This is a genomic window from Actinokineospora auranticolor (assembly GCF_002934265.1).
GTDB lineage: Bacteria > Actinomycetota > Actinomycetes > Mycobacteriales > Pseudonocardiaceae > Actinokineospora > Actinokineospora auranticolor.
The window spans coordinates 1-55,564 of record NZ_PTIX01000005.1 but is presented as its reverse complement, the minus strand read 5'-3'; the positions used below and the strand labels follow the sequence as shown (position 1 = coordinate 55,564).

Here is a 55,564-nt window from a genome sequence, read left to right as displayed (position 1 = left end):
GCGGCGACGCGGACGCGGCCGTCCCGGCGGCGGCCGCGGTGGAGTCGGTGCACGACTTCACCCTGATCCACGACGACATCATGGACGGCGACCGGATGCGGCGCGGCAGGCCGACGGTGTGGACGGTCTGGGGCGTCGGCAACGCGATCCTGGTCGGTGACACGCTGCATTCGCTCGCCACCCGATTGGTGGCCGCCGGGATGCCCGCGCCGGTGGCCGCCGTGACCCGGCTCGACGGGTGCGTGGTCGAGCTGTGCCACGGCCAGTACGAGGACTGCGCGGCCGAGTCCGGGCACGACGACCCGACGCTCGACCGCTGCGTGCGCACCGCGCTGCGCAAGACCGGCTCCCTGTTCGGCGCGGCCTGCGCGCTGGGCGCCATGGCCACCGACGCCGACCAGGACGTGGTGGCCGCCCTCGACGCGTTCGGCCGCGACATCGGCGTCGCGTTCCAGGTCGCCGACGACCTCATCGGCATCTGGGGCGACCCGGCGATCACCGGCAAACCGGTCGGCGCCGACCTGTCCCGGCGCAGGCACTCCCTGCCGATCGCCGCCGCGCTGTGCTCGGGCACGGCGGCGGGCCGGGAGCTGGCGGACATGTACGCGTCGAACCAGCCCGTGGACATCGACCGGGCGGCCACCCTGGTCGACGCCGCGGGCGGGCGCGGCTGGGCGAGCGACTACGCCGCCGAGCGCGTCACGGCCGCGCTCGCCCACCTCGCGGACCTGCCCCACCCGGACGACCTGCGCACCCTCGCCACCCTCGCGGGCCACCGCGAAGCCTGACCGTCAGTGGTGCCCCCGCCTGCCGAGGGTCTCCTCCGGGGTGGCGCCGGGCCGGTCCCACTGCGGCACCGGGCGGCTGGTCGGCCCCCAGGTGGGGCTGCCGTCCGCGGCCGAGCGCCAGGACCAGCAGGCGTCGCGGCCCTCGGGCCAGCCCTCGGGGTTGTCCTCCCAGCGCTCGCCCCGGCCGTAGGGGGTCCGGTCGAGCAGGTTGAGCGACGGGTTGATCGCCTCGATGCCGCGGCCCGTCGTGGCGTAGGTGAGGTACGCCGCGTCCGGCGCGTGCCAGGCCGCGGTCGTGCACCCCTCGCACCGGCCCTGGTGCGGCGCGCCGTCGTACCACATGTGCTTGTGGGCGATCAGTTCGTCGCGGCCCTGGAACAGGTCCAGGAACGGCACCGGGCCCTCAGGAGTACATGCCGGGTCCGAACACCTCGTAGTGGATCCGGTCCGCGGGCACACCGCGGTCCAGCAGCGCGGCGCGAACCCCGTGCATGAACGGGATCGGGCCGCAGAGGTAGGCGTGGGCGTTGTCCGGCAAGGGGATCTCGTCGACGTCGAGCGCGTGGCCGTGCGCGGTGCGGGTTTCCACGCTGGTCATGGTGGCGGCGAGGTGGGTCATCTCGGCGTGGTGGGCGTGCCGGTCCGCGCTCCGCTCGGCGTGGGCGAGCACGACGGGCCGGGTGGGTTGGGTGTGCGAGAGGTGGTCGAGCATCGCGGCCATCGGGGTGACGCCGACGCCCGCGCTGATCAGCACGACCGGGTCGGTGCCGTCGGCCAGCGCGGTGTCCCCGGCGGGCGGGCCGACCAGGACGGTGTCGTCGGCGCGGACGTGGTCGTGCAGGAAGTTCGACACCGCGCCACCCCCGACGCGGCGGACGGTGATCCGCAGGCAGCCGCGACCGGGTCCCTGCGACAGCGAGTACTGCCGCGGCTGGCGGTGGCCGTCGGGCAGGTCGACGGCCACCGAGACGTACTGGCCGGGGTGGAAGTCCGGGACGGGCCCGCCGTCGTCGGGGACCAGGGTGAACGACACGGTGTCCACGGCCTCGTCCTGCCGCTTGGCGACCCGCCACCGCCGCCACACCGAGACCGGCTCGACGCCCGCGGACGCGTAGAGCCGGGCCTCGGCGGCGATGAGCTCGCAGGCCAGCAGCCAGTACACCTCGTGCCACGCGGCGACGACGTCCGGCCCGACGCCCAACACGGTGACGACGGCCTCCAGCAGGTGCCTGCCCACGACCAGGTACTGGTCGGGGCGGATGCCGAGCGACACGTGCTTGTGCGCGATCCGCTCGGCGATCGGCCCGAAGTCCGGCCGCGCGGGGCCGGTGCCGGTGAGGTGGCCGCCGTAGGCGACGACCGCCGCCGCGAGCGCGGCCCGCTGCCTGCCGTTGGCCTGGTTGCCCTGGTTGAACAGGTCCAGCAACTCGGGGTGGGCGGCGAACATGGACGCGTAGAACACGCCGGTGATCTCGGTGGCGTGCTCGGCCACGACCGGCAGGGTCGCGCGGACGACCTCGCGGGAGACGTCGGACAGCGGCGGGATGGCGGGGTTCTCGGTCACGGGTTCACGGTGCGCCCGGGCCGCGGCAAGATCGAGAGGCGCAACGTCTCGCGCCACCAGGTCTTTGGTCCCGAGTCGGAACACCGCCGTTGGAGTGAACTCCGCCACTCGATTGGGGACTTGGTACGCCTCGCTCCCCCGTGGAACACCTACCTGGGTGCGCGGAAGCCGCCGATCGCCTCCTCGAGGAGTTCGGCCAGTCGCAGCGGGGTGCGGTCCTCGAACAGCGGGCCGATGAGCTGTACGCCCACGGGCAGGCCGTCGGGGGACGGGCCGGTCGGGATGGCGGTGGAAGGTAGGCCGGGCATGGTGGCCAGGCCGGCCCAGACGAGCTGGTCGAAGAACGGGTACGCGGCGCCGTCGATGTCGATCCGGCGGCCCAGCAGGTCGGGGTCGTGGTCGTGCGGGAAGGCGGGGGTCGGCGTGATCGGGCAGACCACGGCGTCGAACTCGGCGAAGAACCGCCGCCAGCCGTGGCGGTGGGACTCGCGGAGGGCGTTCGCCTCGAGCCAGTCGCGGTGGCTGAACACCATCGCGCGCCACCGCGCCGCGTCGAGGCTCTGGTCGTCCGGGCGCAGTGCGGCGGCGCGGGCCCGCAGCTGTTCGTACTCGTCGACGGGGAACCGCGCGACGGAACCCGAGCACAGCAGGTTCGTGTAGAGCGTGGCGGCCTCGGCCAGGTCGGGCAGCAGTGGACTGTGCCGTACGACGCGGGCGCCGCCGTCGACGAGCGCGTCGGCCACCCGGTTCACGCCCGCCCGCACCGCGGCCCCGGTCGGGATGAACGGGTGTTCCTCCAGGACCAAGACCCGGAAGTCGCCCAGCCGCTCGTGCCGGGCGGGCGGCAGGGCCACGCGGTGCGCCATGCCGTAGGTCAGCGGGTCCGGGCCCGCCATGACGTCGAGCAGCAGGGAGAGGTCGCGAGCGGTGCGCGCCATCGGACCGACGACGGCGAGGTCGTGCTCGACCGGCCACGCGGGCGCGTCCGGCGGGACCATGCCGCGACTGGCCACCAGCCCGACCGTCGGCTTGTGGGCGTAAACACCGCAGAAGTGCGCGGGGGTGCGCAGCGAGCCCCCGAGATCGGAGCCGATGGACAACGCGCCGAACCCGGCCGCCAGCGCCGCCGCCGACCCGCCCGAGGAACCGCCCGAGGTCCGTTCGGGATTCCACGGGTTGGTTGTGGTGCCGTAGATCTCGTTGAAACTCTGCAGGTCCTGCAACCCCAGGGGCACATTGGTCTTGCCGAGCACCACCGCGCCCGCGTCCCGCAGTCGCGACACCTGCACCGCGTCCGCGGTGGGCACGAAGTCCCGGTACCGCGGCATTCCCCAGGTCGTCGGCAGGCCCGCGATGTCGTAGGACTCCTTTACCGTCACCGGAATCCCGAGCAACGGCCGGTCCACACCGCGCGCACGCGCCTGGTCGGCCTCGCGCGCGGCGGCCCGCGCGCGGTCGAAGTCCGGCACGCAGATCGCGTTGATCACCTTGTCGTCGCGCTCGATCCGCGCGATCGCCTCGTCGGTCAGGTCCACCGAGGTCACTTCACCGGCACGCAAAGCAGCCGCGAGTTCTTCCGCGGTCGGAAAGTTCAACTCCATGATCCGACCGTACTGACCCCCGGCGGAGGCCATAAAACACGAATTCGCACAACAGGTCGAGAGCGGGGAGGCGAACCTCTCACCTCCCCGCTCCGATCGCTACGCGCAGGCCAAGGTGGGCGCACCGGTGGTGGAACCCGCCGACGAGAGAGTCGCCAGTGGCGCGCCCGCGAAGCCGAGGATCCCCTGGGTGGTCGCGCGGACCGCGGTGCCGGGGGTGAATCCGGTGCTGTCGAACGCGATCGCGCCGCGGTCGGCGGCCGGGGCGGAACAGGTGACGCGCAACGAGAGCACGAAGCCTGCCGCCTTCGCGGCGGGCAGGATCCGGCCACCCGCGCGGAACGCCTGCCCGGCGAGGCCGGTGGTGCTGGCGTTCGCGGTGCCCGACCCCGTTCCGGTGACGCCGCCGTTCGACAGCTGCTGGGACTTGAGCCAGGTCAGCCCCTTCTGCGCCGCCGTGTGCCGACCGGTCGCCAGGAGCGCCTGGGTGACCATGGCGGTGGCGTCGGCGTCGCTGACGCAGGTGGGCGTGCCGTAGTAGAGCGGGAAGCCGCCGTCCGCGCACTGGGTGCCGACGGTGAAGTCGACGGCCGCGGTCGGCGCGCCCGCCGGGGTGCGGTCGAGGGCGAGGAGGGCGAAGGACTGGGTGAAGGCGTTGCTGTAGTCGCCGTAGACCGAGCGGTCGGAGTAGCGGCCCGACGGCGTCAGCAGCGTGCCGAGGCGGGCGATGAGGTCGACGCCGCCGAACGCGGTCGGGTCGGCGCCGCGGACCTGCGCGGCGAAGGCGGTCTTCGCGGTGGCGCCCGCGTAGGCCTCGGTGCCGCCGTCACCGAGGTAGCCGGTCAGGACGTCGGGGCGGGCCAGCCAGGTGAGGGCGGCGGCGCCGTAGTCGTCGGCGGAGCGCGCGGCGGCGAAGGCGAGGACCGCGTCGATGGTCAGGCCCGCGTCGGGGTAGCTGGTGCCGTCGAACGTGGTCTCCAGGTGGTCACCGTCGACGAACTGGCGGGCCGTCCAGCCCGCGGCGGCCCGGTCGGGGCGGTGGGTGGTGGCGCCCGCGGCGGGCGCGGCGACGACGGTGGCGGTCACGCAGATCGCGGCGACCAGGGCAGCGCGGAATCTCATGTGGGCCTTTCCGGCGCGCGGGCCGGGACGCGGCGCGGGCGCGGCGTTCCCCGGCCCGCGAACCACGACGGGTGAGGTGTGTCTCGAACCCGGCGCGGGTAATCGGACTCGCCACCGCGGGGGTGGCACACCGTTGCGGGTCAGCGCCGGATTCCCACCGGACTTCCCCCGTCGCCGGGCGTTGCCAGTCTCCCAGGCGCGCCCGCGCGGTCAATCGGCCATCCGGGCGCACGGGCGCCGGAGTGTCGAAAGTGGACCGCAATGGCCTCGCCCGAATGCCATACCCGCTGGTATCCGCGCTGTCGAGCGGGCCGGAGCGGACCGTTCGCGGTTATCATCCGGCGGTGACCACCTTCCGGCTCGACCAGAGCGACAACGTCCGCACGAAGGCCGAACGGGACACGATCCTGGCGGACCCGCGGTTCGGCACCGTGTTCACCGACCACATGGCCACGGCGGTCTGGACCGAGGGCGACGGCTGGCGCGACCACACCGTGGGTCCGCTGCGCCCGTTCTCGGTGCACCCGGCCGCGGCCGTGCTGCACTACGCGCAAGAGGTGTTCGAGGGCCTCAAGGCCTACCGGCACGCCGACGGCAGCGTCTGGCTGTTCCGCGCCGACGCCAACGCCGAGCGCTTCCAGCGGTCCGCCCGGCGGCTCGCGCTTCCCGAGCTCGACACGGCCGCCTTCCTCGACGGCATCGAGCAGCTGGTCCGCGTCGACGCGGACTGGGTGCCCGCGCCGGACGGGGAGAAGAGCCTGTACCTGCGGCCGTTCATGTTCGCCACCGAGCCGTTCATCGGCGTGCGGCCCGCGCGGGAGGTGACGTACTGCCTCATCGCGTCCCCGGTCGGCTCGTACTTCCCGTCCGGTCCCACGGGCGTGAACCTGTGGGTGACCGACGAGTACGTCCGCGCGGCCCCCGGCGGCACGGGCGAGGCCAAGTGCGGCGGCAACTACGCGGCCGGTCTCGCCGCGCAGCTCGCGGCGCAGGAGAACGACTGCGACCAGGTGCTGTTCGTGGACGCCGTGGAGCGCGAGTGGCTGGAGGAATCCGGCACGATGAACGTCTTCGTGGTCACCCGGGACGGCGAGCTGGTCACACCGGGGCTGGGGACCATCCTGGCGGGGGTCACCCGCGGCAGCGTGCTGGCACTGGCCGAAGACCACGGGCTCACCCCGGTGCAGCGCCGGATCGGCGTCGGCGACCTGCGCGCGGGCTGCGCGGACGGCTCGATCACGGAGATCTTCGCGGCGGGCACGGCGGCGGTGATCACGCCGATCATCGGCTTGCGGGGCAAGGACTTCGACCTCACCGTGGGCACCGGGAAGCCCGGCGAGCGCACGCTGGCGCTGCGCGAACACCTGCTGGACATCCAGTTCGGGCGCGCGGCCGACACGCGCGGGTGGCTGCGCCGGGTCGTGTGACGGGTGGGTGGCGGCTCGCGTGAGCCGCCACCGCTTTCAGGCCCGGCCCAGGGCGGCGACGACGATCCGGGCGGCCTCGGCGACGATCGGGCGCGCGGGTGGTTCCGCCTTGGTCGGGGCGGTGTAGACGCCGATCAGCCAGGGACCGCGGCCGGGTGGCCAGGCGATGGCGACGTTGTTGACCTCGCCCGCCGCGCCGGAGCCGCTCTTGTCGCCCGCGCGCCAGTCCGCCGGGAGACCCGCGCGGACGAGGTCCTTGCCGGTGGTGCTCCCGACCAGCCACCCCGTCAACCGGTCCCGGCCCGTCGGCGCCAGCGCGGTGCCGAGGAGCAGCGCGCGGTAGGTCTCCACGATGCGTCGAGGGGTCGTGGTGTCGCGCTCGTCGCCGGGGGCGCCGACGTTCAGGCTGGTCTCGTTGCGGTCCATCCTGGTGATGTCGTCGCCGAGCGAGCGGACGAACGCCGTCGCGCCCGCGGGGCCGCCGACCTCGTCGAACAACAGGTTCGCGGCCGTGTTGTCGCTGACGCCGACCGACGCCGCGCACAGCTCCGCCACGGTCATCCCGGTGTCGACCCGCTCCCCGGTGACCGGCGCGTACTCCTCCAGCCGCGACCGGTCGTAGCGGACGAGCTTGTCCAGGTACCCGGGATCGGCCTCCGCCCGCCGCAACACCGCCCCCGCGACCAGCGGCTTGTGGGTGGAGCAGGCGAGGAAGCGCTCGTCGGCGCGGTGCCCGACCGCGGCCCGGTCCCCACGTCGACCGCGAACACGCCGAGCCGTCCGCCCATCCGGGCCTCCAACTCGGCGAACGCGGCCGGTTCGGTCGTCGTGGTGACCACAGTGGACGGTGGCGCTTTCTCGGGCTGCCCGGCGCACCCTCCCGCCAAAGCCCCCACCCCGGCCAACAGGGCCACCCTGCGTGAAACGGTTGTCATGGATCCCCCCTTGATCATCGTCCACCGTAGGCGTGGACGCGGGGAAAGTCGAACCGGTTAACCGGACAACTCGTCGACCACTTTCCTTCTCGCCGGTGCGTTAGCATCGCGCCATGCTCGACGGTGAACCGGCCGCCGACGCCCGGGCCGTACTGGGCGACCTCCGGAGCTGGCTCATGACCCACGACAACTGGACTCGGATAACGGCCCTCATCCACCAGTTGGCCCACCACATCGCCACCAACGACACGGCCGCCGCCGAACAAGTCATCGCCGAACTCGAGTCGTACAGCCCCCTCCGCCTGACCCGCATCACCCACGACGACGGCGGCAGCGCCCCACCCGAGACCCTGGAGGCCAGCGCCGAGGTCGTGGAGTCGTTGCGGGAAGACCCACCCACCCCCAACGTCGTCCCTTGAGGTCGCGGTGCCATCTTCGGACAAAGCCGGTACTCCGGAGTCGCCGTGGTCCACCGCGCGTCAACACACAACCACACCCTGACAGCATTCGAGCACACTGTCGCGACCGCCGAGCAAAGCAACAGCCTCGCGATGTTCCGGGGCGCCGAGTTCCTGGACACGGCCGACTTCCACCGCACACGGTTTGATTCCGTACATCGCTTTCGCGACAGCACGTTCCGCGCGAAAGCTCGCTTCGATCACGCCGTCTTCCACGGCGATGCCGACCTGGACGGCGCGCACATCGCCGAGGCCAACCGCTCGGGCACTTCCCGTGGAGCCCGACCCTCGACCACGAGTCGGTCTAAGGTGGCGATATGACCCGCGTCTCCGGCCAGGAGCTGGTCGTGCACCTCTACGCCCCCGTCGACGGGCCGCGGGCGGCCGCCGGGTGGGTGGCGTTGCGCGAGGTGTGGTCGCGGTGCGGGCGGTTGCTCGGCACCACCGACCCGATCACCGAAACCGGACTTCCCACCGCCTTCCCGGACACTCCCGGGCAGGCCGCGATGGCCGCCGCCGAGGGGCGGGGTGGGGACTTCCAGGTCGTGCTGCGCCGGTATCACGAGGAGGTCAACCTCTCGGTCGCGATGGCGCCAGCCGACGCCGGGTGGGTGGAGGCGCATCGGTGGTGGGCCGAGGTTCGGGCGGATGCCACCGAACCGCTCACCGCCGAGGTCGTTGTCTCGCAGGGGCGGGTCGCCGAGCTGGCGCGGACGGCGCCCGCCGAGGTCGCGGCCGCCGCTCTGCTGGCGCTGCCCCGGGACGCGCGGCGCGCGCGGTGGCCAGAGGCCGCCGCGCACGGTACGGGGTTTCTCGTGTGGGAGCCCGACGCCACCGTTCTCCCGGACCGCCACCTGGTCGTCGTCGCCGACGAGACCCAGGACCGCGACCTGAGCACCTGGACGTGGAGCGACGGCGGCACCACCCTGCCGCCGCTCGCCCGCTACCTGCTGCACGCCGGGAATCTCCGCCACCACGCCCGCGTCTGGGACCGGGAGCGCCGGTCGCTCGCTCAGCTCCGCGGCGCCGTCGACACTACCGCTTCCCAGGCACGGCAAGGGTTCTCCGCGTCGGTCCTGGCCCGATTGCGTGATCTCGAAGCGGAGCTGCTGTTCTGCGGGACCCGCGCGCGACGCATGTCCCGGGCCGTCTCAACCGAAGCGGCCCTCATGGGCGTGCCGCTACCCGGCGACCGCGGCCGCGCGGACTGGTTGCTGGCCGAACTGTCCGCCACCATCGCCGCGCTCGCCGAGTCCGCCGCCCTGGCCAAGGGAACCCGCGAACTGGGCCACGACTTCACCGCCCCGCCGCCCCTCGACCACCCGGAAGCACCGACCAAGGTCCGCGCCACACCGCGGAAACCGACCACCGCGACCAGGATCGGCTTCGCCCTGGACATCGTCGGCTACGGCACCCGCCCGCCGGAACGCCGGTCACGCTTGCAAGACCGCCTCCTCGCCATCGTCCAGGACGTCCTCGCCCACCTCGACCTCGACATCTCCGACACCGACCACCAAGGCGCGGGCGACGGCCTCTTCGCCTTCCTACCGCCCTCCGTCGACGCCACCAAAGCCCTGAACGTCTTCTTGCGACAAACAACGGCCAGACTCGAAGAGGACAACGACGAATTCCGCGACCCGATCCGCCTCCGCTTGGCCGCCACCACCGGTCCGGTAGGCCTGGCCGCCCTCGGTTTCGCAGGCGACACCCCCACCGTCCTGGGCCGCCTGCTCGACTCGCCTCCCGTGCGCGCCGAAGCGAGAACCCGGGACCTGGCCGCGATCATCGCCGATCGCCTCTACCACCTCGCGGTCGACGAACCCTGGAGACCCGACTTCACCAAGCACACGGTCCAGGTCAAGGACTTCACCGCCGACGCCTGGCTCTGGCGGCCCGCTCAGCCGTAGTGGACGTACCCGGCCCAGCACCAAGGCTTGTCGGGCAACAACTCCCGCACCCGCACCGCGGCCCGCCGCACGGCCCCCGCCGCCAAGTCCGAATCCTCCCCCATGTCCCGGTAGACCAACCGCGTGACCCGGTGCGCGATCCGGTCGGGCACGGGCCACAGGGTCGCGATGACGTGCCGGTACCCGAGCAGTTGGAACACCGACGCCAAGTGCACCGCCTCGTCCGGCAGCGCGGTCCCCGGCCTGCTGGTCGAACACGCCGCCAGGAACGCCAGTTCCGCGTCGGGCAGGCGAACCCCGGCCAACACCGACACCGGCAGCGGCTCGTCGGCGATCAACGCGCTGGCCCACGGATCGGCCAGATCACTGTGCGCGTGGCAGGCGAAGTGCGCCCACGGGTGCCGCCCGAGCGCGGCCACGACACCGTCCGCCACGAACTCCGCGGCGCCGAAATGCGCGCGCAGCCAGGTTTCGGAGTCCATGGCCGCGGGCAACTCAGCCGCCCCTCCGGTCACCGGCATCGTCACCACCGCCGCCGACCAGGGCCGCCGGGTCCGCGCGCGCGAGGTCACCGGCATCACGCGATACGAACTGTCGACCTGGTCCAGCACCGACTCCCCACCTCGGTGCCCGGCCGCGTGCAGCGGCAGGAACGCGAGGAACCCCGACGGACTCCACCGGATCGGCCGGTCCGTCCCGGTCACGGCCAGCACGGGCGCCGCGATCGCGTCCCACAACCAGGCCAGCAACCCGAACAGCCACTCGTCGTCCCGGTCGCCCGCGAGCAGCCCGGTCACCCACTCGGCCACCTGCTCGGCGCGGGCATCGGGCAGCGGCACCAACTCGATCCCGGAATGCCGCAGCACCAACGCATCGGAACGCAGGGTGCTCACGTTGAGCAGAACCAGGGGACCCTCGTCGGCCGCGGGCAGGGGCTCGCGTGGTGTCCGCAGCAGATCCCCTTGCCGGGAATGGATTTCCGCCAGCACGGACTCCCGTTCCCGCACCGCCGCCCGCCGGCGCTCCACGACATCACCCGCGGACTCGTAGTAGTCCACTGTGTCCAGTTCGCGGGACAGCGCCGCCAACCGGTCCGCCAACGCGGGATCGACCCGCCGCAGCCGCGCGAGGTCACGGCCGCGCGAGAGCGCCCGCCCCAGCAGCACGGCCCGGGCCCGGTGCCACACCTCGACCGCGCCCTCCAGGTCCCCGGCCAGCACCGCGGTCGCCACGGCGTCCACGGCCAGACCCGCGTACGGCGTCAACCGCGTCGTGGCGTCGACCCGGTCCAACTCGGCGGGAACCGTCCGGTCGAGCAGGTCGACGACCATCCGCAGCGCCCGTGCCGCGCCCGCCCAGTCCCCCAGCGCCGCCGCCTCCCCCGACGCCCGCCGGGCCGCCGCGGCGCGGACCCCGGGTGGGGCCACGTCGAGCGCCGCGGCCCGTTCAGCGAACGCACGGGCCTCTTCCCCGTCCGCCGAGGCGGCGGAACGCAGCAGCAGCGACTGCCCGAGCAGGGGGTGGTCCGGCTCGGTGGCGGTGATCGCCCGGTCGGCGGCCGCCGCCGCGGCCGTGCGGTCGGCCGGGTCCTCGGTGCGGCCATACCGGGTGAGCAGCGCGTTCGCCAGCGCGGTCAGCGGGACGGCCGCGTTCGGTCCACGCACGTTCACCGCGCCCAGGATCTCGATGGCCCGGTCCGGCTCCGCCTCGCCGAACAGGCCCGCGTAGTTGACGAGCAGGCTCACCGCGGCAGGATCCCCCGGGTCCACGCCGTCGATCGAGGCACGGGAGTGTTCCAGCGCGGCGATCCGGTCGCGCTCGTCGCCCGTCGACAACCAACGACGATGGCGGTCCAGCGCCACCGAGCCGCGCAGGTGGCGGTAGTGCGCGTGGCTCGGCGGCGTCCGGGCGATGGCCTGCTCGGCGGTCGCGATGGCGTCGTCGAGGTCGGCCCGGGCACCGGAGTGCCGGTGGCGGGTCGACAGCAGGGTGGACAGGTTGGCGAGGCCACCGGCCCGCCAGAGGTCGTCCGGCCCGGTCTCGGCGAGCACGGCGCGGAACAGGTCGATCGCCTCGTCCGCCAGGTCGGGCCGGTGGTGGCGCTCGGACGACTCGGCGAGCGCCATGGCCAGGGCCGCGCGGGTACCGGGGTCGACCGCCACCGACCGGGCCAGGTCCAGCGCCTCGGCCAGGTCGCGGGCGTCCCCGGTGTCGTCGGCGCGGGTCACCAGCGTGGACACCAGGTTCGCCACGGCCGACGGCCGGAACGGCCCGGTCCCGTCGGCGGCGGACCGGAGCGCGGCCACGGCGTCGTCGAGGTCCGCCGGGTCGCGGGTCAACCCGTGCCGGGCCAGGAGCGCTGTGCCGAGGTTGGACCAGGCCTGGGCCGACGCGCCTGCCCGCGCGACCCGCCGGGCGACCTCGACGGCGGTGTCGAGGTCTTGGCGGTCGGCGCGCCGCTCTCCCCTGGCCCGCAACGGGTTCACCAGGTTCGTCAGGCAACTCGCGGCCAGGCCCGCGTTGTCGCCCGCGGCCCGCACGGCCGCCCACCCGACCTCCACCGACGCGTCGAGGTCGGCTTCGGCGGAGGCCCGTTCGAACCGCGCGTAGTAGGCGCAGCAGAGCGTCATGAGGCCGGTCGCGAGTTCGACGGCGTCGAGCCGCTCGACGAGCGCGCCCCGCAGCAGGTCGATGACGCGGTCGACGTCCGCGCGGTCGCCTCGGACATCGGCCCTGGTGAACAGGACCGTGGCCCAGGCCAACCGGTACCGGACGCCGCGCGGCGCGATCGACTCGGCCACCGCGCACGCCTCGTCCAGCGCCGCCGCGTCGCCGCTGCACTGGTGGAGTTCGCGCAACGCGACCGCGCGGATGAACCGATCACCCGGTTTGCGCGATCCCCGCAGCCCGTCGGCGACCCGGGCCAGGCGCGCGGGATCCCGCGCCGCGGCCGCGGCCTGGACCTCCCGTCGGAGGCTGGACCCGCGCATGACCGCCACCGTACCGCGCGGTGATCACCAGGGCACGGGCCCGGAATCGTTGAAGTACCCGCCGGTCGGGCCGTCCGGGGGAAGGGTGGCGAGCTTGACGATGATGGCGGCGCCTTCGTCGGCGGTGCGGGTGATGCCGGGGATGTCCCGGGTGAAGTCGGTGTCGCAGGCGCCGGGGTCGGCGGCGTTGACGAGGACCCCTTCGGCGCGCAACGCCTTGGCGTACTGGACGGTCAGGGAGTTGACCGCGCTCTTGGACGGCGCGTAGGCGGCGAAGGGCGGCAGGGCGGCGAGGCCGCCGTCCGGGTCGGACATCCGGGCCATCGAGGCCAGTCCACTGGAGACGTTGACCACGCGCGGCGCGGCGGACCGGCGCAGCAGCGGCAGGAGGGCGTCGGTCACCGCGATCACGCCGAAGACGTTGGTGGCGAACACTTCCCGGTACGCCACGAGGTCCACCGCCCCCGGCGGCTGCGCGGCGAAACCGCCGGAGATCCCGGCGTTGTTGACCAGCACGTCGAGGCGGCCGAACCGCTCGTCCAGCTCCTTCGCCGCAGCGGCGATCGAGTCGTCGGAGGTGACGTCCAGTTCGACCGACTCGACCCCGAGCTCCGCCGCGGCGTCGACGCCCCGGGACCGGTCCCGGCTGCCCAGCACGACGGTCATCCCCCGGTCGGCCAACCCGGCCACCACCGCCCGACCGATCCCCCGGTTGCCCCCGGTGACCAGCGCGATTGTCTGTTCGTTCATGACACCGAGTCCACCAGCGGTGTGCGCGCGGGGCCAACACCGATCCCGACCCGACCGATACCCTGGAGGTATGGATCTGCCGGAGACCCGGGAGCTGACCTACTTCGTCGCCGTCGCCGAGGAACTGCACTTCGGCCGCGCCGCCGAGCGGCTGGGCATGACCCAGCCGCCGCTGTCGCGCGCCATCCGGCAGCTGGAGCGGCGAACCGGGACGGAGCTGTTCGAACGCACCAGCCGCCGCGTCGAGCTGACCCCGGCGGGCGCCGCCCTGCTCGACGAGGCCCGGGTGGCCCTGGCGGCGGTCGCCGCCGCCGTGCGCCGGGCCCGCCGGGCCGGTCAGCCGCGCCGAACCCTGACCGTGGCGATGAAACCGGGCGGCGACGGGGGCCTGCTGCCGGGGCTCGTCGAGGCGTACCGGGCGCACCCGGACTCGGTGCCGGTGGACGTGGTCTGCCGCGTCCAGGAGCGGGCCGACCTGGTCCGCCAGGGGGTGGCCGACCTCGCGCTGCTGCACCGCCCCGGCGACGACTTCACGGGCCTGGCCGGGGAGGACCTGGTCACCGAGCGGCAGATCGCGGTGCTGTCGGCGGACCACCCGCTCGCGGCGGCGCGGAGCGTGCGCCTGGCCGACCTCCCCCGCCCGCTGTGGCCGCCCAAACACGACCCGAACGCCCCCGCCGTCTCCGACATCGGCCAACTCATGCAACTGACAGCCATGCGCCGCCTGTCCGCCGTCGTCCCCGAGTCGGCGGCGGGCCACCTGCGCCACGACCTGCGGGCGGTCCCGGTGGTCGACGCACCGCCGACCACCCTGGTCCTGGCCTGGCCGGAACACTCCCGCTGCCCCCACACCGCGCTCTTCGTCCACCTGGCGACCAGCCGGTCCGCGTAACCGCGCTCCTGGCTCAGAGGGTGGCGGGGGTAGGGGTCGCCCGGGTGCGCGGTGTGCGGAGCACGCCGCGGATGGCGCATTCGGCCACCGCCAGGTTGATGCCCCAGGCCGCGCCCAGCAGGAGGGCTCGGGGGACCTCTCCCGGCTGCCCCGCGACCAGCACCCAGGGCAGGGTGGTCAACGCCTGGGTACCGGCGGCGACGCCGATGGCGTAGGCGCGGGTCAGCCAGGCGCGGTGGGCGGCGACGTGGCCGCGGCGGATCGCGAGGAAGCCGAGTACCAGGGCGACCGCCATGCCCGTGCCGAAAATGACGCGGAACGCGGCGAGCAACGGGCCGTCGTGGGCGGGGAGGTCGTAGGTCGCGGTCATCCACAGGCCGGAGAGGGCGGCGATCAGTCCACAAGGGAGGATCACGCGGCCCGCGCGGCGGTGCCATCCCGTCCGGCGTAACCCGGGCATGAACTGGAAGGCACCCCCCACGCAGAACACGGTGGCGCCGACGATGTGCAGCGCCACCGGGATCGGGGCGGCGAAGAACCGGGCGTTCTCCGTCGTGACCGCCGCCCCACCGGCCAGTTGGGACAGTCGGAACGCGCCCGCGGCGACGGGGATGAGGCTGAGGGCGACCAAGGCCAGGGGTAACCGGAGGCGGCGGAGCGGGGTTGGGGTCATGCCGTGAATGGTGTCGGGGCGCGGGGGTCAGGCACATCGGGGGAAAGTCCGACTTCGGGGGTGGCCGGAAGTCCGACTCCGCGACCGGACTTCCGGCTACCCCAACCGGTTCGTCTCGTGCGCCCACATCGCGACCTCCACGCGGTTGCGGGCGCCGAGCTTGGTCATGAGGCTGGTGATGTGCGACTTGACCGTGCTGAGCGTGATGTGGAACTGCTCGGCGATCTCGTTGTTGGTCCGGCCGCGCGCGACGGCGGTGAGGATCTGCTCCTCCCGCTCGGTCAGCGGGTCCAGCGGTTGCGCGCGGGTCCCCGGTTCCTGGGCGGCGAACGCGGCCAGCAACCGGGCGGTGACGCTGGGCGCGATGAGCGCGTCCCCCCGCGCGGCGGCGTGCACGGCCTGGGAGAGCATGTCCGCGCCCGCGTTCTTGAGCAGGAACCCGCGGGCGCCCGCCCGTAGCGCCGCGTAGACGTGCTCGTCGAGGTCGAAGGTGGTGATGACCACGACGGGGATCGGGTCCGGCACCCCCGGCCCGGCCAGCGACCGGGTGGCCTCGATGCCGTCGAGGACCGGCATGCGGATGTCGAGCAGGCACACGTCCGGGCGCAGCGCCCGCGCCAGGTCGACGGCCTCGCGGCCGTCCGCCGCCTGGCCGACGACCTCGATGCCCGGCTGCGCGCCGAGGATCATGGCCAGCCCGGTGCGCACGATCTCCTGGTCGTCGGCGACCAGCACGCGCAGGCTCATCCGGGCAGCACCGCGGTGACCGTCCACCCGCGACCCTCGTTCGGCCCCGCCTGGCAGGTGCCGCCGAGCAGCGCGGCGCGCTCGATCATGCCGGTGAGCCCGAACCCGGCCGGTCGCGCGGCGGCGGGTTCGCCGTCGTCGCTGACCTTCAGCCGCACCTCGCTCCGCGCCACGACGACCCGGACGTCGACGCGGGTGGCGTGCCGGGCGTGGCGGCGCGCGTTGGTGACGGCCTCCTGCGCGAGCCGGTAGAGCGCGGCGCCGACGGGCGACGGCAGCCTGCCCGCGTCCCCGATCACCTCGACGGCGACCTCGGGACGCCCACCCGAGGACAGCGCCTCGATGTCGCCCGCGCACGGCCCGGGGGTCCGGTCGGGTTCGTCGGCGGCCCGGAGGATGCGGACGATGCCGCGCATCTCGTCGAGCGCCCGGGCGGCCTCGGCCTCGATCAGGCGCAGCGCGTCGACCGCGGCGTCGGGGTCGGCGGGCGCGATCGCGATGCCCGCCTGGGCGCGGATGGCCATGGCGGACACGTGGTGCGCGACGGTGTCGTGCAGGTCGCGCGCGAGCCGTTCGCGCTCCAGGAGCGTGACCTGGTCGAGTTCACGGGTGCGCGCGCGGTGGCGGTACCGGACGGCGGCACCGGTCGCCATGGCGGCGAAGAGGATCACGACCCCGGCGACGGCGTCGGCGGGGCGCAGGTAGCCCAGCGCGACGGCCAGCCCGACCTTGGCCGTCACGGCACCCGCCCCGATGACGGCCGCGCGACCGGAGCCCCACCGGACGAGCGCGAACGGGAGGAACAGCAGGTAGAGCAGCACGTGCTGCTCGGGGTACTCCCGGTCCGTCACGAGCGACACCGCCGCGCAGACCCCGAAGGCCAGGAGCACCGCGACCAGCGGAGACGACCGGCGGATGAGCAGCGTTCCGGTCAGCCCCGCGGAGACCACGGCGGAGAGGATGGGCGCGGTCAGGCCGGGCCGGAAGATCGCTTCCAGGACGGCGGTGGCGGCGAGCGCGAGCACGAGCGCCCAGTCCCAGCCACTACGGCCGGGCACCGGGACGGGACGCGGTTCGCGCCAGAAGGACTGGAGCACGCCGTAGTGTACGAACCCGCCCGACCTCGCCGGATCATCCGAAAGTACGACGCCCCCTCACCGTCCGGACGACCGGTTCGCGACCAGGAGTTCGATGCCGTCGAGGACCCGGTCGAGACCGAAGTCGAGGGCCTGCCCCTGCCCGCCGGGGTCGGCGAGCGCCCGCGCGAGGGCGGGGAAGCGGTCCTCCCGGCCCTCGACGAGCTGGGCGAACGAGCGGTGGATCGCCGCCTCTGGGTTCGTCGCGGCGGCCCACTGCTGGGCGATGGCCCGGGCGTGGCCCGCCAGGGTGGCGACGGTGTCGAGGGCCTCGGAGCCCGCCAGCGGGGTGTCGGCGAGGGCGACGAGGGCGCGTTCGAGCCAGGTGAGTTCGTTCGGGCCGATGGGTCGGGGTCCGACGGTGGCCTCGGTGGTCCACGGATGGGTGGTGAACCGGTCGTAGATGGCGTGGGTCCACCGCCGCAGGCACGCGCGCCACCCGTCGGCGCACGGTTCGGGTGCCTCGCCCAGCGCGGTGTCGATCATGACGGCGACCAGCTCGTCCTTGCCCGGCACGTACCGGTAGAGCGCCATCTTCGTCACCCCCAGTCGTTCCGCGACGCGCTGCATGGTCGCCGCGGGCAGCCCGTCGGCGTCGGCCACGGCGATGGCCGCGCCCGCGATGTCGGCGACGGTCAGCGTCGGCCGCGGCCCCCGCGTCGCGGTGGGGCGGGCACCCCAGAGCAGGTCCGTGGTCGGGTCGGGCATCGGCGCTCCCTTGCGAAGTCGACTGTGTCCATCATAAACTGTTTCCGACGGACACAGATACCTGAGGAGGACCGATGTCGCTGTCGGGAGTGCGCGTGCTGGTGTCGGGGGCGGGCGTGGCGGGTCCCGCCCTGGCGTGGTGGCTGGGCGAGTACGGCGCGGAGGTGACCGTCGTCGAGGTCGCGCCGACCCTGCGGGCGAGCGGGTTCGCGATCGACTTCCGCGGCCCAACCCACTTCGACGTCCTGCGCCGCATGGACGTGCTGGACGAACTGACCGCCCTGCAGACCCACGGCGGCGCGATGACCTGCGTGGACGAGGACGACCGCGAGGTGTTCACCCTGCCCGCCGAGTTCGCGGGCGGCGACCTGGAGATCCGCCGCGCCGACCTGTCCCGGGTCCTCTACGAGCGGTCGCTCCCCCGCGCGGAGTACCTGTTCGGCGACCGGGTCACCGCCATGGCCGACCGCCCGGACGGCGTCACGGTCGACTTCGCGCGCGCAGGGACCCGGACCTTCGACCTCGTGGTCGGCGCCGACGGCCTGCACTCGACCGTCCGCCGGTTGACGTTCGGCCCGGAGTCCGACTTCGTCCGCCACCTGGACTACTACATCGCGGGATGGGACCTACCCAACGACCGCGACTACAAGACGACACCACACCAGTACAACGAGCCCGGTCGCATGGTGAGCGTGTCCGCGCACCAACACGACCCGCAACTCGCCGGCGCTCTTACCGTCTTCGCCTCACCACGCCTGGACAACGACTGGGACGACGTGGAGGGTCAGAAGAAGGTCATCCAGAAGGCGTTGTCCGGCCTGGGTTGGCACACTCCCCACCTCTTGGCGCACCTCGACGCGGTAGACGACCTCTACTTCGACTCGATCAGCCGCGTCCACGCCCCGAAGTGGACGTCGGCTCGGGTGGCCCTGCTCGGCGACGCCGCCTGGGGTGTGACCTTGGGCGGGATGGGCGTCGGCACGGCGGTCGTCGGCGCGTACGTGCTGGCCGGTGAACTCGCGCGCACCGGCGGGGATCCGTCGGCGTTGGTGGCGTACGAGGAGTTGATGCGGCCGTACGCGAGCAAGTGGCAGAAGGGCGCGAACCCGGGCAAGTTCATGGCCCCGGCGACGGCGCCGGGGCTGTGGTTCCGCAACAAGCTGTTCAACACCAAGGCGTTCCAGAACACGCTGGTCAAAGCGACCCAGAAGTTCGCCACTTCCCCGGAACTGCCCGACTACCCGGCCCTGCTCGGCCGTGCCTGACCGCCACGGCGAGGATCAGCCGAGGTCGGCAACCCGCTGGAGAACCCCGGTTTCTCCCTTAACCGCCCGGAACGCGTGGCCGGTCGAGGTGGGGCCGGTCGGGTGTCCCGACCGACCCCACCGGTCACTCGCGGACGCCGATGGCGTCGATGGGGCGCGGGCGGAGGGCGACGCGGGTCGGGATGACGACCGAGAGGAGGCCCAGCAGCGCCGCGGCGCCGATGATGCCCAGGTAGACGGTCACCGGCCCGGCCGGGAGCGGGCTCCCCGACACCCCGATGCCGAGCAGCGCCAAGGGGATCACCGGGATCAGGGACCCGATGACGATCGCGATGCCCGCCGACACCACCGCCTCCGTGAGCATCATCCGGCGGACCTGGCGGCGGGTGGCGCCGACGAGGCGGAGCAGGGCGAACTCGCGGGCGCGCTGGGTCGTGGTCATCACCAGGGTGTTGGCCACGGAGATCACGATGTAGCCCAGGATGACGCCGAGCGCCACCATGTTGACCCAGAACTGCTGGTCGCGCAGCGCGCTCCCGGCCGCCTCCATGGCCGCGCGGTCGGCGACGGTCAGGGTCGGGAAGCGGGCCGTCAACCCGCGCAGGGCGGCGGTCACGGCGGCCGGGTCGGCGGTGGGTTCCCGGCGGACCAGGACCGACGTGTCCAACTGGTCGGTGGTGTGCGCGCGGGCCAGGGTCGCGGGCAGCACGTAGTCGCCGAAGGCCTGGTCGTGGGTGTAGGTCGCGACCACGCGCAGGGTGATGGGGGTTCCGTCGCCGAGGTGCACGGCGAGTTGGTCGCCGATGGCCTTCTCCTGCCAGTCGGCCTCGGCCTGGCTCAACGCCACCGCGTCACCGGTGAGCGCGCCCAGGTCGCCGCGCACGTCGCCCAGGTCGAGGGCGCCGCGGACCTGCGCGCCGTCCACGCCGAGGGCCGCAACGGTGTGGACCTCGACCTGGCCCGCCACGTCGGTCGCGGTGATCACCTGGGTGCGCACCAGCGGTGTCACCGCGGCCACCCCCGGGACCTCGCGGACGGCGGCGGTCACGGCGGGCGGGAGACCGCCGATCTGGCCGGTCAGCACGTGGTCGGCGACGGTGGCCCGGTCGGTCTCCCGCTGGGCCGCCTCGTCGACCACCGCGGCGCTGAAGAACTGGGCGATGGCGAACCCGACCGCCAGCATCAGCGGGGTCACCGCGGCGGCGAGCCTGCGGGTGTTGGCGACGCTGTTGGCCGCCGCGAGGTAGCCGCCGACCCGGGAGAACCGGCTCAGCGGACCGGCCACGAGCCGGATGGCCCGGCCGACCACCAGCGGCCCGAGCACGGCCAGCCCGATGACGATCAGCAGCGCCGACATCACGCTCACCCCGGCCGCCACCGGTCCGCGCAGGAACAGCGGCGCGGTCGCCGCGCCGAGGCCCAGCACCAGCACGACCACGCCGATCGACGTCCGCGTCCGGCCCAGCCCGCGCGGCTCGATGGCCGCCTCGCCCAGCGCCTCCACCGGCGAGATCCGCGACGGCCTGCGCGCGGCCGACCAGGCCGCGAGCCGGGCGGCACCCAGCCCCAGCAGCACGGCGCCCACCGGCGGCAGCGGTCCGAGGGTCAGCTCGAAGTCACCCGGCAGCACGCCGATCGAGGCGAACGCGTCCCGCAGCCACCCGGCCACGAACAGCCCGCCGACACCGCCGAGCACCCCCGCCACCACGGCGACCAGCGTCGTCTCGGCGGCGATCAGCGAGCGGATCTGCCGGGGCGTGGCCGCGATGGCGCGCAGCAGGGCGAACTCGCGGCGGCGCTGGGCCACCGACAGGGCCAGCGTGCTGCTCACCACGAACATCATCACCAGCAGCGCGACGCCCGCGAACGACCCGGAGATCGCCAGCAGGATGGTCCGGCCCTGGCCGACGTCGCTAAACTCGATCATGCCCCGGTCGACGCCGGTGGTCACGGTGACCGCGTCGCCCAGCGCGGACTCCAGCCGCTCGGCGACCGCGTCGGCATCGCCGTCGGTGAGGACGGCGACCGCGTGCAGCCTGCCCGGCCTGCCGAACAGCTCGGCCGCGCGCTCGGTCGTGAAGAACACGGCCGTCTGCCGGGACAGGCCGGGCGAGGTGAGGCCGGTGACCCGGTACTCGCGGGTGCCCGCCGAGGTCTCGATCCGGACCTGGTCGCCGGTCCGGACACCGGCCCGCTCGGCCAGGGCCTGGTCGAGCACGACCTGGTCCGGTCCGGCGGGGGCGTCCCCGGCCAGGGTGAACGGGGCCAGCGCGACCGATTCCCAGCCGTGGCCGCGCACCGGCGGCCCGGCGGGGACGCGGCCGTCGGGGGTGATCACGGCGGCCGCGAAGTCGACGTCACCGACCGCCGACCGCACGCCGGGGACGGCCGCGACCCGCGCGACCAAGTCGGCGGGGACGGTCGGCTGCTCGGCAACGGACTGCGCCGAGAGCACGTCCGCGCCCTCCGGCCGCACTGACTGCTTGCCGCCCACTACAACGGGCGCGGCGGCGTAGCGCTCGGTGGGTACACCGGAGCTGATGCCGGATTCGATAAGGACACCGCAGGCCGCCACTACGGCCGTACCACAGAGGACAGCGAGAAACGCGCCGACGAACCCGCCTAGTCGCGACTTGACCGTTTGCCAGGACAACGCGAGCACGGTCACCACTCCCCGAGGTGGGTCATGCGGTCGGCGACCTTCTCCGGCGTCGGGGAGACCAGCGAGCCCGCCAGCCTGCCGTCGGCCAGGAACAGGACGCTGTGCGCGTAAGAGGCGGCCACCGGGTCGTGCGTGACCATGAGCACGGTCTGCCCTGTCGTGTCCACCAGGCCCCGTAGTAGCTCCAGCACCTGCTTGCCAGTACGTGTGTCGAGCGCGCCGGTGGGCTCGTCGGCCAGCAGCACCTCCGGCCGGGTGACCAACGCGCGCGCGATGGCCACCCGCTGCTGCTGACCACCGGACAGCTCCGCCGGGCGGTGCCCGAGGCGGTCGGTGATGCCGACCCGCGTGGCGACCTCCCGCAGCCAGCCGGGGTCGGCCTCGCGGCCCGCGAGTCGCAACGGGAGCGTGATGTTGCGCACCACGTCCAGCGACGGCACCAGGTTGTACGCCTGGAAGATGAACCCGATCCGGTCACGGCGCAGCGCGGTCAGCGCGTTCTCGTTGAGCCCGCCGAGGTCGGTGTCGCCGAGCAGGACCCGGCCGGACGTCGGCTTGTCCAGCCCGGCGGCGCAGTGCAGGAAGGTGCTCTTGCCGCTGCCGGAGGGCCCCATGACCGCCGTGAAACTGCCTTTCTCCAGCCCGACCGTGACCCCGTCGAGTGCCGTGACGGCGCCCCCACCACGGCCGTAGACCTTGCGCACCGCCTCTAGTCCGAGCGCCCGCATCCCCTTGTCCTCCCCTTGCTGTCCGATGAGGACAAAGGTACGAGGCGGCGGCGGTGGCCACGATCCCGCGGGCGGGCGGATCGGGGGTAGCGCCAGCACCACCACGGACCGGGGGTCGCCCCGATGCCGCACAATCGCGGCCATGCGCTCCGCACTGGCCCGGGTCTGGGCCGCGATCAAGTACCTGGCCGTCGGCGGCGGCACGGCGCTGCTCGGGTTCGTCGCCCTGGTCGGACTCGCCGTGGTCGCCGCGCTGAGCCTGGTCGGCATCGGCCTGCCCGCCCTGCCCGAGGCCGCCCGGGTGCTGCGGGTGCTGGCGAACCGGGAGCGGCGGCGCGCGGGCGCGGCGCTGGGCGAGGCGATCCCCGAGGCGTACCGGCCGGTCACCGGCCCGCTGCCCACCCAGGTCCGGACCGTGCTCACTGACCCGGCGACGCGGCGCGACCTGGCGTGGCTGGTGCCGCACGCGCCCATCGGCATCCTGCTGGGCAGCGTCGCGATCGGCCTGCTCCCCGCCGCGGTCAACCAGTGGGCGATCCCGTTCTACTGGTACCTGGTCCCCGGCGGCGCGCCCAGCGGGTTCGACTACCGGGTGACGTCGTGGCCGCAGGCGGGGTTCGCCGTGGTCGTCGGGTTCCTCTACGCCTCGCTCACCCTGGCGCTGCCCCGTCTCGCCCGTGCGCAGGCCCGGTACGCCCGGTGGCTGCTGCGGCCCGCGCCGGGCGTGGCGCTGTCGGACCGGGTGGCCGAGCTGACCGCGACCCGGGCCGCGGCGCTGGACGCGCACGGCGCCGAGCTGCGCCGCATCGAGCGGGACCTGCACGACGGCACCCAGGCCAGGATCGCGGCGGTGATCATGCAGCTGGGCATCGCCGGGCAGCTGCGGTCACGGGACGCGGACGCGGCGTTCGACCTGGTCCGCAAGGCGCAGGAGACCGCGGAGTCGGCGCTGGTCGAGCTGCGGGACGTGGTGCGCAGCATCTACCCGCCGGTGCTGTCCGACCGCGGCCTCGACGGCGCGGTCACCGCGCTGGCCGCGCGCTGCCCGATCCCCTGTGAGCTGGACCTCGCCCTGGCCGGGCGGCCACCGGCGGCGGTGGAGGCGGCGGCATACTTCATCATCGCCGAGGCGCTGACCAACGTCACCAAGCACTCGGGCGCGGAACGGGCCAGGATCCGACTGGGGACGGCAGAGGACAGGGTGCAGATCACGGTGGTCGACGACGGCCGCGGCGGTGCCGACGAGGCGCGGGGCAGCGGCCTGGCGGGCATCCGCCGCCGGGTGGCGGCGCTGGACGGGACCGCGGCCCTGACCAGTCCGGCGGGCGGACCGACCGAATTGCGGGTGGAGCTGCCATGCGGGTTGTGATCGCGGAGGACGACGCCCTGCTGCGCGAGGGCCTGGTGCTGCTGCTGAGCACGGCGGGCATCGAGGTGGTCGCGGCCGTGGACAACGCCACCGACTTCCGCGCCGCGGTCGAGGCGGAACAACCGGACGCGGTGGTCGTCGACGTGCGGCTCCCACCGACCTTCACCGACGACGGCCTGCGCGCGGCGGTCGAGGCGCGGCGGGCCCGGCCGGGGCTGCCGGTGCTGGTGCTGTCGGCGTTCGTGGAGGACAGCTACGCGGCCGAACTGCTCGCCGACGGCGCCGGGGCGGTCGGCTACCTGCTCAAGGAACGGGTCGGCCGGGTCGACCAGTTCCTCGACGCCCTGCGCCGGGTCGCGGCGGGCGGCACCGCGATGGACCCCGAGGTGATCGCGCAGTTGCTGGTGCGCCGCAAGCCGGACGACCCACTGGCGACCCTCACCGCGCGCGAACGGGAAGTGCTGTCCCTGATGGCCGAAGGCCACGGCAACGGCACGATCGGCCAACTCCTGGTGATCAGCGACGGCGCCGTGCACAAGCACATCCGCAACATCTTCGGCAAACTCAACCTCCCCAGCGATGACGCGGGCCACCGCCGAGTCCTCGCGGTCCTGGCCTACCTCAACGCTTCCTGACCACCCCGGGGCTAGTCCGTGCCCGACTCCTTGAACGCCGCCACGGCCGTGGGCAACGTGGCGAAGACGCGGTCCTCGCCGATGCGGTCGAGGAAGCCCGCGCGGTGGAGGTCGGCGCGGAGTTCGTGTTTGACGTGGGCCATGGCGAGGGTGACGCCGTGGTGGGCCAGTTCGGCGCGGAGGTCTTCCAGGGCGTCCACGGCGGTGAGGTCGATCTCGATGTTGGCCTCCGCGTTGAGCAGCAGCCAGCGGGGTGGGGTTCGGGCGGCGGTGACGGCGGCGAGGGCGCGTTGGCGGAAGTCCTCGGCGTTGGCGAAGAACAGCGGGGCGTCGTAGCGGTAGACGACCAGTCCCGGGACCTGCTCCGCGTCGGGGTGGTCGTCGACGTCGTGCATGCCCGCGAGGCCGGGGACGTAGCCGAGGATGCCGTCGTGCGGCCGGGCCACGCGCCGCAGGACGTCCACAAGGGACATCGCGATGGCGGCGAGGACGCCGTGCAGGACGCCGAGTGCGAGGACGGCCACCACCGTGGTGAGGGCGATCAGCAGTTCACCGCGGCGGAAGCGGGCCAGGCGGGCGAACTCGCCGACGTCCACCAGCCGGACGGCGGCGAAGATGACCAGGGCGCCCAGGGCGGCGGCCGGGAAGGACGCCAGCAGCGGTCGACCGGCCAGCAGGATCACCGCCACCGCCGCCAGGGCCACCAGCGAGTGCAGCTGGGTGCGGCTGCCCACCGCCACCCCGATCGACGTCCGGCTCGCGCTGCTGCTGACCGGGAACCCGCGCAGCAGACCGCTCGCCGCGTTGGCCGCGCCCAGCGCCAGCAGCTCGGCGTTGGCGTCGATCCGGTGCCCGGCGCGAGCCGCGAAGGACCGCGCGGTCAGCACGTTGTCCGAGTAGCCGACCAGGGCCACCCCCAGCGCGGGCAGGAGCAGCGCGCCCAGGTCCGCGAACGAGACCGCGGGCAAGGACGGCAGGGGAAACCCCGCCTGCACCGCCCCGACCACCCGTACGCCGATCTCGTCCAGGGAGAACAGCACCGTCGCCGCCGTCGCCAGCAGGACGGCGATCAGCTGCGCAGGCAACCTCGGCCACCGCCGCGCCACGACAACCAGGAACGCCAGCACCGAACACGACAACACCACCGTCGGCCCGTGCGCCTCAGGCACCGCGCGGACGAACGACACCACCTCGTCCCACGCGGACTCACCGCCGACCCGGACGCCGATGACCTTGCCCAGTTGCCCCAGCACCATCAGCGCCGCGATCCCGGCCATGTACCCGACCAGCACCGGCTTCGACAGCAGCGACGCCAGGAAACCCAGCCGCGCCAACCACCCCACGACACACAGACCCGCGACCACCAACGCCAGCGCCGCCGCCAGCACCGCGTGCCGACCCGGGTCGCCCCCGGCGAGCGGCGCCACGGCGACCGCCGTCATCAACGCCGTCGACGACTCGGGCCCCACCGAGATCTGCCGCGAGGTCCCCACCAGCGCGTACACCGCCAGCGCCCCGACGGCCGCCCACAGCCCGGCGACCGGCGCGACGCCCGCGACCTCGGCGTACGCCATGACCTGCGGCACCAGGAACGCCGCCACCGTCACCCCGGCGACCACGTCGCCCCGCAGCCACGGCCGCTCGTACCGCCGCAGAACCGCGAACCCGCGCGAAGCCATGACCGGCATCGTACGGCGGTCCGTCCACAGCGGGTCCCCGTCCACCGGTGCCGTTGGTCCCCGCCCGACCGCGACCGCGGTCCCTGTCCCGGCGCCCCGGCGCGGTGGCATCGTCGCGAGTGGACAGGAAAGGGGAAGTCATGGACACCGACCAACTCGACCCGACCCCGGTCACCCAGGTGCTGGTGCGCGGCGTCGCCGGTGACGGCATCGAGGACTACGCGCTGGACAAGATCGAGTCGACCCTGCGCCGCCTGGGCACCCCGCCGCGCCGCGTCCGGGTCACCGTCACGGTCGCCGCGGACCCCGCGGTCGCCGAGCCCGTCACCGCGCACGCCGACGTGGACCACGACCACCTGTCCCCCGTGCACGTCACCGCGCACGCCGCGACACCGAGGGCGGCCGTCGACCGCCTCCGCCACACCCTGATCCGCCGTCTCTCCTCAGCCTGACGAGCACCCCCTCCGACGGACGGCGGCAACCGACCGCGTGCCGAGGACGCCACCCCCAGCGCCCTCGGCACGCCCCTCCGCCTCGGGTCGCCGAGCGCGACCCGAGGGCGCACGATCGGAGGGGATCCGCTCACGTGGGGTTCATCCCGAGTTGACCCGGATCTTGCTATCATTGGTCTAAACCACCTAGCGGTCCGGTACCTAGACGACGGGGAGCCCATGGAGATCGTGATCGTGCCCGACCGCGCCGCGGTGGGAGAGCTGGCGGCGGGCGTCATCGCCGACCTGGTGACCCGCAAGCCGGACGCGCTGGTCGGGGTGGCCACCGGGTCCAGCCCGCTGCCGGTCTACGCGGCGCTGGCCCAGCGGGTGCGCGACGGGGTCACCGACGTCGGCCGGATGCGCGTGTGCCAGCTCGACGAGTACGTCGGCCTCCCGCCCGAGCACCCGCAGACCTACCGCGCGGTGATCGAGGAAGAGGTCCTGCGACCGCTGGGCCTGTCCGCCGAGTCCTTCCTCGGGCCGGACGGCACCGCCGACGACCTGCCCCGCGCGTGCGCGGACTACGAGCTCGCCCTGCGCGACGCGGGCGGGGTGGACCTCCAGCTGCTCGGCATCGGCTCCGACGGGCACATCGGCTTCAACGAGCCGTGCTCGTCCTTCGGCTCCCGCACCCGGGTCAAGACGCTGACCCAGCAGACGCGGGTCGACAACGCCCGGTTCTTCGACAGCCTCGACGAGGTGCCCTGGCACGTGGTCACCCAGGGCATCGCCACCATCAGCGAGGCCCGGCACCTGGTGCTGGTCGCCGCGGGCGAGTCCAAGGCCGAGGCCATCGCGCTGGCCGTGGAGGGACCGCTGGCCGCCATCGTCCCGGCCTCGGCCCTGCAGCTGCACCCGCACGCCACGGTCATCGTCGACGAGGCCGCCGCGAGTCACCTCAAGCTCGCCGACTACTACCGCACCACCTACGCCGCCAAGCCGGACTGGCAGCGCCTCTGACCACTCGGGGTCGAATTTTGCGGGGCACGCATATTTGCGTGCCCCGCACTTTTGTGTACAGTGGATCTCGTGGGACTGCGGGAGAGCAAGAAGCAGCGGACGAGGGAGGCGTTGAGCTGGGCGGCGATCCGGCTGGCCGTCGAGCGGGGGTTCGACAACGTCCTCGTCGAGGACATCGCGGCCGCGGCGGGGGTGTCCCCCCGCACGTTCAACAACTACTTCTCCAGCAAGGCCGAGGCGATCGCCACCCGGCACCTCGACCGGGGCAGGCGGATCGCGGCGGAGCTGCGGGCCCGACCGGCCGACGAGCCGCTGTGGCCCGCCGTCGCCGAGTCGGTGGCGGCGGCGTTCCTCGCCATGGCGGGCGAGGACGACACCAGCGACCACTGGCAGGCGGGGGTGCGGGCGATGCTCGAACACCCCGCGCTCCAGGGCGAGGTGCTGCGGGTCAACGCCCGCGCGGACGCCGAGTTGGCCGAGGTCATCGCCGAGCGCACCGGTACCGACCCCGCGGGCATGTACCCGCGGCTGGTGGCGGGCGCGGTCGGCGCGACCATCCTGGTGGCCACCGACCACTGGCGGCGCGCGACGCCGTCCGTGCCGTTCGAGACCGTGCTGCGCGAGGCGCTGCGCCACCTGGCCAACGGCCTTTCCACACCCTGACCCGGTCCGTCCGGCCGGGGTTTCGACGGAACACACCCGCACACCGGAGGGATCAACCATGTCTCATGACGTCGTCATCGCGGGCGGCGGCCCCAACGGGCTGATGCTGGCCTGCGAGCTCAGCCTCGCGGGCAGCCACCCGATCGTGCTGGAACGGCTGCCCGAGGTCACCGAGCGGTACCGGGCCAACGGCCTGATCGGGCAGGTGGTCCGGCTGCTCGACCACCGCGGCCTGTACCAGCGGATAACCGGCACACCGGAGCCACCGCGGCCCGTGCCCGCCTTCACCTTCGGCGCGCTGCCGCTCCCGCTGGAGGACGTCCCCGACAACCCGCTGCACATCCTGCCGGTGCCGCAGCGGCGGTTGGAGGAGGTGCTGGAGCAGCGCGCGGCGGAGCTGGGCGTGGAGGTCCGCCGGGGGCACGAGCTGACCGGGTTCACCCAGGACGGCGCCGGGGTCGACGTCGACGTCGCCGGGCCCGACGGCGCCTACCGGGTGCGCGCCGACTACCTCGTCGGCGCCGACGGCGGCCACAGCCTCACCCGCAAGCTGGCGGGCATCGACTTCCCCGGCGTCACCAACGACGTCACCGTGACGCGCACGGCCCACGTCACCGTGCCCGCCGGGATCAGGGACCCGTTGACCGGCGGGCTGACCGTGCCGGGGTACGGGCACATCCCGCCGTTCCTGCACCACCGCACCGAACGCGGCCTGATCGGCTACGCACCCTTCCGGGACCGTCCCGCGCTGCTGTTCACCATCGAGTGGGACGGGTCCGCGGTCAGCGACGAGCCCATGGCGCTGGCCGAGCTGCGGGAGAGCGCCCACCGGGTACTCGGCGTCGACCTCCCGCTGACCCCACCGGACGGCGAAGGCCCCCACATGCTCCGCCGCGTCCTCGGCGGCAACACCCGGGTGGCCGAGCGCTACCGGGACGGCCGGGTGCTGCTCGTCGGCGACGCCGCCCACGTGCACGCCGCGCTCGGCGGCCCCGGCCTCAACCTGGGCTTGCAGGACGCCGCGAACCTCGGGTGGAAGCTCGCCGCCGTCCTGCGCGGCACGGTGGGCCCTGATCTGCTGGACACCTACGAGGCCGAGCGCCGCCAGGCCAGCGAGCGGGTGGTCATGCACACCGAGGCCCAGAGCGTCCTCATCTCCCCCGGACCCGCGGTCACCGCCCTGCGCACCCTCTTCGGCGAGTTCCTCGCCACCCCGACCAACCGAGCCCACGTCGCCGCGACGATGGCGGGTTCCGACATCCGCTACACCGACTCCCCCAACCCCCTGACCGGTTACTTCCTCCGCGACCTCCCACTGTCCACAGCGGACGGACCGGTGCGACTGGCCGAGTTGGCCCGCCCCGCGCGCCCCCTGCTCCTCAACCTGGTGGGCGACCCGATCATCACCAAGGCCGCGGCCCCGTGGTCCGACCGCGTGACGCTGGTCGACGCCAAGGCCGACATCCCGGTCACCGCGATCCTCATCCGCCCGGACGGCTACGTGGCCTGGGCCACCGACACGCCCACGGTGGACGGGCTCCAGGAAGCCCTCACCCGGTGGTTCGGGGCGCCCGCGTAGCCGAGAGTCTTTCTGCGCCAACAAAGTCCGGACACATGGACTGATATGTCCGACAGTTGTCAACACGGGCATCTGGGGAAACCGCAAACCCTTGTCATGGAGGGGAAGCACTTGATCGGCACCGGTGCAGGGCGGTGCGCCCTGTGGCAGCCGGAGCGGTTCGCGGGGATCAGCCTGCCCGCCGGGCACCGGCCCGATCGAGCGGGCCACAACGCGATCCAGGGCACCGTCGACCGACGCGTGCTGCCGACCGCGGGGGTGTCGGGCACCGACCGGTACCGCACGGCCGCCTCCGGCAGCGGCTTCAGCAGCAGCCAGACGATCGCGACCCGGGTGCGTTCGACTCGTCCTCCAGCCGGTCGAGGTGGGCGAGCAGGACCCGGTCGCGGCCGGCCGCCCCGGGGCGTCCGGCAGCGCCCTAATGTCGGCCAAGGGCATGTCCAGCTCACGCGGCCGCCGGTGCGCCGGTCGACGTGGCTCGGTTCGAGCAGGCCCAGCCGGTGGCGGTGGCGCGGCGCCTTGACGGTCAGGTGCGTCATCTTGGCGAACTCCCCGATGGGAATGGTGCCGGTCACGGGGTGAACATCCCGACTCCCCTCGGGGAAGGCACAAGTGGACACCGGCTGTCGGTGGCAGCCGGTAACGTCCACGCCGTGAACGTGGAGGAACGGATCCGGGAGCTCGCCGATCAGGTCGTCGTGCTGCGCGACGCCTACTACCGGGGCTCGCCGCTGGTGGCCGACGCCGAGTACGACGCCGTCGAGGACGAGCTGCGCGGGCTGATAGCGGACAACCCGGAGCTGACACCGGACCCGAACCCGCTGGACCAGGTGGGCGCGCCCGCGGTGCTGCACGCGCCGGTGCGGCACTCGCGGCCGATGCTGTCGCTGGAGAAGTCGACGACCCCGGAGCAGGTCGAGGCGTTCTTCGCGCGGTTCCCCGGTCAGCCGGTGGTGGTGATGCCGAAGCTGGACGGGCTGTCGCTGGCGCTGGTCTACGAGAACGGGCGGCTGGCCCGGGCGGTCACGCGCGGTGACGGCACGACCGGCGACGACGTCACCCCTCTGGTGCGCGCGCTCACGGCCGGGGTACCCGCGCGGATCGACGCGCCGGGCCGGGTGGAGGTGCGCGGTGAGGCGGTCATGCTGCGTTCGACCTTCGCCGCCTACAACGCCGCGCACGCCGACAAGCCGCTGATCAACCCGCGCAACGCCGCCGCCGGGACCCTGCGGGCGAAGGACCCGGCCACGGTCGCGGGCCGTGACCTGTTCTTCTTCGCCTTCGACCTCGACACCTCGGACGCGGACAGCGCCGCGGCCGACCTGGAGCAGGGCCTGAGCACGCTCGGCTTCAGCGTCGCCGACATGCGCCACTGCACCGACGCGGCCGCCGCGCAGGAGGTCATCACCACCATCGAGACCCAGCGCGACCAGTTGGACTACGACCTCGACGGCGCCGTCCTGCGGCTGGCGGACCGGGTCGCGTACGGCGCCGCCGGGACCAGGTCGAACTCCCCGCGCGGGGCGCTGGCGTACAAGTTCGCCGCCGAGGAGCGCACGACGGTGTTGAAGGCCGTGGTGTGGGACGTGGGCAAGACGGGCAAGATCGCCCCGGTCGCGCACCTGGAGCCGGTGTTCGTCGGCGGCACCACGGTCACCAGGGCGACGCTGGCCAACCAGGAAGTGATCAAGGCGCGCGGCATCCGGATCGGCGACGTGGTCCTGGTCCGCCGGGCCGGTGACGTCATCCCGTTCGTCGCGGGCGTGCTGGACGAGTCCCAGCGCACGGGCGCGGAGGAGGAGATCGTCCCGCCGGTGACGTGCCCGTCCTGCGGCCAGGCACTCGTCGAGCAGGGCAACAGCCGAGAACTGTTCTGCGTCAACGTCGCCTGCCCCGCCCAAACCGTCCGCCGGTTGATCCACTGGGCCTCCCGCGCGGCGGCCGACATCGACGCCATCGGCCAGGTCTGGATCGAACGCCTCGCGGAAGCGGGCCTGCTCGAGAACCCGTCCGACTTCTACACCCTCACCAAAGAGCAGTTGCTGGAGTTCGACCGCGTCGGCGAGGTCTCCGCCACCCGCATGATCGACTCCATCGCCACCAGCCGCGCCGTCGGCCTCCGCCGCGCCCTCATCGGCCTGGCCATCCCCATGGCGTCGGAAGGCACGGCCACCCGCCTCTGCCGCGCCGGTTTCGGCTCCCTGGAAGAGGTGGCCGACGCGGGCGAGGAGCGGCTGGTCGCCGTCGAGGACATCGGCCCCAAGGTCGCCGCCTCCCTCACCGAACACCTCACCCGCCTCCGCCCCGAACTGGAACGCCTCCGAGAGCGAGGCGTGTCCCTCGACGTCCGCGAGGAAGACCTCCCCCCGGTCGTGTCCTCGGACGCGCCCTTGGCGGGCAAGACGGTCGTGGTCACCGGTGCCATCAACGACCCCCGCTCGGGCGAGAAGGTCGCCCGCCCCACCTTCCAGCGCCTGTGCGAACAGGCCGGGGCGACCACCGCGACGTCCGTCTCCACCAACACCGACTACCTCATCACCGGGGCGGACGTGGGCGCGAGCAAGCTGACGAAGGCGGAGAAACTGGGCGTCGAGGTCGTGGACCAGAGCGAGATCTGGCAACAACTCATCGCCGCCAAGATCGTGTAGCACCCACCACCACAGTCCACATCGGACCAGTCAGTGTTCGCGCGCCTGTTGGTGCGGTACTCCACCGCACCAACAGGTTCAGCAGGCAGGGTGAACACGCCTCATATCCAGGCCAACGCGCGAACACTCGACCGCCGCCACGTTTCGAGACGAATGGCGGCGGCCCTGTCCAGCCGCCTAGTGGCATCCTCCAGCGCACAGCACTGAGGTGGTCACACCACCCGGCGAAGCCATCACGCGCACGGAAACGGTTCGGTAGAAACGGTTTGACCGACCCAGGTTCCGCCCCGCCGCGCACTTCGTCACGGAACGCCCGGCCTCCCAGCGGCAAGCGGTCTCCTTGGCCGAAGCCGCCAGACGCGGCCTTGCGGACCGGCCCGGGGCTTGAGCCGCCCGGCCATGTGCCTGCGGCGACCGCGAACCACGTCACGGCTGGGCGCCGATGAAGAAGTCGACCATCACGCGGGCGGCGTTTGGGCCGAACACCAGGGCCACGTTCGCCGGCAAGTCCACCTGGCAGGCCGCATCAGCCCAGGACTTGAACCACCCGGTCACGCGCCGACGACAGCCGCGAACCGCGTCTCGGCTGGGCGCCTGCGAAGAAGTCCACCATCACCGCACAGCGTTCGAACCGAACAACAGCGCCACGTTCGCGGCCTAATCGGCCCGACAGACCGCGCCAATCCAAGACTCGCACCGCCCGATCATGCGCCGACGACGACCGCGAACCACGTCATGACTGGGCGCCGGCGAAGAAGTCCACCATCGCCCGGGCGACATTCAAGCCGAACAAACAAAGCCACGTTCGCGGCCAAGTCGGCCTGGCAGGCCCGGCCAGCCCAGAGCTTGAGCCGCCCGGTCATGTGCAGGCGGCGACCGCGAACCGCGCCATGACTGGATGCCCGCGAAGAAGTCGGCGACAGTCCGGTCGGCGTTCGGGCCGAACAACAGCATCACGTTCGCGGCCGAGCCGGCCTGGCACAACGCCAGCCCAGGTTTGAACCGCCCGATCATGTGCGGGCGACGGCCGCGTCACGGCCGGGCGCCGGTGAAGAAGTCGGCCATCACGCGGGCGGCGTTCGGGCCGAACATCAGGGCCATGTTCGCCGCGGAGTCCGCCGCCGCGGCTCGGCTGCGTGGGAAGAGGTCGGACTCGTACGCCGCCAGTGCCGCCTCCGTGTCGTCGGGGTGCTCGACCAGTGCCCGCGCCAACTCCGCGGCGTCGTGCATGGCGAGGTTCGCGCCCTCGCCCGCGAATGGGGACATCAGGTGGACCGCGTCGCCGAGCAGGGTCACGCCGGGTTCGCGCGGCCAGCCGTGGTCGACGGGGAGGGCGTGGATCAGTCGGGGCACCAGTGGGCCGTCGGCGTCGCGCACCCGGTCGCGCAGGTCTTCGGACCAGCCGTCGAACTCTCGGAGGACGGCGCTGCGGGAGGTGGCCGGGTCGGCGAAGTCGATGGTGGCCAGCCATCCCACCTCGGCCGGTACGGCGACGTAGACGTGCAGGCTGCCGTCGGTTTCCCGGTGCGCGAGCATCGCCCGCCCCGTGCCCAGCGCGAAGAACATGCCGCCGCCGACCAGGGTGGCGGCGGTCGGGTGGGCGCGGTCGGCGTCGAGGAGGTCCACCTCGACGAAGCTGATGCCGGTGTACGCGGGCACGGCCGGGGTGAGCAGCGGCCGGATCCGCGACCAGGCGCCGTCCGCGCCGATCAGCAGGTCGGCCTCCACCGTCCCGCCGTCGGCCAGGGCGACCGCGTGCCGCCCGTCGCCGAGAGACGTGGCGCCGACGACCTTGCCGCCCCAGCGCACCGTGCCCTCGGCGAGTGACCCGAGCAGCAGCGCGCGCAGGTCGCCGCGATCGATCTCGGGTCTGCCGCCCGCGCTGTCGTCGGTCTCCTCGTGCAGCACGGTGGCGCGTTCGTCGAGCACCCGCATGGCCTGGCCGCCCGTGTGCACCTTGGTCAGGAACCGCTCGTACAGTCCCGCCGCGCGCAGCGCCACCTGCCCGGACTCCTCGTGGATGTCCAGCATCCCGCCCTGGGTCCGCGCCGCCGCCGACGGCTCGGCCTCCAGCACCTCGACCGCGACGCCGTGCACCTGCAACACCCTGGCCAGCGTCACCCCGCCGAGCCCGGCCCCGACCACGACCACCCGTCGCTTCGTCACTCCCCCAGCGTCCTGCCGCGACGCGAAGTCGGCAAACCCGGCTCAGGCCTGGACCATCGCGATCGCCGCGGCGGCCACCCGGTCGAAGGCGGCGACGTCGTCCTGCGCCCTGGCCACCAGCACCGCGCCCTCCAAGACGGCCAGCACGGTGGCGGCGCGGTCACCCGCCGCCCCCACCGATAACCCGCCGCGCTCGATCACCTCGGTCAACCACGCCTGGTTGACGCGGAAGAACTCCGCCACGCCCGCGGCGACCGCCGGTGGCACCGCGTCGGTCTCGGCGGCGAGCACCCCGCACAGGCAGGCCTCCCCGTCGAGCAGCCCTTCCCGGTACAGCGCGGCGTACCGCTCGAGGGCGTCGACCGGCCCGGCGCCGACCCGGTCGATCTCGGCCAGCCGAGCCACGAACCGCTCGGTGTAGCGGGCCACGAGCGCGACGCCGAGCTCCTCCTTGGTCGAGAAGTGGTGGTGGACGCTGGCCTTGCGGATGCCGACGGCGGCCGCGAGGTCGGCGTAGCTGAACGCGGAGTAGCCGCGGGTCCGCACGAGGTGGGTCGCGTGGTCCAGCAGGGCACCTCGGGTGTCGACACGGTCCATGACGACACCCTACCTGCCGACAGGTAGGCGTGACCCCGATCTCACCGCCTTGACGGCGTCGATCTCCACGAACCAAGCTCTCCCTATCTACTAGTAGGTAGAGCAACCGAAGGAGTCACCATGCCCCGACCACGACGGATCCTCGTCACCCTGTCCTCGCACGCCGACCTCGGTGTCAGCGGCAAGAAGACCGGCACCTGGTTCGAAGAGGTCGCCACCCCGTACTACGCGTTCGTCGAAGCGGGCTTCCAGGTCGTCTTCGCCTCCCCGCGCGGCGGCGCGGCCCCCATCGACCACCTCAGCCTCCAGGCGCCGTTCACCACCGCCAACACCGACCGGTTCCTCGACGACCCGGCGGGCATGCGGGCCATCGCCGAGACCGCCGCGCTGGCCGACGTCGACCACGGCGACTTCGACGCGCTGTTCTTCCCCGGCGGCTACGGCCTGCTGTGGGACCTCGCCGTCGACTCGCGGGTGATCCGGGTCGTCGAGCACGCCCTGGGCACCGACACACCGGTCGCGATGGTCTGCCACGCGCCGGGGATCCTGCGGGACGTCAAGGCCGCCGACGGGAGCCCGTACGTGCGCGGGCGCACGGTCACGGGCTTCTCCAACACCGAGGACGACGAACTGGACCTGTCCCGCCACCTGCTGTTCTCGCTGGAGGACGACCTCACCGCGCGGGGCGCGAACTTCACCAGGTCGGCCGCCAACTGGCTGCCCAACGTCGTGCAGGACGGCCCGCTGATCACCGGGCAGAACCCTGCCAGCGCCCCGGTGATCGCCAAGGCGCTCGTCGACCGGCTCAGCTGACCGAGATCCCGAACGGCAGGCGCTCCACCGAGCGCCTGCCGTTCCCTTCACGCGAGAAGCGCGGCAACGGCGTCGAGGCCGCGGCGCGGGTGGGGGTCGGCAACGCGGAGGACGACGTGGCGGACACCGGCTTCGAGGTAGGGCGCCAGCCAAGCTCGCAGGCCGGGGAGGGTGCCCGCGTACATCGCCTGGAGGGTGGACACCGCCTCGAACGGGTAGCCGTACCACTGCTCGACCACGGTCCGGAGTCGTTGGTGGGCGGCGTCTTCCGACTTGTCGATCGCGGCCGTCGCGTAGAGAGCGGGGGTCGGAGTGGGGCGTCCGGCTTGGGCGGCGGCGTGTTCGACGTGGCTCAGGCTCGCTCGATAACCGTCCACTGTGGGCAGATACGGCAGCCAACCGTCGGCCAGCTCGCCGACCCGCCGCTCGGCCGCGGCGCCGGTGCCCGCGAGCCAGATCGGCGGTCCCCCCGGCGTGTGGGGCTTCGGGGCGGGGGTGACGTCGTGGAAGGTGAAGTGGCGGCCCTGGTGGCTGGTCGCGCCGGACCAGAGGGCGCGCAGGACGGTGATCGTCTCGGTGAGCCTGCCGCCGCGCCCCCGGAACGGCACGCCGACGGCGGTGAACTGGCGCTCGGTCTGCGGGTCGGTGAAGCCGGAGCCGAGCCCGACGACCAGCCGTCCCCCGGCCAGCCGGTCCAGGGTGGCCAGGTGTGCGCGAGCAGCACGGGGTGGCGGAGGGCGCCGAGCAGGACGCCGGTGGCGAGGGTGACCCGCCGGGTGGTCGCGGCCAGCGCGGACAGCAGCGGCAGCGGGTCGGGCAGGCCGCAGACCAGTGGGCTGTCGGGCGCCCAGACGGCGTCGAACCCCGCCTCCTCCGCCAACCCGCCCAGCTCGACCAGGGACTCCGGCTCGGCGGCGAAGGTGGGCAGCAGGTAGCCGAAGGACACGGGCTCAGCCCTCGATGAACTGGTAGTCGGCGACGATCCGGCCGTCGGCGTCGAGCAGCAGGAACTCGGTGCCGACCCCGGCGACCTCGCCGTCGGCGGACACCATCTCCCAGCTGAACTTGACGGCGTCCCGCAGCCGCGCGACGTCGTCGCGGCGCCGGAAGGTGTACTCGCCCGGGGCGACGAACTCCTCGTGGGCCAGCCGCACCCGCCGCGTCAGCTCGGCGTGCCCCCTGGCCTCGAACACCGTGGTGAGCCCCAAGTCGTCGGCCGCCTTCACCACCTCACCCGGTGGTTGCAGGATGTGCCTGCCGTCCCGGGCCCACAAATCGCCGACAGCCGCCCGCCGCGCGTCGGCGTCCGGCTCGTTCCACACCGCCACGTAGCGGTCGGCCAGCTCGATCGGATCGGACATGTTCCCCCCCAGTCGTCGTTCGGTGCGGCAACGGTGCCGGTGCACCGGGTGGCCCGGCAATTCCCGGCGGGGAATAGCCGAGCCGCACCGGATGGGCTACACAGGACCCGTGCCCCTCCCCGACGACCTGCGCGCCTGGCGCCAACGCCGCAAGGTCAGCCAGATCGAGCTGGCGCTGCGCGCGGGCACCACCCAGCGACACGTGAGCTTCATCGAGAGCGGCCGCTCCACCCCCGGCCGGGCGATGATCATCCGGCTGGCCGAGTCGCTCGACGTGCCGCTGCGCGAGCGCAACGCCCTGCTGCTGGCCGCGGGCTACGCCCCCGCCTACCCCGAGACCCCGTGGGACGACGGCCAACTGTCCCCCGTGCGCGCCGCCGTCGAGCAGGTGCTCCGCGCCCACAACCCCTATCCGGCGATCGTCATCGACCGGCACGGCACCCTGGTCTCCGCCAACACCGCCTTCCACCGGCTGATGACCGGGGTCGCCCCGGAACTGCTGGCTCCCCCGGTCAACGTCGCCCGGCTCGTGCTGCACCCCACCGGCCTGGCGCCCCGGATCGCGAACTTCGACGAATGGGCCTGCCACGTGGTCGACGCCCTCCGCGGCCAGGCCGCCCGGACCCCGGACCCCGCGCTCACCGACCTGATCGCCGAACTCTCCGAGTACACCCCCGCGCGCCCACTCGCCCCGACCCACCTCGGTTTCGCCGTCCCGCTGCGCCTGCGCACCCCCACGGGCGAACTCCACCTGCTCACCACCCTCACCCACTTCGCGACCGCCCTGGACGTCACGGTCGCCGAGCTCCGGCTGGAGGCCTTCCTCCCCGCCGACGAGCCCACCGCGACCGCGCTGGCAGCCATGGCCGAGGAGGGCCCGCGATCCACGGTGTGACACCCACGGCCGCGGTCCGCGCGACCGGCGTTGGCTTCGCACCGTGACACGAGCCTCAGAACAGCGCGACGATCGCCTCCGACGTGACCAGACGGGCACCCAGGCATTCGTCGCCCTTCACGGAATCCCGGCTGAACCGGACGCGGAGCGTGCGGCCCGGCGCGATCTCCGTCGCGATGGCGCAGGTCTTGCCGACGATCTCCTGACGGGCGGGCAGCACTCCCAGCCTCAACTCCTCGACCTCGGCGCCGTCCGGCGCCGGAACCCGCGCCAGCCCCTGGTCCGGCCCGGCGGTCAGGACGCTCGCGATCTCCGCGCCCTTCTTGGACACCACGCAGGTGGAGCCGAGCTCGGTGGTGCCCTTCTTGGCTTCGCCCTCCTTGAAGGGCAGGCCGACGCCGATGGTCGCGGTCGTGCCGACGGCCGCGCAGGCCTCCACTGGGACCACCGCCGGGTCCGGCGCCTGGGTGTCGGTTCCCACACTTTCCCGCCCGCCAACGGAATCCGGGCTCTCGCGACGAGTTCGGCGACTCGGCGGGCCATCGCGCAACTGCCGTCGCGGTCGATGGGCGAGTTCGCGGCTTCGCGGGAGTACAGGACGCCGAGTTGGTGCGGGGAGCCGGTGTTGAGGCGGATCTGGCAGGTGACGGGGTACTCGTCCTGGTTGTTGGCCAGGTCGTACTGCCGGGCCGGGAGTCCGGCGATCTCGACCCGGGAGGTGAAGGCGAGTCGGTCGTAGAGGGCCGGGCCGTCGCTCATCCCCCAGGTGAGCTGGACGAAGGTGCCGTCGGCGGTGGCGAACACGCAGGCCGGGCCGCTGGAGGTAAGGGGGCCGGTGCTGATGCCGTCGAAGAGGCCGTCGGGGACCCAGGCGCAGTTGCGGTTCGGGTAGTCGGACCAACCGTCCCAACCGTACGGGGGCGCGGGCATGGGCTGGTCGGTGCGCAGGCGAGGTAGCCGCTGCCGTCCGGTGGTGGCTGTTACCCCCTGACTTGTGATGCCGGTCACCGCATTTCACGGTCGGCTGCCGCGCACCCGTCTCGTGGTCGGCAGTCATCGAGGAAAAGGAGGGGGCAATGCACAAGATCGTGGTTCTGGGGGCGGGTTACGCGGGGATGGCGGCGGCGGTCAACCTGGCCGGGCGGACCAGGCGGCGCGCGGACGTGGAGATCACCGTGGTCAACGCGACCGCGCGGTTCACCGAACGGTTGCGGCTGCACCAGGCGGCGGCCGGACAGGAATTGGCGGACCTGCGGATCGCGGATGTGTTGGGGGACAACGGGATCACGCTGGTCTACGGCTGGGTCACCGCTGTCGACGCCGCGGCGCGCACGGTCCGGATCGACGACGAGCGTGTCCTGCACTACGACACCCTCGTCTACGCGCTGGGTGGTGTCAGCGACACGGGCGCGGTGCCGGGTGCCGCCGACCACGCGCACACGTTCGACAGCGCGCACGACGCCGAGGCCCTCGCGCGGCGGCTAGCGACGCTGGGCACCGGGACGGTCGCGGTGTGCGGCGGCGGGTTGACCGGGGTGGAGGCCGCCGCCGAGATCGCCGAGGCGCACCCGGGGCTCGACGTCGTGCTGCTGGGGCGCGCGGAGCCGGGGGTGGGCCTGGCCCCCAAGGCCAAGGCGTACGTGGACGCGGCGCTGGCCCGGCTCGGGGTGCGGGTGCGGTCGGGGGTGGAGATCGTCAAGGTGCTGCCCGACTCGGTGGTGCTGGACGACGACGCCGTGCCCGCGGACGTCGTGCTGTGGACCAGCGGTGTGCGCGTGTCACCGCTGGCCGCCGAGGCCGGGCTGGCGGTGGACGAGCGGGGCCGCGTCGTCACGGACGAGTCGTTGCGCTCGGTGTCGCACCCGGACGTGTACGTGGTCGGCGACGCCGCGGCGGTCCGGCAGGGGTACGGGACGCTGACCGGCACGTGCCAGAGCGGCATGCCGACCGGCGTGCACGCGGCGATATCGATCGTGCGCGAGCTGGAAGGCAAGCGGCCCAAGGCGTTCCGGTTCGGCTACCTGCACTGCCCGGTGAGCCTGGGCCGCGGTGACGCAGTCGTGCAGTTCACCCGTCCGGACAACTCGCCGAAGCGGTCGCACCTGACCGGGCGACGGGCGGTGTGGTACAAGGAAACGGTGAGTGCGGGCGGGTGGGCGTCGTTCGGGCGGATGTCGCGTTTCCCGGTCCTGGGCACCCTCGGGTGGCGCCGCGGCGGCCGGTACACGCGATGAGCGAGCGGGTCTTCGCCGAGCACCGGAACCTGTTGTTCTCGGTGGCCTACCGCGTCCTCGGTTCGGCGGCCGACGCCGAGGACGCGGTGCAGGACGCGTGGGTGAAGTGGTCGTCCGCCGACCGGTCCCGGGTGGCCGCCCCCAAGGCGTACCTGGTGCGGATCGTGACCACGGTGGCCATCGACCGCCTGCGCGCGGCCCAGGCCCGCCGCGAGACGTACGTCGGCCCGTGGCTGCCGGAACCGGTGCGCACCGACACCGCGGACACCGCCGACGCCGACTCGGTGTCGCTGGCCCTCCTGGTGGTCCTGGAGTCCCTGAGCCCCCTGGAGCGCGCGGTGTTCGTGCTCAAGGAGGCCTTCGGCTTCAGCTACGGCGAGATCGGCACGGCCGTCGACCGCTCGGAGGACACGGTCCGCCAAGCCGCCCACCGAGCCCGCGACCACGTCCGTTCCCGCCGCCCCCGCTTCCCCGCCGACCAAGCCCGCCAACGCCAGGTGACCGAACGCTTCTTCGCCGCGGCCTCCGGCGGCGACATCAACACCCTGATGACCCTGCTCGCCCCGGACGTGACACTGTGGACGGACGGGGGCGGCAAGGTCCGCCAGGCCCTGCGCCCCATCACCGGCGCCGACCGCGTCGCCACCTGGTTCGCGGGCATCGCGACACGGCCGTACGAGGGCGTGGACCCGGCGGACATGAGCGCCGAGATCACCGAGCTCAACGGCACCCCCACCATCGTCTTCACCGCCCCGGGCCGCGTGCTGGCCACCCTCAGCCTGGACCTGGACGCGCACGGCCGGGTCACGGCCATCCACAACATCGCCAACCCCGAGAAACTCCGAGCCGTCACCTCGGGCCTCATCCTCCACATCGGACCCGACCCCACACCCCACTAGCCACGCGCCAACACACCCGGCCCCAACCAGGCCGACCCACACCTCACCAGCCGCGCACCGGCACACCGCCCGCCCAACCCGGCCACCACCGCCCCAAACCCCACCGCCCCTACCCAAGCCCGAGTTGTCCACAGGCTTGATCGTCTTCGGCCGGAGCTGTCGGCCCCCGCCGGTAGAATGGATACCGGGGCCGGAGGCGTATGTTGATCACGCGCCGGAAACGCCACCGCGGGCGAACGGCCCGCAAGCGGGTGGCGCCGAAGAGCGCGAGACCTCCGACGAACCCGTTCGGACCGTTCGGACTCCAGCGGCCACGCGACAGACGCCCCTCTGCCAAGGGCGCAAGACCGACCGCGCGACTTCCCCGAAAAGGTGTGTCAGGCCACCAAAGCCCCAGCGACGACCGTCGCGACCATGCGGCGGACATCCTCCGGGGTGGGGGCGACACCGAGGCGGTCGGCGTACAGGAGGTGGGCGGCGCCGATCAGCGTCGCGCCCAGCACCTCCACATCGGCCCGCCCCGACACCCGTCCCCGCTCCCGCTCCGCGGCGAGGTAGCGGGACACCATGATCGCGCCCTCCGTCAGCACCGGCACCCCCGCGGGCCACGCGTCCCGCAGCCGGGCCCGGAGCTCGTCACGGAACGTGATCAGGGCGACCATCGCGACCGCCACCGACTCGAACAGGGCGGTCAGGGCGTCGGTCAGGTTGTCCACCACGTCGCCCGTCCCCACGGCCTCCCGCAGCGCGGCCGCGCGGGCGTCGACCCGGTTGACGCGGTCCAGCACCAGGTCGGCGAGGAAGGCGTCGAAGTCCGCGAAGTGCCGGTGCAGCACCCCCTTGGCGCACCCCGCCTCCTCCGTCACCGCCCTGCTGGTCAGCCCGCTCGGCCCGGCGCGCAGCAGGACCCGCTCGGCGGCGTCGAACAGCTGCCTGCGCACCTCGCGGATGGCCACCCCTGTCGGCATGCCGCCATTCTCGCACCTGGCCCAGTGGGCGACCGCCCACTAGAGTGGGCACATGCCCACTCCGCACCGGCACCGCGCCATGGCCGAGTCCTTCGGCACCGACGCCGACCGCTACGACCGCGCCCGCCCCGCCTACCCCGACGCCCTCATCACCCGGATCGTCGAGGCGAGCCCCGGCCGTGCGGTCGTCGACGTCGGCTGCGGCACCGGCATCGCGGCCCGCCAGTTCCAGGCCCGGGGCTGCACGGTCCTCGGCGTCGAACCCGACCGGCGCATGGCCGAGATCGCCCGCCGCCACCTCCCGGTCGAGGTCTCGACCATCGAGGACTGGGACCCGGCGGACCGCCGGTTCGACGCCATGACCGCTGCCCAGTCCTGGCACTGGGTCGACCCGACCGCGGGTGCCGCCAAAGCCGCGCAAGCCTTACGCCCCACCGGTCTCTTCGCCGCCTTCTGGCACGTCTTCGACCCACCCGAGAACATCAGCCGAGCACTCGCTACCGCCTACCGCCGCGTCGTCCCCGACTCCCCCATCGACTTCGACGCCATCGCGAAGACACCCCGCGAAGACCGCTACCGCCCCATCTTCGACAAGACCGCTGACGGCCTCCACCACACCAACGCCTTCGCCACCCCCGAAACGTGGCACGTCACCTGGGAACACCCCTACACCCGCGACGAATGGCTCGACCAACTCCCCACCACCGGCGCGATGACCCAGCTCCCACCGGACGCCCTCGCCGAGATCCTCGACGACGTGGGCACCGCCATCGACAAGCTGGGCGGCCGTTTCACCATGCACTACACCACGGTCGCCATCACCGCCGCCCGCAACCGATAGACTGTCCCAAGTGGTCAGTCGGTTTCCGCCAGCTGCCGCCGCTTCGCACGCTCGACGCGGTCCATGACCTCCGGGGTCACGGTACGCAGGAACGGGATGACGATCGCGACGACGGCGATGGCGAAGAACAGGAACGCCGTCTGGATCCCGAACCACTCGGCGAGCACGCCCACCAAGCCCGCGCCGATGGGCATGGCGCCCCAGCTGAACAGCCGGGCCACCGCGCTGTAGCGGCCCATCAGCTCGGCCGGGACCAGGTACTGGGCGATGGTGCGGGCGTTGACCGCCCACAGCGTGCCGCCCATGCCGCCGAGGAAGGCGCCGACCGCGATCAGCCAGGCGTTGGTGGTCAAGGCGGGGGCCGCGACCATCGCGAGGGTGCCGACCAGGTCGGCGAACAGCGCCCAGCGGCGGCCGATGAGCCGGTTGACGGAGGTGACGGTGACGGCGCCGACCAGGCCGCCGATGCCGAGCGCGCTGAGCACCACGCCGTACTCGCCGGGGCTCAGGCGCATGACCGAGGTCGCCATCAGCGGCATGATCGCCAGCCAGGCGCCCCAGCAGAGGCAGAGGACGGTGAGCACGAGCGCCATCAGGCGCAGCAGGCGCTCCCGCCAGAGGTACCGGAGGCCGTCGCGGATCTGGGCGCTGACGCTCTGCTTGTCCTGGACCCGCTCTGGCTGCTCGGCGCGGCGGACGCGGAAGGTGCCGACGAGCAGGACGAGGATCACCGTGGACACGGCGTAGCCGACGGCGGTGGTGCCGAGCGCGGCGGCGGTGCCGATGCTGACCAGCAGGCCACCGACGAAGGGGCCGCAGAACTCGTTGCAGACCGTCTCGGCGCCGGTCACCCAGGCGTTGGCGCGTTCGCGCCAGCGCGGGCCGACGGCGGCCGGGGTCAGGGCCATCGCCGAGGTGAGGGCGATGACCTCCGCCACGCCGAGTACCGCGCCGCCCGCGTAGAGCAGGGGCAGGGTGACCGCGTCGGCGGCGTAGGCGCCGAGCAGGCCGCCGAGGACCAGCAGGCGCAGGGCGTTGGCCAGCCAGAGCAGGCGGCGTCGGTCGACGCGGTCGACGAGCACGCCGACGTGCAGGGCGGTCAGCAGCCAGGGCAGCGTGAGTGTCAGCGACACCGCGGCGACCGCGGCGGGCGACGAGGTCAGCCGGGTGGCCAGCAGCGGTAGCGCGATCTTCGTGACGCCGTCGGCGAGGTTGGTGACGGCGGTGAAGGACACCAGCACGACGGTGTTGCGGGCGCTGGGATCCGCCGCCGGGGTCGGCTGGGCCCGGGTCGCGGGCTCGGTCACCTGCTCGGTCATCGTCATCAGTTCCCTTGAGTCGCCAGTCCTCGTGGATAACCGGTGAAGAGCATCGGTTCGGAGCGTAGGCGTTGCTCACTCGTCCGGCCGCGCGTAACCTATGTTTAAGTTTTACCGGTTATCTCGACGGGAGGCAACTCGGTGACCGAACCGCCCGCGCCCGCCACGGCCCTGCTCGAGTTCGCCAACACCCTCGACCTGGAGACCGGCGCCGACGCCCTGACCACCCCGGCCGCGCTCGGCCGGTGGCTGCTGGAGTCCGGGCTGCTGCGCGAACCGCACGCGGCGCACCCGCGCGATCACGCCACGGCGCTGCGGTTGCGGGCCGGGATCCGGGAACTGGCGGGCGGCGGGGGCACGGCGGGCCTGGAGGGCGCGCTGCGCGATCTGCCGCTGCGCGCCTCGACGGCACCGGGAGTGCTGGTGCCGCACGGGAACCCGCCGCCGGTCCGCGCGGCGCTGGCCCGGCTCGCCGCGGACCTGGCCACCGTCCTGATCACCGGCGAGGCGGCGCGGGTCAAGCGCTGCGACGCGCGGGAGTGCGGCTGGCTGTACTGGGACTCGTCGCGCAACACCAGTCGCCGCTGGTGCTCCATGCGGGTGTGCGGCAACCGCGCCAAGGCCCGGCGCCACCGCGCGCTGAGCCCCCGGGTCGGGAGCATCTAGGCTGACGCCCGTGACGGACGAACCCGGTTTCTTCTGCTCCTCCTGCGGAGTGCGCCACGACGAGCTGCCGCTGGCCTACTCCGCGCCCGCGCCCGCGTTCTGGGAGCCGGACATGGAGGGCAGGCCCAACACCGGGCTCAGCGACGAGCTGTGCGTCATCGACGGGGAGAACTTCTTCATCCGCGCCCGGATCGTGCTGCCGGTGGTCGACGCCGAGGACCCCTTCGAGTGGGGCGTCTGGGTCTCGCTGAGCGAGGCCAACTTCCGCCGGGCCACCGACCTCTGGGAAGACCCGGCCCGCGTCGACGAACCCGCCTACTTCGGCTGGCTCTCCACCGAGGTCCCCCTCTACGAGCCGACGACGCTGAACCTCAAGACCCGCGTGCACAGCCAGCCCCTCGGTGTCCGCCCGCTGGTGGAGCTGGAGCCGACCGACCACCCGCTGGCCGTGGAACAGCGCGACGGCATCCCGCTGAGCCGGGTCCGCGAGATCGCCGAGCAGCTGCTGCACCCGAAGGGCTAGTCGCGGAGGACCAGCGTCGCGTGGGGGCGGTGGAGCAGGAGCAGGTTGCCGTCGTGGGAGCGCAGGACGGCGGTCGCGTCGCGGGCGATGGCGAGGTGGGTGGCGTCCGGCTCGATCTCCGTGAAATCGGCGTTGGCGACCTTCGGCGGGTAGCGGGTGTGCGCGGAGATCAGCAAGGCGATCTCGTCGTCCTCGAGGTCGTCGTCGGTCACGGTGAAGGTCAGCCGGTTCCCGTCCGCCGACCGCAGCGGCAGGATCGTGTCCGCGAAGTGGGCCAGGCCGTGGCTTCGCTGCCCGTCGAACTCGGCCCGTTCCCCGGCGAAGTACTCCACGGCGGGATCGAACTCCAGGCCCAACCGCCGCGCCAGCTCGACCTTCATCGGCTCGGTCAGCTCGTACTCGTACCCGTCGTAGTAGGTCCGTTCGTCGAACCCCAGCACCCGCGCGAACTCCGCGGGCGACATGCCGTCGAGGTAGTAGTCGAAGACGAGCTTGTCCGAGTCGTCGAATCCTACGATTTTCCACATACCTGACCTGTCCCCCTGACACAACCACGGAGAGTGTGCCACCGGGTGGGTCAGATCCGGAGGGAATTGGCGGTCAGGTAGTCGGCCAGGCTCTGCTCCTCCAACGCGAACTCACGCGCCTTCGGGTCCAGACGCCGGAGGAGGGCCATCAGGCGGTCGCCGCGGAGGTTGAAGTCGAACAGCTCCAAGGCCCGGAAGGCAGCCGCCCACGAGGCGATGACCGGGGTGGTCATCCAGCGGGCCTGGTCCTCCAGCGGCAGGTCCAGCCAGTCGCCGACCTTGGTCTGGAACGGGGACTCGGCGAAGGCCCGGATCCGCTGGCCCTCCTGCTCGGTCAGCGCCGGCTTCGCCTGGACCAGGTGGCGGTGTTGGGGGTAGTCGCGGAGCAGGCGGAACCTGACGGCGGCGGGGGCGGACCCCACCGCGGTGGGGTCGGCGGTGATCCGGGTGCGCAGGTCGAGGCAGTCCGCCCACTCGCGGAGTTCGTCGTCGTCCACTTCTCGCGGTTCGCGTGACCGAAGACACCCGCGCACTTGTGCTCGCCCGCCTTGGCGCACTTCTCGGGGTCGGCGCAGAGCCGGACCGTGTTCGGGTGGGCCGGGGTGCCGACCGTGGTGTGCGGCACGTCGAGCTGGTCGAACTCGGCGACCGCGCGCAGTTCGTGCGGCTTGAACGGTTCGTACCGGTAGTTCGGCACGGGGTCCCCGCCTTGAAGACGTGCATGGGGACCCGCGGGTTGTCGCGCTTGAGCAGTTCCAGCAGGTTGACGATCAGCAGCGGCGACCCCTCGTCGGTGAAGAAGCGCACCTCCAGGCCCTTCGGCACCCTCATCGTCGCCGTCCCGTGCCCGATCACCGCACCCACCACTGCCGTCCTCCTCATCGCCCGTGCCGACGATCAATCGCCGGCACGGGCGGGGGCGTAACGGGGTCGCTACGGACTCGCGGGGACCGGGGCGGGCTGGGCCGCGGGCGGCAGGTCCGGAACCTTGTCTTCGCGGCGGGTGAGCAGCGGCGCGACGACCGGTACCGCCAGGCTGGCGATGGCGAAGGCGAAGAAGCCGTTCTCCAGCACCGGGACACCCCACCAGTGCGGCGCGAGCACGAACACCCCCAGCCCGATCCCGGCGAGCACCCGGTGGCCCTGCGCGGCGAAGGCGACGATCACGGGCAGGCACCAGACCCAGTGGTGCGACCACGAGATCGGCGAGACCAGCAGCATGGCCAGCGCGTTGAGCGAGAACGCGGTGGCGGGCGCCGAGCGGCGCATGGCGGGGATGGTGAGCGCGAGGACGCCGACCGCGAGCAGCGGCCACAGCCAGGTCGCGTCCGCACGGGTGAGCACGCCCAGGATGGATTGGTTCGATATGTACCCGACGCCGACTTTGTCGCCGGTCGCGAAGACCTCGGTCGTCCAGAACCGCACGGATTCGTCCCAGGCGGCCACGAACCCGATCGCGGTGGCGGCGGCGAACGAAACGCCCGCGGTGACCAGCGATTTCCAGTCACGGCGAAGCAGGAAGAAAAGGACAAACGCGGCAGGGGTCAGTTTCAGCGCCGCGGCTAAGCCGACCAGCAGACCGCGCGGCCACCGCGTGGTGGGCGCCAGGCAGTCGACCGCGACCAGCACCATCAGCACGATGTTGACCTGGCCGTAGTCCAGCGTGGCGCGGAACGGCTCCAGCAACAGCACCAGCGGGATGACCACCAGCCAGTTCTTGGACAGTTTCACCGAGGTCAACGTCACAGCCAGGGTGATGCCCGCGCACACCACGGACAGGAACACGAGCACCGCGCTGGCCGCCGGGAAGGGGATCGCCGTGAGCGGGACCATGGCCACCGCCGAGATCGGCGGGTAGATGAAGGGCAGTGTGATCCCGGCCAACGTCGGTGGCAGCGTCCCGTAGATATCACCGCCGGAGAGCCAGACGTTCACCCCGATCCGGTAGACGTCCAGATCCAGGTGGTACTGCCGTGCCAGGAAAACTATCCACGCCCCTGTGAGCAGGGCAGCCGAAACGGCCAGAGCTCGCATGCGGATATTCATACCGAATCGGGTGAGAGGCGTGGGTAAGAACCACCTTTATCCGGTTTTTATCACGGCTGCGGTAGACCACCGCTCGATCCGGGGGACGGGGTGTGACGTGCGCGTACTGGTCGTCGAGGACGAGGAACTGCTGGCCGCGGCCATCGCCGAGGGGCTGCGGCACATGCACATGGCCGTCGACGTCTGCCACGATGGCGACGCGGCGCTGGAGCGGGTGGCCGTGCACCGCTACGACGTGGTCGTCCTCGACCGCGACCTGCCGAAGGTGCACGGCGACGAGGTGTGCAGGCGCGTGGTGGCGGCGGGCGGGGAGACCAGGGTGCTGATGCTCACCGCCGCCGCGAGCATCCGGGAGCGGGTCGGCGGCCTGGGCATCGGCGCCGACGACTACCTCACCAAGCCGTTCGCGTTCGCCGAGCTGGTCGCGCGGGTCGAGGCGCTGAGCAGGCGCGCGCACCGCGCGCTGCCGCCGGTGCTCGACCGCGCCGGGATCGAGCTGGACCCGGCCCGCAGGCACGCGACCCGCGAGGGCAGGCCGCTGGCGCTGTCGCCCAAGGAGTTCGCGGTGCTTAGAGTGCTCCTGCGCGCCGAGGCCGGAACCGTGGTCAGCGCCGAGGAGCTGCTGGAGAAGGCATGGGACGAGCACACGGGCCCGTTCACCAACACGGTGCGGGTGACGGTGATGACGCTGCGCCGCGAGCTGGGCGAGCCGGCCGTGATCCACACCGTGCCCGGCGTCGGGTACCGGCTCGGTTCGTGACGCCGCTCTCCCTGCGCGCGCGGTTGACCGTGACGAACGCCGCGATGGTCGTCGTCGGGGTGCTGCTGGGCAGGGCCACGTTCGGGCAGTTCCGCGACGGCTACACCTCGCTCGTCGGCGAGTGCCTGTACTACGGGTGTGACCAGCTCAACACCCTGCAGAACGTCCTGTGGGTGCTGGAGATGGTCGCGCTGCCGGTCGCCGCCGTCGGGTTGGCCCGGTACGCGGCGACCCGGTCGCTGGCGCCGCTGCGCGCGATGGCGTGGACCGTGCGGCAGCTCGGCCCGCAGAACCTGGGCCAGCGCATCCGCCGCGGCGGCACCCGCGACGACCTGCGGGCGCTGGCCGACGCGGTCGACGGGATGCTCGACCGCATGGTGATCAGCTTCGAGAGCCAGCGGCGGTTCGCGTCCAACGCCTCGCACGAGCTGCGCACCCCGCTGGCGGTGCAGGGCGTGGCCCTGCGCCGGGACGTCGTGGCGCGAACGGTCGCGGGCGACCCGGTCCTGCTGGAGCGGCTGATCGGCAACCTGCTGCACAACGCGATCAAGTACAACGCGCCGGGGGGTTGGGTGGAGGTCGTCGTGGCCGGGCACCCCGTGCTGTCGGTGCGCAACAGCGGGCAGGTGGTCCCCGCCGAGGCGGTGTCGTCGCTGTTCGAACCGTTCCGACGCCTGACGGGCGACCGCGTCAACCACCGCGACGGCGCGGGCCTGGGCCTGTCGATCGTCCGCTCCATCGTCGCCGCCCACGACGGCGGCGTGTCGGCCGAACCTGGCACACAGGGCGGACTCCGCGTCGACGTGACGCTGCCGTCGGCCGAGGTGACCGGGCACACAAGGTGATCTGGGGCGCACGCCACACTGACCGGAACCCGCCCTTGTCCCGCTGAACGGACCCCTACCATCCAAGACCGGCTGGGAGGTTCGCGGTGGATGAGGGCAAGTACGCCGAGTCGATGCGGCGGTTCGAGGAGCAGGCGGCGCGGGTGTCCGGGCTGCGCGAGAGCATCGCGCGGCTCAAGGGCAGCGCGCGCAACCCCGACGGGTCGGTGGCGGTCACTGTCGCGCCGTCGGGGGCGGTGCTGGGGTTGCAGCTGTCGCCCGCCGCGATGAACCGGTCGCACACGCAGCTCACGCAGGAGATCCTGGCGACCATCCGGGCCGCGCAGCACGAGGCGGCGGCGCGGATGGCGGAGACGGTCCGCCCGGTCGTCGGCGAGGCTCGGTACGAGCAGTTCCAGGCCGCGTTCCGCGCGCACTCCCCCGCTGTCGAACCGCTGGGCCCGACCGCTCCCCCGCCTGCGTCCAGCCTGCCCATCGACCCGCCGCGCCGACCCGCGGCGCCGACCCGGCCCGACGACGACGAGTTCCCCGACGAGAGCATCTACAAAGGACGGCGATGACCGGCGCCCTGGACGTCGACGGTGGGCTGCTCCTCGCCCACGCCAAGGGATCACGCGCCCAGGCGGACAACTTCACCGGCCTGGCCAGGCTCCTCGAACAGGCCCGCATGCACGACGAGTGCTTCGGCCCCTTGGGGCGGGTGGCCGCGCAGTGCTACTTCACCGCGCTGGAGGAGTGCCAGACCACGGCGGGCAAGGCGTCGTCGTACCTGGCGGAGATCGCCGACGCCCTCGACGCGACCGCGAAGGCGTACGGCGCGACCGACGCCGACAACGCCACCGGGCTGACCTCGGCGGGCAAGGGCGTCGGTTCCCTGGGCGACCTGAACGGCGCGGGCAACGACGAGCGGGACAGCGACTTCCACCAGGTCGCCAAGTACGGTATGTCCACTGTTGACAGTTATGACAAGGTCGCCGACACGGGTGTGGACGAGCCCGCCCAGGGCGCGTTCGCGGTGTTCAACGCGCGGATGGAGCAGCTGAGCATCATCGCGAGCCCCGGCAAGGCGCTGGTGGACAACGGACTGGGTTTCCTGGTGTCGCTGGCGATCAGCCCGCTGGTCAACTTCGTGTTGGAACCGGCCGTCGGTGACCCGGAGCAGATGCGCAGCACCGCCAAGGGCTGGGAGAAGGTCGGCGAGTGGCTCGACAAGGTCGCCGACCACGAGAGCGACCGGGCGCGCGCGACCGAGACGGGCTGGCAGGGCGAGGCGGGCGACGCGTTCCGGGTGGAGATGGCGGAGTTCGCCGAGGGCGCCCGTGCGCTGGGCGGCGACGTCGGGGAACTCCAAGGCATCCTGGAGACGGCCGCCGACATCTTCGACACGTTCGTCCAAGTGGTCGTGGACATCATCCAGGAGTTCGTGATCGGCCTGATCATCGAGTGGCTGGCCGCCCTGGCCGCCTCGTGGATCACCGCGGGCGCCTCGACCGTGGCGGCGACCGGGCTGACCGCCTCGCAGGTCGCCATCACCACCAGTCGCCTCGGCACGAAAGTCGCGACCCTGATGCACCGGCTGAAGCCGCTGATCACCAACCTGGAGAAGGTGCTCAGGCGGGTCCGCCAGAACAAGATCGTCGAGGGCGCTGTCAGCAAGGCCGACCGGATCGACAACATACCGCTGATCGGCAAACCCATCGGCCGGGGACTCGACAACCTGAACCCGGTGGCGGGCATGACCCGTCACCACACCGGCGACGTGGACGAAGCGGTGAAAGGCGTCTCGAAGTACGCCACCACGAGCCCGAACAACTTCATCGGCAGCAAAGTCCCCAGGAAACCGATCCGCCCGAACGATCCACCCCTGCCCGACCATGCGCGACCGAGCGATCTCGTGGACCTGGCCGGTGAACAGGCCTTGGCCCAGCGGGTGGTCAGGACCGGACTGGGTTTCGCGGGTCTCAGCGGCACCACCGACATCGGCCGCGTGGTCGTGCGCGGCACCCTGGAGAATGTGCCGGGCGCGGTCGTGGAATGGGGTCTGAAGCAGATCGACGAGCACGCTCAAGATCCATCGTCGGACGAGGAGCGCGCAGCGGTCGAGAAGCGCGGGTTCGCGGTCGACTGAGGCGTTCCCGTGGTTGGGGGCATGGAGAGGTGACTGGGCGATGATCAGCGAGACCGCGGGGCCCGTGGCCCACGCGCGGGAGTGGCTGCCCGGCGAGCGCCTGCGGTGGGCGGGCGAGATCGGGCTCGCCGGGTACGACGCGAAGGCACGGCGGGAGGAGGATGGCCCCACGAAGGAGGCCAGCCTGATCCTGCACGGCAAGAAGAAGCGGTGCGCGGCGTGGCGGTACTTCGAGCCGCTCATCGCCGTGGAAGCGCTCACCCTGTGGGTGCTCACCGACACCGGGCTGCACGCGGCGCGGTACGACTTCGGCCACACCAGCGTGGGGGACATCGCGCAGTCCGTGAAGGAGCTGTTCGTGCCGAGTGCGCGCGTACGGCCCAAGACGACTCTCGCTCGGCTCACACCGCTGTTCGTGATCGGCCGGGCGGAGATCCGGGACTTCGGGATCGCGGAAACTCCGGCGGGGATGCGCAAGACCAAACCATCGCTGCGCATGACCCTCACCGATGGGTCCGGCCTCGACTTCCGCTTCGGGTTGACCGGGGACGCGCGCGTCTACCAACGACTCCTCGACCTCACCCACGATCGGTAACCCGCATGCCCCTGTACGAAGAGACCGTCGCGAGCCAGTGGTGCGCGCCCGGTGAACGACTGCTGGTGCTGCTCGGCCCCCGCGAAGGCAACATCGCCTCGCGCATCGGTGGACAACCCCGGTTCCCGCACCCGCCCGCGGACGACGTGCCGGAGCTGGTGCCGATCAAGGACGACTGGCCCGAGCTGTCGGACTTCGCGGTGCGCCTCCCCGACGACGAGTGGGTGGACGAGCCGAGTCTCGCTTGGTTCGCGGAGGCGCCGACCGCCGGGCATGACGCTGTCGTGGCTGCGGGCTATCTGGCGGCGGGGAACGGTCAGGTCGGCCTCGCGATCACCGACCGCAGGGTGGCGGTGCTGTTCCCCGAGCGGCTCCTCGTCACGGAACAGCTGCGCCGCAAGGGCTCGGCGCCCAAGAAGCCGGGGCTGCTCGGCCGGGCCGCGAAGGCTTTCGACAACTGGCTCGACACCACCGCCGAGTGGCGCGTCGACGACGCGGTGATCTCGTTCTGGGAGACCGATCGCGTGCCGCAGTGGGACACCGCCCTCGTGGGCCGGGGCGCGCCGTTCACCTGGCTGGTCCGCGTGCGCTTCGCGGACGGCTCCCGCCTGTCGGCCAGGGCGGGGAACCACGACCACCTCGCGGGCTAGTCCGGTCCGCCCTGGCGGAAGCGGTCCAGGACGCGGCGTTCGCGTTTGGTGGGGCGGCCGGTGCCTCGGGAGCGGGTGGCGACGGGGGCGGGGGCGTCCGGGGGTGGGGCGGGGGTGCGGTCTATGAGGCACAGGCTGGCTTCGGGGGCGCCGACGCGTTTTTGGATGGTGCGGGTCACCTCCACGACACGGGTCGTGCCGTTGACGCGGACGCGGATCTCGTCGCCCGGGACGACGACCGTGGCGGGCTTGGCGGGGCGGTCGTTGACCTTGACGTGGCCCGCGCGGCAGGCCGCGGCGGCGTCGGGGCGGGTCTTCATCAGCCGGACCGCCCACAGCCACCGGTCGACGCGGGTGGACTCCATCACGGGCCCATCGTGAGGCGGACGGTGAAACCCGTGCTGTCACCGGCGAACGTCACGTGGTGGCAGAGCTGGTGCGCCAGCCACAGCCCGTAGCCGCCCCCTTCGGGGCGCGGGGCGGGGAGCAGCCCGGCGAAGGGGTCCGCCGGGCCGGGGCCGCGGTCGTGGACGGTGACGGTCATGTGGTCGGCGGCGGTCCAGACCCGGATCCGGATGGGCGGGGTGCCGTACTTGATGGCGTTGGTGACGACCTCGCTGACCGACATGACCACGTCGTCGAGTTCGCGCGGGGCGAGGCTGTCGCGGTTCGCGGTCCGCACGGCGGAGCGCGCGGCCCCGGGCGTGGTCACGACCAGGTCGACGACGGGCGGGGTGTCCTGGATCGGGTACGGCACCATCGGGCGCGGGCTCGACAGGAACAGCGGCGGTTCCACATACCGGGAGTTGCGGACCGGCACCCCTTCGGCGCTCACCACCAGGGAGTGCGTCTTGGCGACGTCGTCGAGGACCCACGACGACGTGGTGCGGGTGTCGTAGGCGCACATGCTGCGCAGCGGGAACCGGTCCCACGCGTAGTTGACCGCCGACTCGTAGCGGCCCCAGACGTCCCACGCGGTGGTCAGCGCCCGGTCGGGGATCTCGCCCAGCAGCCGCACGGCGCGGGCGCCACCGTCGAGGAGCCGGGTGTAGAGGTCGCCGTAGGACTTGATGACGACGGCAGGCCGCCAGTGCAGGTCGCCGGTCGCGAGCACGGTCACCGCGCCGGGGTCGGCCAGCGCGGCGAGGACCAGGTCGGCCCGGGGCCGGTCCAGCGCGACGACCAGGGCCTCGCCGCCGTCGAGGCCGTCGGTCAGGAACGCCGTCGCCGCGTCGACCAGTTCGCGGTCGGTGGCGTAGCAGAGTGCGGCGTGGTCGTAGCCGCGCTTGATCGAGTCGACGTCCGCGCTCACGCCGCCCGCTCCACGCGAACCCCGTCGAGGCGCAGTGCCTCGACGACCCGGGCCGGGCTGAACCGGCTGGTGCGCAGCACGATCGTCAGCCCCCGACGACCCGCCAGCTCCGCCAGCCGCAGCAGCCCGTGGTGGTCGATGAACTCCAGGCCACGGGCGTCGATCACGACCTCGCCTGGTCCCCAGTGCGCGGCGGCGCGGTCGAGCGCCCACGGGAACAGGTCGTGGGCGGCCAGGTCGACGTCCCCGTCGAGGACGACCGCGCCCCCGTCGCCCCAGCCGTGCAGGTGGAACGGGACGGTGTCGACGTTGCCGCGCGGGTGCAGCGCGGCGAGTCGCTCGACGGCGGCGGCACCCAGCCGCGGCGCGTCGTAGGCACACAGGGCGTCGAAGCCGCTCACCGCCATGTAGCGGTCGACGATGTGCTCGTACTCGGCGAACGCGTCGAGCCGGGCCGGGGTGTCGACCAGGTGGGACACCTCGGCGGCGACGCGCAGGCCGGTGAACCCGGCGGCGACGGCCGCGTCGGTCTCGGCGGAGTAGGCGCGCACCTGCTCGACGGGGTCGACGGCGTCGGCGCCGTACATGCCGTCGGGCGACCGCACGTGCACCGCGCCGCGTTCGCGGAGCGCGTCGAAACCGGGGAGCGCGCGCAGGTGGTCGGTCAGCTCGTCGACGCCGCCGGGCGCGATCAGGCACACGCGTTTGCCGTCGGCGAGGCCCTCGGCGAGGAACGCGCGGGCCTTGGCGGCGAACTCGCCGATCTCGGTGAACGACCAGCACAGGTGGGAACGGCCGCGTCCCGTGGACACGTCGCCTAACCCGGTGGTCGGTTTCACTGCCTCACCATACGCGTCTCCGCGCCAACACTAGGAATGGCACGGAAACACCGGTGTGGGAAAGGCCCTGGAATGCCAGCGAGCCCTCCCGGTGGGGAGGGCTCACAAGGGCTGTGGTGGGGATGTGGGCCGGGGGGTTAGTTGGTGGTGGTGGTGAGGGTTTTGAGGCCGGCGTAGTCGCCTGCGCCGAGGAGGCGGCG

Annotated in this window: 55 protein-coding genes, 2 pseudogenes and 1 riboswitch (1 of these 58 cut by a window edge); of the genes and pseudogenes, 29 read left to right on the top strand and 28 right to left on the bottom strand. The window is 72.8% G+C overall.

Features of this window, described 5'->3' with window-relative positions:
* Window positions 1-788: the 3' portion of a polyprenyl synthetase family protein gene (locus tag CLV40_RS11195; protein WP_104478827.1), read on the top strand. 220 nt of this gene lie to the left of the window's left edge; 788 of the gene's 1,008 nt are visible here — the last part of the coding sequence; its start codon lies off the left edge, out of view; the stop codon is at window positions 786-788.
* 3 nt (window positions 789-791) lie between these two features.
* On the opposite strand, the pseudogene CLV40_RS11190 reads toward CLV40_RS11195, so the two are convergent.
* From CLV40_RS11190 to CLV40_RS11175, 4 genes and pseudogenes are all read right to left on the bottom strand, one after another.
* Window positions 792-1,196: pseudogene (locus CLV40_RS11190) on the bottom strand (DUF899 family protein); the annotation flags it as partial.
* Window positions 1,192-2,352, bottom strand: coding sequence for a globin domain-containing protein (locus tag CLV40_RS11185; RefSeq protein ID WP_245931221.1), 1,161 nt, complete (start codon window positions 2,350-2,352; stop codon window positions 1,192-1,194). The gene CLV40_RS11185 and the pseudogene CLV40_RS11190, both read right to left, overlap by 5 nt.
* A gap of 149 nt (window positions 2,353-2,501) precedes the next feature.
* Window positions 2,502-3,953, bottom strand: a complete 1,452-nt coding sequence (locus CLV40_RS11180; protein ID WP_104479046.1) for an amidase — start codon at window positions 3,951-3,953, stop codon at window positions 2,502-2,504.
* A 99-nt stretch (window positions 3,954-4,052) separates the two neighbouring features.
* Window positions 4,053-5,075, bottom strand: a complete 1,023-nt coding sequence (locus CLV40_RS11175) for a peptidase (protein WP_104478825.1) — start codon at window positions 5,073-5,075, stop codon at window positions 4,053-4,055.
* Window positions 5,076-5,151: 76 nt separating this feature from the next.
* A riboswitch (cobalamin riboswitch) is annotated at window positions 5,152-5,294 on the bottom strand.
* Between the two features lie 125 nt (window positions 5,295-5,419).
* On the opposite strand from CLV40_RS11175, the gene CLV40_RS11170 reads away from it, so the two are divergent.
* Complete coding sequence (locus tag CLV40_RS11170; protein WP_245931220.1) at window positions 5,420-6,502, top strand: branched-chain amino acid aminotransferase; 1,083 nt, start codon at window positions 5,420-5,422, stop codon at window positions 6,500-6,502.
* Between the two features lie 36 nt (window positions 6,503-6,538).
* Here CLV40_RS11170 and bla read toward each other — a convergent pair whose 3' ends face one another.
* On the bottom strand, window positions 6,539-7,378 hold the full coding sequence (gene bla, locus CLV40_RS11165) for a class A beta-lactamase (RefSeq protein ID WP_219823952.1): 840 nt from the start codon (window positions 7,376-7,378) through the stop codon (window positions 6,539-6,541).
* A gap of 172 nt (window positions 7,379-7,550) precedes the next feature.
* On the opposite strand from bla, the gene CLV40_RS11160 reads away from it, so the two are divergent.
* The 3 genes from CLV40_RS11160 to CLV40_RS11150 all read left to right on the top strand — a co-directional run bounded on the left by CLV40_RS11160 (window position 7,551) and on the right by CLV40_RS11150 (window position 9,802).
* Window positions 7,551-7,856: a CATRA system-associated protein gene (locus CLV40_RS11160; protein ID WP_104478823.1), complete on the top strand. Its 306-nt coding sequence runs from the start codon at window positions 7,551-7,553 to the stop codon at window positions 7,854-7,856.
* A 132-nt stretch (window positions 7,857-7,988) separates the two neighbouring features.
* Entirely contained in the window at window positions 7,989-8,216 is a 228-nt protein-coding gene (locus tag CLV40_RS40740; protein WP_374066536.1) for a pentapeptide repeat-containing protein, read from the top strand.
* Window positions 8,213-9,802, top strand: coding sequence for a CATRA conflict system CASPASE/TPR repeat-associated protein (locus CLV40_RS11150; RefSeq protein ID WP_104478821.1), 1,590 nt, complete (start codon window positions 8,213-8,215; stop codon window positions 9,800-9,802). Before CLV40_RS40740 ends, CLV40_RS11150 begins: the two co-directional genes overlap by 4 nt.
* Here CLV40_RS11150 and CLV40_RS11145 read toward each other — a convergent pair.
* Both CLV40_RS11145 and CLV40_RS11140 read right to left on the bottom strand, forming a co-directional pair.
* Complete coding sequence (locus CLV40_RS11145) at window positions 9,793-12,792, bottom strand: CHAT domain-containing protein (protein ID WP_181043436.1); 3,000 nt, start codon at window positions 12,790-12,792, stop codon at window positions 9,793-9,795. The two genes, CLV40_RS11150 and CLV40_RS11145, sit on opposite strands and share 10 nt — an antisense overlap.
* A gap of 24 nt (window positions 12,793-12,816) precedes the next feature.
* Entirely contained in the window at window positions 12,817-13,542 is a 726-nt protein-coding gene (locus tag CLV40_RS11140; protein WP_104478819.1) for an SDR family oxidoreductase, read from the bottom strand.
* A gap of 70 nt (window positions 13,543-13,612) precedes the next feature.
* Here CLV40_RS11140 and CLV40_RS40250 point away from each other — a divergent pair, with 70 nt between their 5' ends.
* Complete coding sequence (locus CLV40_RS40250; protein WP_104478818.1) at window positions 13,613-14,434, top strand: LysR family transcriptional regulator; 822 nt, start codon at window positions 13,613-13,615, stop codon at window positions 14,432-14,434.
* Between the two features lie 13 nt (window positions 14,435-14,447).
* Here the strand turns inward: CLV40_RS40250 and CLV40_RS11130 are convergent, their stop codons facing one another.
* The 4 genes from CLV40_RS11130 to CLV40_RS11115 form a co-directional block, all read right to left on the bottom strand.
* Window positions 14,448-15,107: a DUF2306 domain-containing protein gene (locus CLV40_RS11130; protein ID WP_104478817.1), complete on the bottom strand. Its 660-nt coding sequence runs from the start codon at window positions 15,105-15,107 to the stop codon at window positions 14,448-14,450.
* A gap of 96 nt (window positions 15,108-15,203) precedes the next feature.
* A complete protein-coding gene (locus CLV40_RS11125) occupies window positions 15,204-15,854 on the bottom strand; it encodes a response regulator (protein ID WP_104478816.1) in 651 nt (216 codons plus the stop codon).
* Entirely contained in the window at window positions 15,851-16,951 is a 1,101-nt protein-coding gene (locus CLV40_RS11120; protein ID WP_104478815.1) for a sensor histidine kinase, read from the bottom strand. Before CLV40_RS11120 ends, CLV40_RS11125 begins: the two co-directional genes overlap by 4 nt.
* Before the next feature lie 57 nt (window positions 16,952-17,008).
* Entirely contained in the window at window positions 17,009-17,698 is a 690-nt protein-coding gene (locus tag CLV40_RS11115; RefSeq protein WP_104478814.1) for a TetR/AcrR family transcriptional regulator, read from the bottom strand.
* A 74-nt stretch (window positions 17,699-17,772) separates the two neighbouring features.
* Here CLV40_RS11115 and CLV40_RS11110 point away from each other — a divergent pair, with 74 nt between their 5' ends.
* On the top strand, window positions 17,773-18,963 hold the full coding sequence (locus CLV40_RS11110; protein WP_104478813.1) for an FAD-dependent monooxygenase: 1,191 nt from the start codon (window positions 17,773-17,775) through the stop codon (window positions 18,961-18,963).
* A 124-nt stretch (window positions 18,964-19,087) separates the two neighbouring features.
* Here CLV40_RS11110 and CLV40_RS11105 read toward each other — a convergent pair whose 3' ends face one another.
* Complete coding sequence (locus CLV40_RS11105; RefSeq protein WP_342752261.1) at window positions 19,088-21,631, bottom strand: FtsX-like permease family protein; 2,544 nt, start codon at window positions 21,629-21,631, stop codon at window positions 19,088-19,090.
* Window positions 21,628-22,353: an ABC transporter ATP-binding protein gene (locus CLV40_RS11100; protein ID WP_104478812.1), complete on the bottom strand. Its 726-nt coding sequence runs from the start codon at window positions 22,351-22,353 to the stop codon at window positions 21,628-21,630. Before CLV40_RS11100 ends, CLV40_RS11105 begins: the two co-directional genes overlap by 4 nt.
* A 142-nt stretch (window positions 22,354-22,495) precedes the next feature.
* Between CLV40_RS11100 and CLV40_RS11095 the strand changes: the two genes are divergently transcribed.
* Both CLV40_RS11095 and CLV40_RS11090 read left to right on the top strand, forming a co-directional pair.
* Window positions 22,496-23,722, top strand: a complete 1,227-nt coding sequence (locus CLV40_RS11095) for a sensor histidine kinase (RefSeq protein ID WP_104478811.1) — start codon at window positions 22,496-22,498, stop codon at window positions 23,720-23,722.
* Window positions 23,710-24,357, top strand: a complete 648-nt coding sequence (locus tag CLV40_RS11090) for a response regulator (RefSeq protein WP_104478810.1) — start codon at window positions 23,710-23,712, stop codon at window positions 24,355-24,357. Before CLV40_RS11095 ends, CLV40_RS11090 begins: the two co-directional genes overlap by 13 nt.
* Window positions 24,358-24,368: 11 nt before the next feature.
* Here CLV40_RS11090 and CLV40_RS11085 read toward each other — a convergent pair whose 3' ends face one another.
* Window positions 24,369-26,036 carry a SulP family inorganic anion transporter gene (locus CLV40_RS11085; RefSeq protein WP_104479044.1) on the bottom strand — a complete coding sequence of 556 codons (1,668 nt, stop codon included), beginning with the start codon at window positions 26,034-26,036 and terminating at the stop codon, window positions 24,369-24,371.
* Between the two features lie 140 nt (window positions 26,037-26,176).
* Here CLV40_RS11085 and CLV40_RS11080 point away from each other — a divergent pair, with 140 nt between their 5' ends.
* The 5 genes from CLV40_RS11080 to ligA all read left to right on the top strand — a co-directional run bounded on the left by CLV40_RS11080 (window position 26,177) and on the right by ligA (window position 32,380).
* Entirely contained in the window at window positions 26,177-26,488 is a 312-nt protein-coding gene (locus CLV40_RS11080) for an HPF/RaiA family ribosome-associated protein (protein WP_104478809.1), read from the top strand.
* A 219-nt stretch (window positions 26,489-26,707) separates the two neighbouring features.
* A complete protein-coding gene (locus CLV40_RS11075) occupies window positions 26,708-27,490 on the top strand; it encodes a glucosamine-6-phosphate deaminase (protein WP_104478808.1) in 783 nt (260 codons plus the stop codon).
* Window positions 27,491-27,559: 69 nt separating this feature from the next.
* Window positions 27,560-28,153, top strand: a complete 594-nt coding sequence (locus CLV40_RS11070; RefSeq protein ID WP_104478807.1) for an acyl-CoA-like ligand-binding transcription factor — start codon at window positions 27,560-27,562, stop codon at window positions 28,151-28,153.
* Window positions 28,154-28,211: 58 nt separating this feature from the next.
* Window positions 28,212-29,732 (top strand): FAD-dependent monooxygenase, encoded by a 1,521-nt coding sequence (locus CLV40_RS11065; RefSeq protein ID WP_104478806.1) that lies wholly within the window; start codon window positions 28,212-28,214, stop codon window positions 29,730-29,732.
* Window positions 29,733-30,385: 653 nt separating this feature from the next.
* Complete coding sequence (gene ligA, locus CLV40_RS11060) at window positions 30,386-32,380, top strand: NAD-dependent DNA ligase LigA (RefSeq protein ID WP_104479043.1); 1,995 nt, start codon at window positions 30,386-30,388, stop codon at window positions 32,378-32,380.
* A gap of 426 nt (window positions 32,381-32,806) precedes the next feature.
* On the opposite strand, the gene CLV40_RS40245 is transcribed toward ligA, so the two are convergent.
* The 3 genes from CLV40_RS40245 to CLV40_RS11050 form a co-directional block, all read right to left on the bottom strand.
* The gene (locus CLV40_RS40245) at window positions 32,807-32,935 is read right to left on the bottom strand and encodes a hypothetical protein (protein ID WP_281261656.1); all 129 of its coding nucleotides are present in this window, start codon (window positions 32,933-32,935) and stop codon (window positions 32,807-32,809) included.
* 477 nt (window positions 32,936-33,412) lie between these two features.
* Complete coding sequence (locus CLV40_RS11055) at window positions 33,413-34,546, bottom strand: FAD-dependent oxidoreductase (protein WP_104478805.1); 1,134 nt, start codon at window positions 34,544-34,546, stop codon at window positions 33,413-33,415.
* A gap of 42 nt (window positions 34,547-34,588) precedes the next feature.
* A complete protein-coding gene (locus tag CLV40_RS11050) occupies window positions 34,589-35,143 on the bottom strand; it encodes a TetR/AcrR family transcriptional regulator (RefSeq protein ID WP_104478804.1) in 555 nt (184 codons plus the stop codon).
* A 120-nt stretch (window positions 35,144-35,263) separates the two neighbouring features.
* On the opposite strand from CLV40_RS11050, the gene CLV40_RS11045 reads away from it, so the two are divergent.
* Window positions 35,264-35,956, top strand: a complete 693-nt coding sequence (locus tag CLV40_RS11045; protein ID WP_104478803.1) for a type 1 glutamine amidotransferase domain-containing protein — start codon at window positions 35,264-35,266, stop codon at window positions 35,954-35,956.
* Between the two features lie 47 nt (window positions 35,957-36,003).
* Here CLV40_RS11045 and CLV40_RS11035 read toward each other — a convergent pair.
* Window positions 36,004-36,902, bottom strand: a pseudogene (locus CLV40_RS11035) (LLM class flavin-dependent oxidoreductase).
* 4 nt (window positions 36,903-36,906) lie between these two features.
* Window positions 36,907-37,317, bottom strand: a complete 411-nt coding sequence (locus CLV40_RS11030; RefSeq protein ID WP_104478800.1) for a hypothetical protein — start codon at window positions 37,315-37,317, stop codon at window positions 36,907-36,909.
* Window positions 37,318-37,426: 109 nt separating this feature from the next.
* On the opposite strand from CLV40_RS11030, the gene CLV40_RS11025 reads away from it, so the two are divergent.
* Window positions 37,427-38,212: a helix-turn-helix domain-containing protein gene (locus tag CLV40_RS11025; RefSeq protein ID WP_245931218.1), complete on the top strand. Its 786-nt coding sequence runs from the start codon at window positions 37,427-37,429 to the stop codon at window positions 38,210-38,212.
* Between the two features lie 55 nt (window positions 38,213-38,267).
* Here the strand turns inward: CLV40_RS11025 and CLV40_RS11020 are convergent, their stop codons facing one another.
* Window positions 38,268-38,693 (bottom strand): hypothetical protein, encoded by a 426-nt coding sequence (locus tag CLV40_RS11020; RefSeq protein WP_104478798.1) that lies wholly within the window; start codon window positions 38,691-38,693, stop codon window positions 38,268-38,270.
* A gap of 285 nt (window positions 38,694-38,978) precedes the next feature.
* Between CLV40_RS11020 and CLV40_RS40240 the strand changes: the two genes are divergently transcribed.
* The 3 genes from CLV40_RS40240 (at window position 38,979) to CLV40_RS11010 (ending at window position 41,345) form a co-directional block, all read left to right on the top strand.
* Window positions 38,979-39,104, top strand: a complete 126-nt coding sequence (locus CLV40_RS40240; RefSeq protein ID WP_281261655.1) for a hypothetical protein — start codon at window positions 38,979-38,981, stop codon at window positions 39,102-39,104.
* A gap of 184 nt (window positions 39,105-39,288) precedes the next feature.
* Window positions 39,289-40,446: an NAD(P)/FAD-dependent oxidoreductase gene (locus CLV40_RS11015; RefSeq protein ID WP_104478797.1), complete on the top strand. Its 1,158-nt coding sequence runs from the start codon at window positions 39,289-39,291 to the stop codon at window positions 40,444-40,446.
* The gene (locus tag CLV40_RS11010) at window positions 40,443-41,345 is read left to right on the top strand and encodes an RNA polymerase sigma-70 factor (RefSeq protein ID WP_104479042.1); all 903 of its coding nucleotides are present in this window, start codon (window positions 40,443-40,445) and stop codon (window positions 41,343-41,345) included. The genes CLV40_RS11015 and CLV40_RS11010 overlap by 4 nt, the downstream gene beginning before the upstream one ends.
* Before the next feature lie 377 nt (window positions 41,346-41,722).
* On the opposite strand, the gene CLV40_RS11005 is transcribed toward CLV40_RS11010, so the two are convergent.
* The gene (locus tag CLV40_RS11005; RefSeq protein WP_104478796.1) at window positions 41,723-42,313 is read right to left on the bottom strand and encodes a TetR/AcrR family transcriptional regulator; all 591 of its coding nucleotides are present in this window, start codon (window positions 42,311-42,313) and stop codon (window positions 41,723-41,725) included.
* A 79-nt stretch (window positions 42,314-42,392) separates the two neighbouring features.
* Here CLV40_RS11005 and CLV40_RS11000 point away from each other — a divergent pair, with 79 nt between their 5' ends.
* Window positions 42,393-43,154 carry a class I SAM-dependent methyltransferase gene (locus CLV40_RS11000; RefSeq protein ID WP_104479041.1) on the top strand — a complete coding sequence of 254 codons (762 nt, stop codon included), beginning with the start codon at window positions 42,393-42,395 and terminating at the stop codon, window positions 43,152-43,154.
* 14 nt (window positions 43,155-43,168) lie between these two features.
* On the opposite strand, the gene CLV40_RS10995 is transcribed toward CLV40_RS11000, so the two are convergent.
* The gene (locus CLV40_RS10995) at window positions 43,169-44,473 is read right to left on the bottom strand and encodes an MFS transporter (protein ID WP_104479040.1); all 1,305 of its coding nucleotides are present in this window, start codon (window positions 44,471-44,473) and stop codon (window positions 43,169-43,171) included.
* A 141-nt stretch (window positions 44,474-44,614) separates the two neighbouring features.
* Here CLV40_RS10995 and CLV40_RS10990 point away from each other — a divergent pair, with 141 nt between their 5' ends.
* Window positions 44,615-45,139 carry a CGNR zinc finger domain-containing protein gene (locus CLV40_RS10990; protein ID WP_104478795.1) on the top strand — a complete coding sequence of 175 codons (525 nt, stop codon included), beginning with the start codon at window positions 44,615-44,617 and terminating at the stop codon, window positions 45,137-45,139.
* 10 nt (window positions 45,140-45,149) lie between these two features.
* A complete protein-coding gene (locus CLV40_RS10985) occupies window positions 45,150-45,662 on the top strand; it encodes a DUF2199 domain-containing protein (protein WP_104478794.1) in 513 nt (170 codons plus the stop codon).
* Here CLV40_RS10985 and CLV40_RS10980 read toward each other — a convergent pair.
* Together CLV40_RS10980 and CLV40_RS10975 are read right to left on the bottom strand one after the other, a co-directional pair.
* Window positions 45,659-46,189, bottom strand: coding sequence for a hypothetical protein (locus CLV40_RS10980; RefSeq protein WP_104478793.1), 531 nt, complete (start codon window positions 46,187-46,189; stop codon window positions 45,659-45,661). The genes CLV40_RS10985 and CLV40_RS10980 overlap by 4 nt on opposite strands.
* Before the next feature lie 50 nt (window positions 46,190-46,239).
* Window positions 46,240-46,686: a hypothetical protein gene (locus CLV40_RS10975; RefSeq protein ID WP_104478792.1), complete on the bottom strand. Its 447-nt coding sequence runs from the start codon at window positions 46,684-46,686 to the stop codon at window positions 46,240-46,242.
* A 14-nt stretch (window positions 46,687-46,700) separates the two neighbouring features.
* On the opposite strand from CLV40_RS10975, the gene CLV40_RS10970 reads away from it, so the two are divergent.
* The gene (locus tag CLV40_RS10970; protein ID WP_146107989.1) at window positions 46,701-47,114 is read left to right on the top strand and encodes a hypothetical protein; all 414 of its coding nucleotides are present in this window, start codon (window positions 46,701-46,703) and stop codon (window positions 47,112-47,114) included.
* 8 nt (window positions 47,115-47,122) lie between these two features.
* On the opposite strand, the gene CLV40_RS10965 is transcribed toward CLV40_RS10970, so the two are convergent.
* Complete coding sequence (locus tag CLV40_RS10965) at window positions 47,123-48,223, bottom strand: glycosyltransferase 87 family protein (RefSeq protein WP_181043434.1); 1,101 nt, start codon at window positions 48,221-48,223, stop codon at window positions 47,123-47,125.
* 109 nt (window positions 48,224-48,332) lie between these two features.
* Here CLV40_RS10965 and CLV40_RS10960 point away from each other — a divergent pair, with 109 nt between their 5' ends.
* From CLV40_RS10960 to CLV40_RS10935, 6 genes are all read left to right on the top strand, one after another.
* Window positions 48,333-48,995, top strand: coding sequence for a response regulator transcription factor (locus CLV40_RS10960; RefSeq protein WP_104478789.1), 663 nt, complete (start codon window positions 48,333-48,335; stop codon window positions 48,993-48,995).
* Window positions 48,992-49,840 carry a sensor histidine kinase gene (locus CLV40_RS10955; protein WP_245931217.1) on the top strand — a complete coding sequence of 283 codons (849 nt, stop codon included), beginning with the start codon at window positions 48,992-48,994 and terminating at the stop codon, window positions 49,838-49,840. Before CLV40_RS10960 ends, CLV40_RS10955 begins: the two co-directional genes overlap by 4 nt.
* 86 nt (window positions 49,841-49,926) lie before the next feature.
* Entirely contained in the window at window positions 49,927-50,400 is a 474-nt protein-coding gene (locus tag CLV40_RS10950; RefSeq protein ID WP_245931216.1) for a YbaB/EbfC family nucleoid-associated protein, read from the top strand.
* Window positions 50,397-51,968: a WXG100 family type VII secretion target gene (locus tag CLV40_RS10945; RefSeq protein WP_104478788.1), complete on the top strand. Its 1,572-nt coding sequence runs from the start codon at window positions 50,397-50,399 to the stop codon at window positions 51,966-51,968. The genes CLV40_RS10950 and CLV40_RS10945 overlap by 4 nt, the downstream gene beginning before the upstream one ends.
* A gap of 40 nt (window positions 51,969-52,008) precedes the next feature.
* On the top strand, window positions 52,009-52,563 hold the full coding sequence (locus CLV40_RS10940; protein WP_104478787.1) for a hypothetical protein: 555 nt from the start codon (window positions 52,009-52,011) through the stop codon (window positions 52,561-52,563).
* Window positions 52,564-52,568: 5 nt separating this feature from the next.
* Entirely contained in the window at window positions 52,569-53,213 is a 645-nt protein-coding gene (locus CLV40_RS10935; protein ID WP_104478786.1) for a hypothetical protein, read from the top strand.
* On the opposite strand, the gene CLV40_RS10930 is transcribed toward CLV40_RS10935, so the two are convergent.
* The 3 genes from CLV40_RS10930 to CLV40_RS10920 are packed head-to-tail and all read right to left on the bottom strand — an operon-like array spanning window position 53,210 to window position 55,364.
* Window positions 53,210-53,578 (bottom strand): RNA-binding S4 domain-containing protein, encoded by a 369-nt coding sequence (locus tag CLV40_RS10930; protein WP_104478785.1) that lies wholly within the window; start codon window positions 53,576-53,578, stop codon window positions 53,210-53,212. The genes CLV40_RS10935 and CLV40_RS10930 overlap by 4 nt on opposite strands.
* Complete coding sequence (locus CLV40_RS10925; RefSeq protein ID WP_181043433.1) at window positions 53,578-54,525, bottom strand: sensor histidine kinase; 948 nt, start codon at window positions 54,523-54,525, stop codon at window positions 53,578-53,580. The genes CLV40_RS10930 and CLV40_RS10925 overlap by 1 nt, the downstream gene beginning before the upstream one ends.
* The gene (locus CLV40_RS10920; RefSeq protein ID WP_104478783.1) at window positions 54,522-55,364 is read right to left on the bottom strand and encodes an MEDS domain-containing protein; all 843 of its coding nucleotides are present in this window, start codon (window positions 55,362-55,364) and stop codon (window positions 54,522-54,524) included. The genes CLV40_RS10925 and CLV40_RS10920 overlap by 4 nt, the downstream gene beginning before the upstream one ends.
* Window positions 55,365-55,564 lie beyond the last annotated feature (200 nt).

Bases quoted from the DNA above. Each gene is read 5' to 3' on its own strand.
- CLV40_RS11180 (WP_104479046.1), bottom strand. From the start codon at position 3,953: ATGGAGTTGAACTTTCCGACCGCGGAAGAACTCGCGGCTGCTTTGCGT.
- CLV40_RS11175 (WP_104478825.1), bottom strand. From the start codon at position 5,075: ATGAGATTCCGCGCTGCCCTGGTCGCCGCGATCTGCGTGACCGCCACC.
- CLV40_RS11160 (WP_104478823.1), top strand. From the start codon at position 7,551: ATGCTCGACGGTGAACCGGCCGCCGACGCCCGGGCCGTACTGGGCGAC.
- CLV40_RS40740 (WP_374066536.1), top strand. From the start codon at position 7,989: ATGTTCCGGGGCGCCGAGTTCCTGGACACGGCCGACTTCCACCGCACA.
- CLV40_RS11150 (WP_104478821.1), top strand. From the start codon at position 8,213: ATGACCCGCGTCTCCGGCCAGGAGCTGGTCGTGCACCTCTACGCCCCC.
- CLV40_RS11145 (WP_181043436.1), bottom strand. From the start codon at position 12,792: ATGCGCGGGTCCAGCCTCCGACGGGAGGTCCAGGCCGCGGCCGCGGCG.
- CLV40_RS11140 (WP_104478819.1), bottom strand. From the start codon at position 13,542: ATGAACGAACAGACAATCGCGCTGGTCACCGGGGGCAACCGGGGGATC.
- CLV40_RS40250 (WP_104478818.1), top strand. From the start codon at position 13,613: ATGGATCTGCCGGAGACCCGGGAGCTGACCTACTTCGTCGCCGTCGCC.
- CLV40_RS11130 (WP_104478817.1), bottom strand. From the start codon at position 15,107: ATGACCCCAACCCCGCTCCGCCGCCTCCGGTTACCCCTGGCCTTGGTC.
- CLV40_RS11125 (WP_104478816.1), bottom strand. From the start codon at position 15,854: ATGAGCCTGCGCGTGCTGGTCGCCGACGACCAGGAGATCGTGCGCACC.
- CLV40_RS11115 (WP_104478814.1), bottom strand. From the start codon at position 17,698: ATGCCCGACCCGACCACGGACCTGCTCTGGGGTGCCCGCCCCACCGCG.
- CLV40_RS11110 (WP_104478813.1), top strand. From the start codon at position 17,773: ATGTCGCTGTCGGGAGTGCGCGTGCTGGTGTCGGGGGCGGGCGTGGCG.
- CLV40_RS11100 (WP_104478812.1), bottom strand. From the start codon at position 22,353: ATGCGGGCGCTCGGACTAGAGGCGGTGCGCAAGGTCTACGGCCGTGGT.
- CLV40_RS11095 (WP_104478811.1), top strand. From the start codon at position 22,496: ATGCGCTCCGCACTGGCCCGGGTCTGGGCCGCGATCAAGTACCTGGCC.
- CLV40_RS11090 (WP_104478810.1), top strand. From the start codon at position 23,710: ATGCGGGTTGTGATCGCGGAGGACGACGCCCTGCTGCGCGAGGGCCTG.
- CLV40_RS11085 (WP_104479044.1), bottom strand. From the start codon at position 26,036: ATGGCTTCGCGCGGGTTCGCGGTTCTGCGGCGGTACGAGCGGCCGTGG.
- CLV40_RS11080 (WP_104478809.1), top strand. From the start codon at position 26,177: ATGGACACCGACCAACTCGACCCGACCCCGGTCACCCAGGTGCTGGTG.
- CLV40_RS11075 (WP_104478808.1), top strand. From the start codon at position 26,708: ATGGAGATCGTGATCGTGCCCGACCGCGCCGCGGTGGGAGAGCTGGCG.
- CLV40_RS11065 (WP_104478806.1), top strand. From the start codon at position 28,212: ATGTCTCATGACGTCGTCATCGCGGGCGGCGGCCCCAACGGGCTGATG.
- CLV40_RS11050 (WP_104478804.1), bottom strand. From the start codon at position 35,143: ATGGACCGTGTCGACACCCGAGGTGCCCTGCTGGACCACGCGACCCAC.
- CLV40_RS11045 (WP_104478803.1), top strand. From the start codon at position 35,264: ATGCCCCGACCACGACGGATCCTCGTCACCCTGTCCTCGCACGCCGAC.
- CLV40_RS11030 (WP_104478800.1), bottom strand. From the start codon at position 37,317: ATGTCCGATCCGATCGAGCTGGCCGACCGCTACGTGGCGGTGTGGAAC.
- CLV40_RS11015 (WP_104478797.1), top strand. From the start codon at position 39,289: ATGCACAAGATCGTGGTTCTGGGGGCGGGTTACGCGGGGATGGCGGCG.
- CLV40_RS11010 (WP_104479042.1), top strand. From the start codon at position 40,443: ATGAGCGAGCGGGTCTTCGCCGAGCACCGGAACCTGTTGTTCTCGGTG.
- CLV40_RS11005 (WP_104478796.1), bottom strand. From the start codon at position 42,313: ATGCCGACAGGGGTGGCCATCCGCGAGGTGCGCAGGCAGCTGTTCGAC.
- CLV40_RS11000 (WP_104479041.1), top strand. From the start codon at position 42,393: ATGGCCGAGTCCTTCGGCACCGACGCCGACCGCTACGACCGCGCCCGC.
- CLV40_RS10995 (WP_104479040.1), bottom strand. From the start codon at position 44,473: ATGACCGAGCAGGTGACCGAGCCCGCGACCCGGGCCCAGCCGACCCCG.
- CLV40_RS10980 (WP_104478793.1), bottom strand. From the start codon at position 46,189: ATGTGGAAAATCGTAGGATTCGACGACTCGGACAAGCTCGTCTTCGAC.
- CLV40_RS10965 (WP_181043434.1), bottom strand. From the start codon at position 48,223: ATGCGAGCTCTGGCCGTTTCGGCTGCCCTGCTCACAGGGGCGTGGATA.
- CLV40_RS10945 (WP_104478788.1), top strand. From the start codon at position 50,397: ATGACCGGCGCCCTGGACGTCGACGGTGGGCTGCTCCTCGCCCACGCC.
- CLV40_RS10940 (WP_104478787.1), top strand. From the start codon at position 52,009: ATGATCAGCGAGACCGCGGGGCCCGTGGCCCACGCGCGGGAGTGGCTG.
- CLV40_RS10935 (WP_104478786.1), top strand. From the start codon at position 52,569: ATGCCCCTGTACGAAGAGACCGTCGCGAGCCAGTGGTGCGCGCCCGGT.
- CLV40_RS10930 (WP_104478785.1), bottom strand. From the start codon at position 53,578: ATGGAGTCCACCCGCGTCGACCGGTGGCTGTGGGCGGTCCGGCTGATG.